Here is a 50,715-nt window from a genome sequence, read left to right as displayed (position 1 = left end):
CCAGGAGGCCATCAGAAAGCCTGTCGCCCGGCCGCGCTTCGCTGGGCATGCCGCTCGCCACGCGATCCTGGCTGACCGTTAGCGTCCGCACCGCCCTCGGCGCCAGCACCTGATTCTCGAGCACGAGGTTGAGCCGGCCACCGGCGGCCCCAACGCCCCCTGCTGCGGCGCGCATCGTCCCGTCGTTGACGATGCCGACCATCGAGCCGATCTGGATCAGGCCCCCGTTTCCGGCGAGTTGCACGGTGCGCGCCGCATCCAGCGGGCCCATGCCGATGTCTATCGTCGCGGACGCGCCCGATGCGTCGAGCACCGCGCCTTCGCGGATCACGACCGCCGCACGGCTTGCGTTCAACAGATCTTCTGCCACGCGATCATAGTTCGGCAGTCCGATGCGTATCGAGCCGCCGCTCTGGGCGATCCCGTACCGCAGCCCCCGCGCGTCTCTGGCCGTCCATGACCGGCCGGCTGCGTCCAGGGTCGCGCTTTCCCCGATCCAGATCGAGAGGTTCCCCGTCTCGGTGGGGAGTGGCTCGCTGCGCAGAGAAATGTCCCCGCCGGGCGCGATAATCGCGCCGTCCACTATCATTTGGCGTGTCGACACCAGATCGACCGAATGACCGGGATCGACCGCAATCCGCGCGTCGCGGCCGATCTCCAGCGAAGCGCCATGGAGCGACAGGCTGGCTCCAGCACGCGGGGTCAGACGACCCGTTTCCGGGTTTTCGAGAAACTGCGGGGGCATCCAGCTTTCCAGGATGTCTTGCGGTCGCGTGCCGGTGGCCGCGGTGAAGGCTGCATCCCTCGCCCGCAGCACCGGCGTCTCGACCGTCAGATCCGTCCCCGGTGCCACCACCAGACCGGCCCTGCTGGTAATGTCGTATTGAGAGAAGCCGCTCCGGAGCAGAGAGGCGTCAAAACGAGACGCGGCGCCGAAGAGGATGTCCTGATCGAAGACGGTTCCGCGCGCCAGCACCTTGCCAGCAGGAATGACCAACTCAATCGGCGCGATATCCCCCGCCGCCAATGCGAGATCGAACGGCGCGACCGGGATGCCGTCCGGAAAAACGGCTGCGGGCAGGACAACGCCTCTGGGAATGGTGTACAAGGACACCATCGAACCGGCGGGAATGACATCGCCGGGCATGGCGAAGCCGCCATCGAAGTAGACGCCGTTCGAGAATTCAGCCGGCACCGTCCAGTCATCGGCTGCCATCACAGCTTCGAACGAGGAATGACCTTGCGACGGGACCCCGGGCGGAAGGCTTGACAGCCGCGTGGTCATGCCGACCGGGAGCCGCGCGCCTGGTACTATAGTTATTGCTTCGGAAAGGATGACGTCGGCCGGCAGTTCGACGCCGGCCCCCAAGACCCCGCTTTCGAGCAAGGCATTTTCACCGAACAGGACGGGGCTCGGCGACTGGAGCGTCAGCGTGCCTCCGCCAACGACGCCCTGCGCACGAATGACGCCGTCCAGCAGCAGTTCCTTTCCGGTGCGGTCTATATCCACGCCGCCCGGAACGGCCGAGCGATCCTCGTTGGCGATCAAAGTCAGATCGCCGCCGCGTCCGCCCATCAGCGTGCCGTTGTCCAGAAGCGCCGCGCCGGAGGAAAGGTCCACGGTGCTCCCTGCCTCCAGGCGCACCGATCCTTCCACCATGCGGACCGACAGACTGCCGCCATCGACATGGGCGAGCGCGAGCGGTTCTCCGCTTGCGATGCGCGCGTTGCTCCAGATGCCGGAAAGATCGATCGTAGCGCCGTCACCCAGGCGGAAAGCGGGGTTTCCATCTCCCAGCAGGATTGCGTCGCCTGTCCCGGACACGCCGTCGATGGTCGCTCGGTTCGTGGCGGTCACGGTGCCGCTGCGTATTGTGACGTCTGCGCCGATCGCGATATTGCCGCTGACGAGGTTCAACTCTCCGCCGTCCGCGAGCGTCAGACCGCCTTCGATGGCGATGCCGCCATCGGTGACAAGGGTGATTTCGCCTAAGCCGTATCCGGTCAGTCGATCGGCATCGAGCAGCACGCTGCCCTGCCGTTCTGCCGGAATCTGTTCACCCGTCTCCACGCCAGCGGCGTCGATGTCGCCGATGACGATTCGGCTACTATTTGGCGTGTCGAAGCCCATCGCGTTGACGTTCGCCACTGTCAGCGCGCCGCCCCGCGCCACGGTGTGCTGTCCCAGTTTGTAACCATCCGCCACGCCATTAGCGCGAGCATTGACCTGTCGCTCACCGTTGATGACTTCGGAGACGATATCGCCATCGAAAACTACTGTCGGAGCAGACAGGATCAGACGACCTGCGTCACGTCCCACGGTGTAGCCGTCTTCCCATCGCTGTGATGTGCCACGCGAAAACAGCGGGTCGGAATAGACTTCCGTGTACATGTCGCCCCAGCGGTCGTGGCGGCGAATGAAGGCGTTTCCGACAGCGACAATCTGAAGATGCGCTGGTGCGTTGCGGATATCATACATGCGCCCATCGGCGCCCATGACCCGGGTCGAGCGGATGTAGCCCGATCGATAGTCTAGGCTGCCACCCGACAGGTCGAAAACAGCGCCCTGCTGCGCGACGATCTCACTGGCGGAAAGCGTGATCGTGCCTCCGACGGCCGCCCACTCACCTATGCCATGCGACATGTTGGCGAGGTGGCCGCCCACTTCGAGCAAGCCTCCTGGGGTGTACCAGCGATCACCATCATAGCCGCCAGTCCCGTCCGGCAGCAAAATCAAATCACGAACGTCGATCCAGACATTCTGGTTCTTCAGGTTGTCGCTATCCCGGTTGGCGGGACTGTCTCGCAGTTCGTTGCCCTGAATATTCACCTGGATGGAATTGTCGGCCATGTTGAGCGCGACGCCCATCACCCCCGAGACGTCGATCCGCGCACCGTCTTCCACGGTGATCCGTCCGGCGCCGGCCTGCACCGCGACCTGGCCGCCCTGGGCCATGGTCTGCGAACCGCCCTCGAACGTAACGTTGCCGCCCGTCACGATCTCGATACGTGACTGATCCAGCCGATCGGCGAGCAAGGACCGGTCGTCAAAACCACCACCGGTCGTGGTATGCCGGTTTAGGTTCGCGGTGTTGCTTTGTGCGATCAGCGCGTCGCGTTGGCTGTTGAGGGCGGTATCGTCACTTTCGAGTTCGGGCAGGACTACGGTGAGGCTGTCCTTTCCGAGCGTCACCGAGCCTTGGCCGTCGCTTGCGGAGTTGAGCAGGTGGATGGTGCCGCGCTGGTTGACGCTGGTCGTGGCCAAGGCGACGCCATCCTGCCGAATGGTCCTGCCGGCGAGCGTGATGTCGCCCTGCGCCGCCTCGATCAGACCGGCGTTGGTCACTGTTCCGCTGGTGGAACCAGCGTTGATCAGGCCGCGCACCTCGTTGCCGCGCGTCGTCGAGTACGGATTTTCCTCGGTGCCGTAGCCCCGTCGAATGATGAAATCGTCGCCCGCCGAAAGCACGGTTTGTCCGCGTGGCGTGATGATCGTGCCGTCGTTGCGGACCTCCGTGCCCATCAAGAGAACGTAGCCGCCGCCGGACGTTACCGAGGCGGGCGTGTTGGTGATGATCTGCGCACCGGCCTCAACCGTCACAGCGCCGCGAGCATTAGTGAACGCCGCGAGGTAGTCTGAGCCGGATAAGGGAGAGTATATTCCCCGGTTCAGAAACTGCTCGTTCGAGATGCTGGCGCTTGATGCGATCAGGTTCCGGACATTGACCTGGCTCGCGCCGCCGAAAATGACGCCATTCTGGTTGAGGATCAGGACAGTACCTTGGGCCTTGATCGAGCCGAGAATTTGCGAGGGATTGGCGCTGTTTCCGACGACGCGGTTTAATGCCACCCAGTCGGCGCCGCCTTGATTGAAGCTGAGGTCGGTCTCGCGGCCGACGTTGAAGCTGTCCCAGTTGAGAATGGCCCGCTGCTGCGTCTGCTCGATCGAGACATTGGTGCGGCCGTTCTCGCCCTCGCTTTGCACCGGACGATTGGCGCCGACCCACAGGCTCGGGTCCAGCTCGACGCCGTTCGCCACCTGCAAGCCGCCCGGACCCATGCCGTTGGGGACGGTGACATGGGTCGCGCGGGCGAGCGCGCGGGCGGCCGCCTGCGCGTCGTTCATCGCCTGGCGCGTCTCGGCCGCGCGGCGGAAGGCGGTGATGGCGCGCTGGGTGGCGCTGTTGGTCTCGTTGGCCCGGGTCGCCTGATCCTGCGCCGCTCGGGCCGCAGCCGCGGTGGGATCGCCGCCGCCGCGACCACTAAACACTCGCCCGCCGCCGGAGCGGTCCTGGGCCTCGGCGACGCCGGTGAACAGCATGGCGCCGATCGACGCGCCGATGAGCAGGCGTTGGCGAAGCGGGTTGGTCTTGGCGGTAGAGGACGGGGCGGTAGGGGTCGGGGCGGTCATCGGTTGGACTCCAGCAAAGGGGCGGCCGGCAGCGCGGCGACAGACTCATTGGATCGAGAGACAGAGACGTGACGGGCGCCAAAGGGCGCGCCGGCGAGCACAGTTGGGACTTGGCGGAAGCTCATGGGGTGCCTCCGCGCGGCTGATAGACGGGCCGGTTGGGCCGTTGCGGATGGACCGACGTACCGAAGGTGTTGCCCATGCGCTGACGCGTCGCAGTCTGGTTGGCTACGCCGGTCTGCACGTCCGGCGAGCCCGCGCCGATCACCGGCGTCTCGATGGCCGAGCGCGTCTGCGCCTGGGCGGTCTCGGCGGCGGCCTGGAGCCGGTCGGTCGCGCATTCGAGATGACCGGCGCGGTGGCCGGCGATGTCGACGGTGACGCAGGGGCCCGGCGCAGGCCCGCCGATGCGGCCAGATTGCGTCGCGGTCGATGCCGATGAACCTAGCTCCGCCTCGACGGTCACGGGCGGAAGCACGATGTCGGGCGCGCGCGGCTGCGTGGCAGGTGACCGTTCCTGTGCCTGCGCGGCCGAGCCGGCGCCCGCCACACTGAGGATCAATGCGAAGCAAGCGAGCGAGACCCGTCCACGAAGGCGGGCCACGGACGGGCTCGCCGCTTCCGCACGGCGCGGGAGCCGCCAAGGCCACGGCCGCAGGATCATGAAGGGCATAAGCGGGCGCTGGCGCTGACCCGCTCCGCCGGTCTCCGACGCCGCCATGTGTCGCCTTGGGCCCATGAGGGAACGGGCCGCGATCACCTCGGGGACGGCGCCGGAGTTTCGAGTATCGAACGTCGACGTCCACCCCTGTCCGGTGAGGGCCTCCGACGGGGATGGCCGCTCGAACCGGCCGCTGCGCCGGTGGAAACGCAGCGAGGCCGAGACGATCAGGAGCGCCAACGTGGACATGTCATTCGTCTCCGGGGTCAGAACCGCGTCATGATGTCGACGAACAGGCGGTCGACGCTGAACGGCGCGCCGGCCACTTCCTCGGCCGACAGCCAGCGCGCGCCGAAGATGGTGTTGCGGCCGATCGCGTAGTTGCCGCCGATGGTCCAGCCGCGGTTGTTGGTGCCGCCGATGTGCATATCGGAGTCGGCGAAGGCGTCGATCACCGCATCGGATTCAAGGCGGCGGTAGCCGATGAAGGCGTTCCAATCGCCAGTCTGGGCCACCCAGTCGCCATACCAGTTGAGGTTCAACACCGAACCAACGGTCAGGCGCGCCGACCAGCCGGTGTCGCCACCCTCGAACGCGCCGTCTTGCAACTTCGTCTGGCCGGGGTTGAGCGGATCGGGGACGCGGATCGCCGGTCCCAGATTGTTGACGGCGCGGCCGCTCCAGCCATCGGCCTCGGTGTAGGTCCCGCGCAGGAGCTCACGATCGAAAGCCAGGTTCTTGACGAAGTCGCCTTCCAGCCGCAAGGCGAAGCGGTCGGAGGCGCGATAATCGACCGCGCCGCGGATATTGAGCGTGCGGAAGTTCGACGCCAGCCCGAAGTACTGGTTCTCGGGGCTCTGCGGGATGTTGAGCGGATCGGGGATGATGTTTCGGATCGGGAACATGGTGTTGCCGAACTGCTGGAAGGCTGGGCGCGTCGCGTCCGTCGAGCAGGTGACTTCGTAGTAGTAGCAGGGCGCCGAGACCTTCCCCTGGACATTGTCGTAGTGGAAATAGGCACCCGCCAGCCGCACGTTGATCCGGTCGCTCGGCTTGAAGTCGAACCCGGCCTGGGCGGCGAACAGATAGCGGTCCTGGCTTTCATAGGGTCCGCGAATGCCGGGATACGTGTCCTCGCCGGTCTCCGGCGCGGTCGGGGCGTTGCGCGAGCCGAAGTTCAGGTCGGTGTTGAACACCGGGAAGGCGCCAGCCGAGCCAAAGACCGAGAAACGGTCCGATACCGGCGCGGTCACAGAGCCTGCGATACCGTCGAAGTTCATGTCCCAATCGTAGATGAGATCGCTGGTCCAGAACGGATTGGCGAAGCGGCCGAAGTCGATTGCGGCTCCCTCCATGGGGGTCAGGCGCAGCGAGGCGCGGTCGAGCCATATCTGGTATTTGCCGGTGCCGTCCTGGCCGAGCGTCTGGTTGGTCGAGATCGGACCGTTGTCAGCGCCGGTGGCCAAACGGATATCCGCCGAGATCCAGTCGTCGATCTGGGCCCTCACGCCGAGACGGGCGCGGACGCGGAAGCGCTGCCGATCCTCCAAGGAGTTGAGGAACGGCGGCGGGATATAGCCCGGCGTCTGGTCGTTGATGTTCTGGCCGGGTCCGGCGTTGATCGCGCCGTAGTCGGCGAAGATGTCGGCGTTGCCGTCGTCATAGCGACGGGCCTCGCCGCGAAGACGCACATCGCCGTAGAGCTGGATGCGGCGCGTCCATTCTGGCGTCTCGCCGGGACGCGACCAGCCTTCGGCCTGGGCCTGCGTGCCCAGTTCGGCGCGCACCTGCTGGGCGATCTGCTCGCGCACGACGGGCGAGACATAGGTGACGGTCTGGGTGCCGTCGGCAGCGACGCCCGCCTGAGGCAGCGGAGGACGGGCGGGCGCTTCAGCCTGCCGTACCGGGACGGTGGAGCGGGCAATCATACGATCGGCCTGCTCGCGGGTGAGGATGCCTTCAGCGACCAACTGCTCGACCAAGAGGCGTGGATCGACGGTCGTGCCCTCTTCCTGCGCGAAGGCCGGAGACGCCAGCAACGACACGCCGGCGGCGCAGGCCATCAGCGCGGCTCTGAGCCGGTAAGTGGATTTGGGCAGGCTGGTCATGATGTTCCCCTTCGGAAGTGTGGTCGCTGGGTGTTGCGCTGACATGCGATCAGCCTCCCGAGCGGGCGTTGAGTTCGATGTTCATCGTCGGCAGGTTGGCAGGCGGGGCCTGGCACTGCAGGCCCGTCAGCACCTCGCGCAGCCGAGCGTTGCGCCGTGCATCGCCGCCGCTGATCTCGCCGATGCGCGAGATGCGCCCGCTCGGATCCACCGACACCGACAGGCGCACCGTGTACCGGCCCCGGGACAGTTCGCGGTCGGCCTGGGCCGCACGGCGCAGACAGGGCACCGCCACATTGTTGGCATAGGCCGCGAACCCATCGCCGCCGCCGCCGCCAGGGCGGCCGCCGATCCGCGTGCCCGACCCATCGCCGCCGGCCAGCCCGTAGTTGCTAGGGCCAGCACCTTCTCGGGCGGTCAGCGCATTGTCGCCGGGTGTCGCATCGCTGCTCGACTGATCCGGCGGGGGCGGCGTGTCGACCGGCTGATCGATCGGCGGCGCCACCGTCGGCTCGGGCGGCTGCTGGACCTGTTCGGGCGGGGGAGGCGGCGGCGGCGGAGGCGGCGGCAGGATCACCGTCGTCGTCGTCACCTGGTTCGGCCGCTCGGTCACCGCGTCCCGATGGGTGAGGTTCCAGGCGATCACGATCGCCACGCCGATGCCCAGCACCACCAGGATGCGACCGAAGGTGATCGGCGACTGCCTGCGGCGGGGACGCTCCGGTCCGCGCGGCGGCATCAGGGTCGCGGCGGCCATTATGAACGCCCTCTCGAAATCGGACGGCTCATGGCGAGTCCGGGTGATCGTCCGGAGCTGTGAAGCCGCCCGGCGTCCAGGCGGTCGACAGCGCCGCCGGCAAGGCCTTCGCGGGGCTGTGCTGGGCGAGCAGCAGGGCGATCGCCGCGCAAAGCCCGACCAGAAGGCCGAGCAGCAGCCAGGGGCGTGCGCTGCGCCGCCACCAGGGCCGCCGCCGGGAACGCGATGGCCGGATGGTGGGTCGCCGGTCGGTCAGCCGATCGAGGAGCCGGCGTAAGAGGCGCATGACGCATCACTCCCTCCCGGCTCACGCGCCGCCGCCGGGCGGGCGGGTGGACGCCATGCCGAGGCTGGGCACGCCGACCTTCGAGCAGATGTCGAGCACCTGCATAACCCGGTCGTACTGCACGGCGCGGTCGCCGCGCAGGATCACCGCCAGATCCGGGGTGGTGGCGATCGAGGCGCGAAGCTGGGCTTCCAGTTCGGCCATCGACACGGGGATGGCGTCGATCGACACCGTGCCGTCGTTGCTGACCGCGATCACCCGGCTTTTCTGGACGTCGAGCGTCTGGGCCGAGGAGGCGGACGGCAGGTCCACCTTGATCCCCTGCACCGCCGCCGTCGTCATCAGGATGAAGATGATCAGCAGCACCAGCACCACGTCGACGAACGGGGTGATGTTGATCTCGTTATAGGGCTTCTTGCCCCCGACCTGGATGGCCATGGCCTGAACTCCTTGATGCTGGGGTCAGGCCGCCTGGGCGGGCATGGGGGCGGGAGCCGGGGCGTCCTGCCACGTCTCGGCGATCCGCTTCTCCAGTTCATCGACGAAGATGCGGTCTTCGGTGTCGATCTCTTCGACCTGGGAAAGCAGATAGTTGTAGCCGAACAGCGCCGGGATCGCGACCGCGAGGCCCGCGACCGTGGCCAGCAGCGCGGCGGCGATGCCCGGCGCGATCGCGTTGATGTTGACCTCGCCGGCCGCAGCCACCGCCGCGAAGGTGATCATGACGCCCAGCACCGTTCCGAGCAGGCCGATGAAGGGCCCGCCCGAGATGGCGATGGTCAGCAGTACCATCTTGGAGTTGAGCTTCTGGCTCTCGCGGATCTGGCCGGCTTCCAGCGCCGAGCGGATCGCGGCGATCGACTGGGCGCGGATGGCGAAGCGCGAGCCCGAAGCGCGGCCTTCGTGCAGGCGCTCGGACAGTTCGCGGTTGCCGATCGCATAGAGACGCGCCAGCGTCGAATCCTTGGCCTTCGGCCCCGGATCGAAGCTGGGCAGGCCGTCATGGTCGCCCGCGCGGCGAGCGATCTGGGCGTAGCTGTCCATGAAGGCGTCGTTGGCCGCACGCACCCGGCTGATCAGCAGGCCCTTGGTGATCATGATCCAGATGGCGATGGCGAGCATCAGCGCGCAGATGATGATCACGACCCAGGCGTCGAACGTCAGGGCGGCGAACAGCAGGCCCCAATAGCCGTGGCCGCCGTCGGTCGAGAGCTGCTCGGGCGTGCCGGCCGCGACCAGGCGCGAGGTCTGGCCTTCGCTGGCGGCGGCGAGCTGGAACATCGCCTGCGGCAACGCCGCGCCCGCGACGCGGAACTCGTCGATCTCGCCGGAGAAGCCCTGGCCGAGCACAGGCGCGGCCGTCGCGGCGCCAAGCGCGCCGGCGACCTCGCCCGCGGGCTGGCCGTTGACGTAGAGCACGCTCCGCTGGCCGTCATTGACGAGTGCGACATTGGCCCAGGCATCGGCGGCGAGCGGCGCGCCGTCGCTGCGCGTGCCGTTGGCGTCGATGAAGAGTTGGCCGCCTTCGCTGATCAGGTTCACCGCGCCCGGCAGGCTGAAGATCACGCCGTCGCCGGCGGGCTTCACCCAGAAGCTGATCGACAGGGGCCCTGCCGCAAAAGCGGACGCGGGCAGCGTGACAGGCGAGCCGTTCAGCACCAGGCTGTTGCCGATCAGGCCGCCCGCGTTGCGAGTTTCACCGCCCTGCGCGTTCGCGCCATTGGCGGTGGCGTCCCGAGGGGCTCCCTCATTGTCGAAATGATAGACGAGCCGGTAGTCGGCGGCGAAGGTGCCGGCGACATCCTGGCCGGCTTCGGCCGCCTCATTGCCGTAATAGGCGAAGATGGCGCTCGCCTGGCCGGGCTGGAGGCCCTGCACATCGACCCACACCAGCGCGGTCTGTCCGGCATGGTCCCAGCGCTCGACATGGAACTTGAGCGGCGTGCGATCGTCGCCCGCGACAAACCGCAGGTCCAAGCCGTCCGCCTTCACATCGGCGAAGTTGAAATTGCCCTGGTGCAGCCGCACCAGCACCGGCGCGCGGGCGACCTCGCCGGTGATCCCGGCGGCCTGGGTGTTGAGATCGATGCGGGTGCGATAGGCGAACTCGCTGTCCCACCAGGCATGGGCCGGCGCGGCGGCGGTGAGCGCGGCGAAACCAAGCGCGCCCGCGACGGCGGCACGCTTGAGACGTGACGTGAATGACATTTAGAATTCCCCCCAGATGCGGAAGCGAGCGAAGAAGTCGCCGCGGCGGCTCTCGGAGCCGTTCACGAGCGGGACGCCGAGATCGAGGGCGCCGTTGAGGTAGCGGAAGACGCGGATGCGCCCGCCGAGGCCGACGCTCGACAGGCCGAAATCCTTGTCCTGGCCGAGCAGCGGATCGTGGATCGCGCCGAGGCCAGAATCCCAGAAGGCGTGCAGGCGCAGCTCGTCGATCGGACCGCCGAGGCGCGGCCCGAAGTCGGGCGAGCGCAGCTCGGTCTGGATGGCCACGCCATAGTCGGCGATGTGCTCGGTCTCAAAATAGCCGCGCACGCTCGACATGCCGCCGAGGCTGAAGCCTTCGTTCGAGATCAGCGGATCGGGCGAATATTGCCCGGTGATGCGCGAATGGAATTGCATGCCCGCCATCACCTCTTCGGTGTGGCTGGCGTCGACCTTGAAGGTGACGAAGCTCGGCCGCGCATTGTAGCGCTTGGCGTCGAACCGCTCCCAGCCGTCGCCTAGGCCCCGGATCCCGAACACGGTCGAGAGCGTGAGGTCGCTGCGCGCGCGGTCGGAGGTCCAGTCGCCGCGCCAACTCGCCGTAACCGGGAAATAGAGGATCGGCGCCGAGGCCCGATCCGACCCGAGGATCACATCCTCGTCGAAATCCTTCCAGTCGATGCCCAGCGTGAGCGAATGGTAGAAGCCTTCGCTCGATCCCAGCGACCGGATGAAACGCAGGCCCGCCATGTTGCCGCGCCCGATGACGCTGGTTCCGCCGACGACAGCGATGTCGCTGTCCGAATGCACCCCGTAGAGCATGAGCTGCGTGCCGGTGCCGAGCCGGGTCAGCCAGTTGGCCGAGAACACCGTGCCGTCGTCGGTTCGGCGCGGCGCGGTCTGCGCCGAGACCGAGATTGAGTCTCCGCGACCCCACAGATCGTCATAGCGCAGCGTCGCCGCCGTCCTCAGATTCGTGGTCGCCGCCGAACTGAAGTTGTTCACCTCGACCGAACCGTGGATCGGCGAGGTCTGCTCGACCGTGAGCACCACGTCGAGCGTGCCGGGCGCGACGCCCGCGCGCAGCTCCGGCGTCACCCGGCGATTGGGATTGCTGTTGAGCGCAACCACGTCGCGCTGGAACTCAGGGAGGTTCGGGGTCGTGCCTGGCGCTACCGACGGCGCCTGCGCGCGGATGGCGTCCGCCCGCCCGGTGTCGCCCTCGACCAGCAACTGGCCGACCGTCTGCGGCTGCACCTGGAGCTGCAGCACGCCGCCTTCGACCGACTGTTCGGGGATGAACACCGATACCGCGACATAGCCGGCGTCCTCGAACGCCTTCTGGAGCGCCGCGCGCGCCGCCTCGACATCGGCCTCGCTCTTGCCAGGACCCATATGCGGCAGGATCGCCCGCTCCACCGTGTCCGCTGGCAGGATCGTGTTGCCGCGCACCTGGAAAGCCATGATGTCGAAGCTCGCGGCCTGCTGCAGCTCGCCCGTGGCAGGCGGGCCGTCAGCGCCGGGCTGTCCTACCTCTTGAGCACTGGCCGGTGCTGCCGCCAGCGCCAGCATCATGCCAAGCACCGTCCGGCTCCCCGTGCGGCGCCAGTGATCACGTTCGAACCTCAAATCCATACCCCCCGCCGCAAACACCGCCACGGCAAAAAAGGCCGGACGGCGATCGGTCGCTCTCGTCGCAAGGCGGACGCCGCCATCGCTAATTGTGCAATGCAGCGCCCCGGTGACAGGGTCCTAATCGGAGGCGTGAAAGATTCTCGCAAGTCGTTTTGGCGATCACTTCCCGTCGCCGTGCGTTTTTACCGGGTTCTGACAAGCAGCTTTGCATTTTGATGACAAATTAAGCCGGATTGATGTTGTCAATGCAAGCGAGTTGAGCAAGATAGGACTCAGAATCATTTGTTATATATAGCGAATCGGTGAGTTATTATCTTGGAATCAACGCAAAATACCGCAATCATTACTGATACGGCGACCGTTATTACTGAAAGGGTTCGAGGCGGCTCGCGCCGCATGGGCTCAATCCTGTCGCTGCACGGCCCTCGCTCTCGTCTGGCTCGGCGATTCCCCGTAGCGCCGCAGATAGCCGCGCGAGAAACCCGGCCCGTCGGCAAAGCCGGCCGCAACCGCCAGCTCGGCAACCGAGCGGCTCTCCCGCACACTTTCCAGTCGCGCGCGCGCCCAGGCGAGGCGGACCGCGCGGATATACTCCTTGACCGTCATGCCAAGGCACGCGCGGAACCCCTTGCGCAGCGTCTGGCCGGTCACGCCGACCGCCGCCGCGAGGCTCTCGACCTCGAACGCATGGGCATGGTTCTCGCGCACCACGCGCATCGCGTCGCTGACCGCGCGCACCGGGGGCAGGATCTCGGATATGCAGCCGCTTTGGGCGACCCGTTCGGCGAGACCCCGGTAGAAGCTCGCCTCGGCCGCGAAGCTCGCCGCGCCATGCGAGGGAAACGCATTGCCGCACATGGCGACGATGCGATCGGCGGCGCGCTCAAGCTCCCGGCCTTCGCCGACACGAGGAAGCAGCGTCGCGGCGGCGGCGAGCCGGCGGCCATCGTCCAGCAGCTCGCTCGCTGCGGCGTTGAACCGCTCGCGCGGGAAATAGACGACCAGCGCAGCCGTGCCGGCACGCCAGGCGACGGACAGCCGCTTGTCGCCCGCATAAAGGAATGGCGTCTCCACGGGGCAGGTCATCGGCCCGTCCTCCAGGCCGATCTCGGCCGGACAGTTGAACGGGACCAGCAGCAGCCCGCGCGCGCCCGGCAACAGCAGGCCCGTCGCGGTCTGTTTGGGGAAATAGCGCAGGTCGACGATCAGGTCGCCGACATGAATTCGGTAGCGCGTCAGGCCGCGGCCCGCCGCTGCATCGAGGACCGCGACACGCGATGTGGGCACCGCGGGGAGGGAAGCCCGGTTCACGCATGCCGGGACCGGCGCAGGAGCGGACACGGGCTGGAGGCTGTCCGCCTCTGCCGTGATCTCTTCCGCGCGCGCCGTCGACCCGAAACTCATCTTCTGTCCCTTCACTCTAAAAGACAAGATGGGCCAAAATCCCGCGCAGGCATTTCTGCATTCGGCGCCAGGATTTTTTCGGGGCCTGCACGAAACCCGCGAGAATCCGCCGCTCGTCCGGTGACGCGAAGGTTTCACAGGACTGACGCATTTTGGTGCAGCTCACCATGACCTTCGCCCGAACATCCTTTTGCGATCGCGCCGGCGGCTTCCTCGCCTCGCTTGCGCTCCATGTGGCGCTCGGCGTCGCTCTCTTCGCCTGGCCCCTGGCGGGATCGGATGCCGACCGGCCGACCGTCGCCAGGGGCGAGCACGTCCTCGTCGTCGAATTGCTGCCGCTGCCCGCCGGCGGGACCACCGGAAAGCCGGGCGTGGCCGATGTCGCCCGCAAGGAGGCCGACCGGAAAGGGACGACAGCGACCGCGGCGGGGCGAACCGGCCCGGAGCAGAGCGGCCGCTTCACCGGCAGCGGCCAGCCGGCGGGTGGCACGATGGAGGCGCAGGGACCAGGCAACAGCAACGCCGCCAGCCCGGTCGACGGCGCCCCGGCCATGTCGGGCGCGGAGGTGCTGCTGTTCAAGGCGAAGTTGCAGCGCCATATCGAACGCTACCGGCGTTACCCGCCGCAAGCGCGGCAGGCCGATATCGAAGGCATCGCGCAGGTCCATTTCGTGATGGATCACGACGGCAAGGTCGTCGATATCTGGATCGAGATCAGCTCGGGATCGAAGCTGCTCGACGACGAAGCCGTCGCCGCCGTCATGCGCGCGCAGCGGCTTCCGACGCCGCCCGCAGGCTGGCCCTCGACCTTCGGCGTGACGCTCCCGATCGGGTTCTCGCTCGAATGACGCCGACGCGCGCCTCGATTCCCGGCACCCCGCCGGCGCGGACCTTGCGGCGCTTCGCGCTCGCGGCACCGCTCGCCGCGCTGATGTTTGCCGCGCCGCTCGCCGCCAATGACGATCCCGCGCCGGCGCCGGTACAGCACTATGATATTCCCGCCCAGCCGCTCGGCGCCGCGCTCTCGCGCTATGCGCAAACCAGCGGCGTCGATGTCCTGCTCGACGAACCGCAGGCCGCCGGGCGGCGGTCCTCGGCGGTCAAGGGCGGATACGCGCCGCCCCAGGCGCTGCACATCCTTCTGCAAGGAACCGGTCTGATCGCCCGCTTCACCAGCCGCCGATCCGCCGTCATCATGCCCGTCGAGCAGGTCCAGAGACCCCTGCCGCCGGCCACCACCACCGGGCAGACCGTCATCGCGCTCGACATGATGAAGGTCACGGCGCCCCGCCTGGTCGGCTCGCCGCGGCCCGACGCCAACATGCCGTTCATCCGCGCGATGGCGAACCGCATCCGGACCATCATGGTCGATGCCGATGCGGTCGGGCGCGGCGCCAATGCCCGCGTTCGCGTCCAGACCCGGATCGGCAGCGACGGGACGCTCCATGACGTCCGGGTGGTCATCGCGAGCGCCGACCGCCGCCGCGACGCCCGCATCGTCGCATTGCTCGAAGGCAGGCGGCTCGACCTCACGCCGCCCGACGGGTTGCGCCAGCCCATCCTGTTCGATTTGGCCGGCCGGTGACAGGGGCGGTTCTGCTTGGTGGGCGGCGTCGCGGGGAGGCGGGGCGATGACCATATCAACCCGCGACAATCTGCGCCGCGCGCTGGCCCGCCGCTATCGCCAGCTTCGCGACCGGCTCTCGCAGCGCCTCGGGTCGGAGGCGCAGGCCGAAGAGGTCCTCAACGAAACCTGGGTGCGGCTCGGGAACGGCGCAGAACTGGGACCGGTCGAGAACGAGGAGGGCTATGTCTTCCGGGCCGCGGTCAACACCGCCTACAATATGCGGGTCTCCGATGAACGACACACGCGGCATGTCGGGCTGGAAGCGCTTGGCGATCATGCCGACGAGGCGCCCGATCCCGAACGCGTGGCCGATGCCAAGGCGCAGGTAGGGATGGTCATGGCGGCGCTCGACGAACTGCCGGCGCGGCAGCGCGACGTCTTCTTGTCCTGTTTCATGCGCGGTCTCGAAAACGAGGAGATCGCGAAGAAGCACGGGGTCAGCGTGCGAACGGTCCAGACCGACCTCCGCGCGGCCGTCGTGCATTGCGCGCGGCGTCTGGGCCGAAAAGATATTCTCGCGGATCGCACCTTCAAAGTGTCTAGGTAATAGGAGAACCGAATTCGTGCAGCGATCGCCCGTGACAGGAACCAGGGACCAGGATGGCCGTGACGTCGCCTGACAGCTTCGAAAAGGATGTCGCGCCGCTCAAGCTCGAGGCGATCGACTGGGCGTGCCGCTTTGCGATCGGCCCGATCAGCGATGCGGACGAACGCGACTTCGACAGCTGGCGCCGGTCCAGTCCCGCGCATGACGACGCCTTTCGCAATGCGGCCGCCTTCATGGGCGAGCTACGCGCGCTTGACCTGCCGCTCGATCGGCCGGAACCCGCCGGCACCAACGACAACGTCGTTTCCCTGCCCACGTCCGGCCCGCGCATCAACCGCCGAGCCTTCATGACCGGAGGCGCGATGGCCGCGAGCCTCGCGGCGGGCGTGATCGCCGTGCGCTCGCCGCTCGGCCTCTGGCCGACGCTCGACGAACTCATGGCGGACGAACGGACCGCCATGGGAGAGCGGCGGACGATCCGCCCGATGGCGGGCGTCGATATCGAGATGAACTCACGCTCCAGCCTGTCGATGATCGACAAGGGCGTGCGCCTGATCGCGGGCGAGATCTTCGTGTCGGTCGAAGAGCGCGGCACGCCGTTCCAGGTTCAGGCGGACGGCGCCACGGTCACCGCCCGCGCCGCGCTGTTCAATGTGAACTCTCTCGCCGGCGAGTTGTGCGTCACCTGCCTCGACGGCGCGGTATCGACCGCGCGCGGCGGCAAGGACATGGCCCTGCGCAAGGGCGAGGCCGTGACCTGGCTTGCCGACGGGGGCGTGCGCAAGACCGGCGCCGACCCGGCGGCCGTCACCGCATGGCGGCGCGGTTTGCTCGTCTTCCAGGGCACGCCGCTTTCCACCGCCATCGGCGAGATCAATCGCTATTTCCCCGGCCGCCTGGTCCTGCGCGGCAGCGGCCTCGCCGCGCGGCCCGTGACTGGCGTGTTCCACGTCAACCAGATAGAGCTTGCCGTCGTGCAGATCCAGCAGCTCACCGGCGTCGGCGCCACCCGGCTTCCCGGAGGCGTCGTGCTTCTCGGCTAAGCTACGTTACAAAAATATTTCAAAAACCTCTGCGCGGCGACCTGCATCGACCTGTCTCATAATTGAACAGGTAAATGCAAAGGCCGCTGCGCGCGGGATGATCGCGCACGGAGAGGATCGGCAGCGGGCCATCGAAATCCCACGGACCGGGCTGAGGCGACCAGCGCCTTATCCCGCAACAAGAGGTGAGGCCATGCCGTTCGACCTGAGACAATTGCGCTTTGCGGTGGCGACCGCGAAGCTCGGGAGCTACCATCATGCCGCGCGAACCTGCGGGGTGAGCGAAGCGGCGATCGCTGAAGGCGTCGCCGAGCTCGCTGCCCTGTTGCGGCTCCAATTGTTCGAGCCAGTGGGCGCTGCTATCCTGCCGACGCCCGACGGCATGCGTTTCCTGCGCGAGGCGGAACATCTCATCTGGCGCGCCGAGCAGATCGCGGCGCTGGCGACGGGAACGCCGGCCGGTGATGGCACCGGAAACACTCTGCTGGGCCGGTTCGAGATCGTCGGCGCCCCATGTGCCTGCGGCGACGATCTTGTGTCCGGCAGCCTTGCCGCGATCGACGATCAGGAACCGCGCACCATACCTCCAGTGGCGAGCGATCCGGAAAAAGCGGCGATTGGGGATCCAACCAGCGACTATGTCGATCTGTGCCGCTCGATCCTCGCGGCCCGCCAGCTCATGGCGCGTTCCTTCGGCGTCGATCTCTTCGCCGACCCTGCCGGCGAAATGCTGCTCGACCTCTATATCCGCGAGCATGACGGGATCGCCACGTCGATCACCAACATCTGGAACCCCTCCAATGTAGCCTATGGGACCGCGCGGCGTTCGCTTGCGATCATGGAGCGCCGCGGGCTGGTCATCCGAACGCCCGATCGGGAGGACCGGCGCCGAACCCTCGTCTTGATAACCGACGTCGCCCGTGCCCAGATCGAAGCCTGCCTGGATGTCATCCTGGATCGCCCGACGCACGATCAGACCGGGCGCTCCCGACGCGCAGCATGCGGCTGAGCCTCCCCGCGCCATGGACAGCTGACCCACGACGGCATTTTCCCATCGCCCGGAGGGGAGGATGGAGGGGATGGGCGCAAAGGAGTGCCGCCCCCATGTCCGCTCAATCCCCTACCAGCAACCTCGCGCTCGAATCCGCCGCCGCCGATCTTGTCCACCGCCTCGGCGGCCACTGGACGGGCCGCTACGGCATGTGCCGCTGCCCGGCGCATGACGACAGCAGCCCGAGCCTGTCGGTCAGGGTCGGCGCGCGCAGCCTGCTCTTCAAATGCTTCGCCGGCTGCGACACTATCGACGTGCTGCGCGCGATCCGCCGCCGCAATCTCGATGTTCCCTCGCAACGATCGGCCCCGATCCGCGACTGGCAGCCGCGCGACCGCCGGATGATGGAACGCGCCGGGGAACTCTGGGACGACGCCCTGCCGTTCGCCGGTTCACCCGCTGAGCACTATGCGCGTAGCCGCGCGCTCGCGGGGTTACCCGGCGCGCTGCGCTATCACCCGCGCACGCCGCTGGGACCACGCGGTGCCGTCCGCTTCCGCCCCGCGCTGTTGGCGGCCGTGCGCAGCGGCGATCGGATCGTCGCGGTCGAACGCTTGTTCCTGGGCGACCCGCAAGGACGCGTCGCCAGCGATCTCGATCCCCCCAAGCGGCTGCTGGGTCGGCCGCGTGACGGCGCCGTGCGTTTCGGCGCGGCGGGCGCGACGCTCGGTCTTGCCGAGGGCTGGGAAACCGCCTGGTCCGCCTTCCTTATCCTCGGCATCCCGGTCTGGGCGACGCTCGGCAGCGAACGATTTCCCCATGTCGCGATACCGCCGCAGGTCGATCGCCTCGTCCTCCTTCCCGACAACGACACCGCCGGCATGATCGGCGCCGACAAGGCGATGGAGGCCCATGCCCGGCCCGGACGGTCGATCGGCATCGTGCTTCCGCGGGACGGCCACAACGACTGGAACGAGCAGCTGGCCCCTGAAGGGGAGGGAAGTGGGGAGTGGGTGCGGAAGGCGGCCTGATGGTCGGGCAGCGCACCGCACAGGAGTAAACGCCATGACCTTTCCCATCCTCTATGTGCCCGCGGTCAATTGCCGTGTGGCCGAAGACAATGTCCGCAAGCACAGCAATGCCGACGCGGACGCCCAGTTCGAAGCCCATCTCGGCGAGACCGGCATCGTCCTCCAGAACCTGATCGGCGTGCCGATCAAGCGTCGCAAGGACCACTACGACATCTATGCGGGCGGACGCCGCCTGTCGCGCACCCTCAGCAATATCGAGAAGGGCGTGCTGCCGAAGGACTTCCAGGTCCCGGTGATGGTGGTGCCGAACGCCGCCGACGCGATCTCGATGAGCCTTGCCGAGAACTTCTTCCAGCTCGCGATGAACCCCGCCGACGCCTGCACCGCGTTCCGCACGATCATCGACAAGGAAAAGAAGACGGTCGCCGATATCGCCAAGCGGTTCAGCCTGACCGTGCGGTTCGTGGAAGGCCGTCTGCGCCTCGCCAATCTCGCGACGCCGGTGTTCGAGGCTCTGGCCAGGGGCGAGATCACGCTCGACATCGCCAAGGCCTATGCCAAGACCTCCGATCCGATCCGCCAGGCCGCCGTGTTCGAAAGCCTTGCCGGCACCTATTACGCGAACAATGTCGCCGAGATCGAGCGGCAGGTCACGGCGGGCAGCTATAATGGCGGCCATCCCAAGGCGCTGCTGGTCGGCCGCGACGCCTATCTGGCGGCGGGCGGCACGATCGACCGGGACCTCTACTCCAACGCCGAAAGCGAACTGTGGACCAACCGTGAACTGCTCGACCAGCTCGCCGACGAAGCCCTCGCCGAAGCGGCCGAAGCGATCCGTGAACGCGAAGGCTTTGCCGAGGTCCGCGCGATCGCGGCCACCCATGTCCCCTATACCGCGACCATGGGCCTGCGGCGCATCGACGGCGTCCTGGCGCCGCTCACCGAGGAACAGGAAGCCCGGCAGCAGGCGATCAAGGGCGAGATCGACAAGATCGAGGAAGCCGCCTCGGATATCCACGAGTATAGCGACGAGCAGCTCGAGCGGATCGACGAACTCGAAGAGGAACTCGGCGCCATCCAGGACCGGCAAGCGACCTATGAGCCGGAACAGAAGGCCCGGGCGCTCGCCTATGTCGTGATCGGCGAGGACGGCCGGCCGGTCGTCGAGGAGACGCTGTTCATCGCGGAGCCGGACGAGGAGGACGAGGACATCGATCCCGAGGCCGACGGCGATGACGGCGACGTCGCGGATGCCGCTGAGACGCCGCGCAAGGCTTCGCTCAGCCAGAAGCTGGTCGACCGCCTCGCGCTCATGCGGACCGAGCTGGTCGCGCTGCATGTCGCGAACGATCCGCATTTCGCGATGGATCTGGGCACCTTCATCATGGTCGACGGCGCCCATCGCAAGTTCGGCGGAGCCTATGACCTCGCGTCCGGCCTCAAGGCGCCGCTGCCCGATCGCCGCGTCGGCAATTACGTCAGCGAAACCGCGGCTGCGGAAAGCTGGGCGAAGCTCGAAGGCGGTCTCGATCATAGCTGGCGCGATGCCGGTGACGCGATCGGGCGCTTCGACGCGTTCAGGGCGCTCGCCGACGAGGCCCGCGCCGCCTGGTTCGCCTGGGCGATCGCGCGCACGATCGAGCCGGTGACCGATAGCGGTTCCGGGGCGCCGTTCCTGCGTCATATCGGCCGCAGCCTCGACATCGATGTCGCCCGCTGGTGGCGACCCACCGCCCGCAATTTCTTCGATGCGGTGACGCGGGGCTGGATCCTCGACCTGTTCGGGGAGGTCGGCGGCGAGGATCTGAAGTCCCGCTACGGCGCGTCGAAGAAGAAGGACCTCGCGATGTCGGCCGAAAAGCTGTTTGCCGGCGACGTCCTTGTCGAAGCCGACGTCAAGGAGAAGGCGCTGGCGTGGCTTCCGGCGCCGATGCGGGTCGAGGAACCCGTTATCGATGCGGCGCAGCCATCGCGTCGGGAGCTTGCCGCCGCGATCGGCAGGGGTGACGGCGACGAGCCGCTTGCCGCGAACGACAGCGACGAAGGCGATCTCGCCGAAGCCGCCTGACAGTCAGGCCACAACCGAAACTATGGGGTCGGGGCGTCATGCTCCGGCCCCTTTTCCTTTCCCCGATCCATCGCCTCGACACGCCGTCGCGTGAGCGGGGCCGGATCATCCGGAGTTTCCCCATGACCATATCTTCTTTCGCACCCGCCTGCACGGCCGCGGACCATAGTCCCACCAAAGACGCGAACCTTCATGCGGTGGCCGTGGCCGTCGCCGATCTCATCGAACGCGGCGGTTCGATCTCCCGCCAGAAGCTCACCCGGCTGATGGAAGACGCCTTCGGCAAGCAGAATCGCTTCGGCACCTGGTCGATGCGCGATGCCTATGACTCGCTCGAAGCCGGCCAGGTGCTGTTCCTGCGCGGTTCGCAATCCTCGCCGCTGGGATTGCCCGAACCCGAAGCGGTCCTCGCCGACCTCATCGATCTCGAACGCCGTCTGCCGACCCAGACCTATAGGTCGGAGCATCAGGTCGACATGCAGCAGTTCAGCACGCCGGCCGCGCTCGCCTGGCTCACCGCGCTCGCGGCACGCATCGACGAGACCGACATCGTGCTCGAACCCTCGGCGGGCACCGGCATGCTGCTCCCGCTCGTCATGCGGGCCGGCGCGGTCCATCATCTCAACGAGCGCGATCCCGGACGGGCCGCCTTGCTCGCCCGCATCGCCGGACATGCGGTCACCACCCATGACGGCGCGCTGATCGATGACTGTCTGCCCGGTTTCGTGCGCCCTTCCGTCATTCTTATCAACCCGCCGTTTAGCCGCAGCGAGGGCCGTGGCCGCGACCGGCACGCCGGCGCCCGCCATCTTCGCTCGGCGTTGGTCAGGCTCCAGCCGGGCGGCCGCTGCGTCGCGATCCTGCCGTCGGGGTTTTCGGCCGATGGCACCGGACGCGCGGGCTATGCCTCGGTGCGCGAGGTCGCCTGTCCGCGCGTCGAGATCGACATTCGGGGCGATGTCTATGCCAAGCACGGCACCAGCACGCGTATCCGCATCCTCGTCTTCGACAAGGGCTGGGTGGGGACGCCCAAGGTCGTTGATGCCGAGACGCTGGGCGACGCGCTCCGCCATGTTCTGGCGCTTCCGGACCGCCTGGAACCCGGTCCAACTGCGCCGCCGCCTTCCGCGCCCGCGCTCCCACCAACACCGGCCTGCACGCGCAGGCCGGTCCTCTCCCTCTTCGCAAGGTCCGCGCAACCCCGGACGATCGCACCGCCCGAACGCGTGGCGCTGGACAATGCGGTCGAACCGATCGGCTATAGCGTGCGCGCCGAACCGCTGCCGATGGGCGAGCCGGCCGGCATCTTCGCACCCTGGCGACTGTCCCGCATCGAGATTCCCGGCGCCGCCGATCATCCGGATACGCTGGTCGAATCCCTCGCGATGGCCTCAGTCCTGCCGCCCGTGCCGAGCTATCGCCCGGCGATCCCCGCGCGCTCGTTCGAAGCCGTATCGACGGCGCAGCTCGAAGCGATCATCCAGGCCGGCGATGCGTTCGAGCGCAATCTGCCCGGCCGCTATAGTCCCAACGCCGCCGGGGACCAGCTGATCGAGAACGACAGCGGCCATGTCTATCGGCAGGGCTTCTTCATCGGCGACGGCACCGGGGTCGGCAAGGGCCGCGAAGCCGCCGCCTCCCTCATGGACCAATGGTTCAAGGGCCGCCGGCGCCATGTGTGGATCAGCCTCAACGGTCCGCTCCTCTTCGACGCGCGCCGCGACTGGAGCGCGCTCGGCGGTCTGGCGGTCGACATCCAGCCGCTCGACGCCATTCCGCTGGGCGAGGAAATCGGCATGTCGGCCGGCATCCTGTTCCTCAGCTACAGCATGCTGCGCTCGGTCCGCGACAAGGGGCCGTCCCGGCTCGACCAGATCCTCGCCTGGCTTGGCGACAACTATGACGGGCTGATCGTCTTCGACGAATCCCATGCGCTCGCCAATGCCGCGCCCGCGCCGAGCGAGTTCGGCGATGCCGTCGCCTCTCAGCAGGGCATTGCCGGGCTGCGGCTGCAAAACGCGCTGCCGCGGGCGTGCGTGCTCTATGTTTCCGCGACCGGCGCGACGACGCCCGCCAATCTCGGCTACGCGCACCGGCTCGGTCTCTGGGGCGTCGGCACGGCGTTCCCGACGCGCGGCGGCTTCTGCGCCGCCATGGAGAAGGGCGGGATCGCCGCGATGGAGGTGGTGTGCCGCGACCTGAAAGCCACCGGCCTCTATACCGCGCGGTCGCTTTCCTATGCCGGCATCGAATATGACCCGCTCGAACATTCCCTCACGCCAGCGCAGATCGGGATATACGACGCCTATGCCGACGCCTGGACGATCGTGCATGGGGCGCTCGGCGAGGTTCTGAAAGCCACCAACGTCGTCGATCGGATCAGCGGCGAGACGCTGAACGGCCAGGCGCTCGGCGCCGCGATGTCGCGCTTCGAATCCGGCAAGCAACGCTTCTTCTCGCAGCTTTTGATCTCGATGAAGATGCCGAGCCTCATCCGGGCGATCGAGGAGGAACTCGGCGCGGGGCACGTCGCCGTCGTCCAGCTGGTCTCGACCGCCGAGGCCCTGCTCGAGCGCCGCCTGGCGAGCCTCACACCCGATGAGCGGGCCAATCCCGATCTGGAGCTATCGCCCAGGGAAATGCTAGTTCAATATCTCACCGACGCATTCCCGACCCGGATGATGGAGGTCTATAAGGACAATAGCGGGGAAATGCGCTCACGCCCGCGTCTCGACGACGACGGCAATCCCGTCCTCTGCCAGGAGGCGATCCGCACCCGCGACGCGCTGATCGAGCGGCTATGTGCCATGCCGCCGATCGGGGCCGCGCTCGACGAGCTGATCCGGCACTTCGGACCGGACCGGGTTGCGGAAGTGACCGGCCGCAGCCGCCGCATCATCACCGACGCCGCCGGGCGCCAGAAGGTCGAACGCCTCAGCCCCAATGCCCGGATCGCCGATGCCGACGCCTTCATGGCAGGCAGGAAGCCGATCCTCGTTTTTTCCGGTGCGGGCGGGACCGGCCGATCCTATCATGCCGACCGCAATTGCGGCAGCGCTGCTCATCGCCGCGTGCATTTCCTGCTCGAGCCGGGCTGGCGCGCGTCGGCCGCGATCCAGGGGCTGGGCCGGACCCACCGCACCAACCAGACCATGCCGCCGATATTCCGCCCGGTGACGACCAACTGCAAGGGCGAGCGGCGCTTTATCAGCACGATCGCCCGGCGGCTCGATGCGCTGGGCGCCCTCACGCGCGGCCAGCGCCAGGCCGGAAGCCAGAACCTGTTCGATCCGGCCGACAACCTCGAAAGCGACTATGCGCGCGACGCGCTGCTGCAATGGTATCATCTGCTTGCCGACGGCAAGCTCAAGAGCACGACGATCGGCGCGTTCGAAGCCATGACCGGCCTCAAGCTCGTCATCGCCGGGACGAGCGAACTGGTCGAGAAGCTGCCGCCGATCCAGCGCTGGCTCAATCGCCTGCTCGCGCTCCGCATCGCCGTGCAGGACGCGATCTTCGAGGAGTTCTTCGCGCTGATCGAGGCCCGCATCGACGCCGCGCGCGATGCCGGCACGCTCGATCTCGGCGTCGAGACGTTCCGGGCGAAGCGCGTGGAACTGCTCTCCGATATCGCGATCCACCGCGATGCCGTGTCCGGCGCTGAAACCCGGCTCCAGAAGCTCGCCCTCCAGCTCCTGCGCAATGTCACCAGCTTCGAGCGGCTCATGGCGGTGTGGAGCGGGGACGAGGACATCGAATTCCTCCGCAACAACCGATCGGGCCGGGTCGCCTTGCGCGTGCCGTCCTGGTCGACGATGGACGACGAGGGCGCACCCGTCCCGATGTGCCGGCTCGTGCGCCCGACCGGGGAAGACCGGGTGAGGCTTGCGGGCCTTGCCCGCAGTTTCTGGCAGCCGGTTACCCACGATGACTTCCAGGCGCTATGGGAAGATGAGGCCCGCAAGGCGCGCGAACAGGTCGATGTCGAAACGATCCATATCGCGACGGGGTTGCTGCTGCCGGTCTGGGACAAGCTTCCCGAAGACGATGTGCGGGTATGGCGCATCGTCGATGAAGCGACCGGGGACTCCCGCCTGGGTCGTATCGTGTCCGCCGACATGCTCGCCCGGACGGCCGCGAGCTTCGAAGTCGCCGATCAGGTGAAGCTGACGCCGGCCGACATGATCGCCGCGGCGGCCAAGGGCGACGGCGCGGCCATCGACGCGCTCGACGGTGCAAGGCTGGTGCAGGTCCGCGTGAATGGTCAACCTCGCCTTGAAATACGCGGCTTTCCCGCCGAACGCCTCGACTGGTTGAAGTCCTTGGGTGCATTCACCGAAATCATCAGCTTCCGGACGCGATTGTTCCTGCCGCCGGACACGGCCGAAGTGATCCTTGAACGAATTGCCATAGGGTGAGGCCCGTCCCCGTCCCGTCAAACGCGGGGCTTGCGATTCAATCTGTTCACCAGACACGACTTGGACTATATGATGGTCCAAATCGTGTCCGAGGCTCGATTTTTGCAGGAGTGCATGACGATGCGTGTGTCCGTCAGTGAAGCCAAAGGTCAATTGACCGAACTTGTACGCCGTGCCGAGGCTGGCGATGATATCGTCCTTACGCGCCACGGTCAGGCGACCGTCCGGCTTGTGCCGATCAGACACATTCGCGACGGCAAGGCCCGGCGTGCACTCCTCGAAGAAGTGCGCCGCACCGGCAGCGCCAAGGCCGCGGCCGGACCGAACGCCGCGCGCAGCCAGGATTTCCTCTATGGCGATGACGGGCTCCCAGAATGATCGCCATCGATACATCCGCGCTCATGGCGATCGCCCTTGGCGAGGACCGGGCATCCGATTGCATCGCCGCTATCGAGGCCGGGGACGACCTTGTCATCTCCGCCGGCACCGTTGCTGAGGCGCTGATCGTGTCGGAACGGCGCAACGTGGTTGAGGAAATCACGCGGCTGATCGACGAGCTTGGGATGGAAATCGTGAGCGTGACGCCCGCCGCGGCTCGACGTATCGCCCTCGCTTATGCACGCTGGGGCAAGGGGGTTCATGCCGCTGCGCTGAATTTCGGCGATTGCTTTGCATACGACGTCGCGAAGGAGCACGACTGTCCTTTGCTCTATGTGGGCAACGATTTCTCGAAGACCGATATTGAAGGCGCCATCGAAAACGCAGCGCCTGCTTGACCGCCGCCCCGTCGCGCGGTGTCGACGAAACGATGGCGGCTGATTCTCCACGCTACTATTAGTCGACCTTCTATGGTGGAACCGATGCGATGAACCTGAACATCAAGAGCCCGGAAGCGCGCCGTCTCGCCCGCGCGATTGCAGAACGAACCGGGCAAAGCATCACCCATGTCGTCATCGATGCCCTTCGTGAGCGCTACGCGCAAATCGAGCGGCGCAAGGGCCGGGCCAGTATAGACGAAATCCTTACGATCGCAGCGCGGGTGTCCTCACAGGTCCAAGCGCCCAGTGCGCCGCATGGCGAATTGCTCTACGACGAGAAAGGCCTCCCTAAGTGAATGTCGACACGTCCGCGCTGATTGCAGTCCTGTAGGCCTATCTCGAAGAGCGGTGCGCTGCCGGTCCAATGCCAGATGTCCCGACGTCGTACTGGACGATCAATCGCTCGCTGGCACTTCTGCCTTCTTGCGGGTCCGGCGCGGGGCAGCCGCCTTGGCCGGTTGAGACGCCGGGGCGGGCGCCGGCGTCTTCACAGCCCGTTTGCGGCCGAGACCGATCTTCTTCGCCAGCTCGCGCCGCTTCTCGGCATAGTTCGGCGCCACCATCGGGTAGTCGGCCGGCAGGTTCCACTTGGCGCGATAGTCCGCCGGGGTCATCTGATAGTGCGTCATGAGGTGACGCTTGAGCATGGTCAGCTTCTTTCCGTCCTCAAGGCAGACGATATAGTCGGGCTTGACGGAAGCGCGGATCGAAACGGCCGGCTCCTGCTTGACCTCTGCCGTCGCCTCGGGCGTGCCGAGACCGCTCAGGGCCGAATAGACATTGCCGATCAGCAGCGGCAGATCGGACACCCCGACGCTGTTGTTGGCGACGTGCGCCGAGACGATGTCCGCGGTCAAAGTAATGAGCGTGCTGTCTCGTTCGGTGGCTTGGGTCATGCTGTCCTTCTTCACCGACAGGTTCGGCAATGGCGGGCGGGATACCTCTCGCTATCGCTCCCGTTCCCGATTGTGAAGTCGCTGCGTCGCCCACTCACGTTCTTTTAGTGTCAATTCCAGCACCTAATTCTTCCCGCCCGGAGGGGAGAAGGAGGGAGATGGATGCGGCCGGACGGCGCGAATGCAGCGCCGCGTGCCGCGCAATCCCACTTTTGCGGAGACCTCCCATGACCATGCTTGCTCCCCAGCCGGCGCGTTCCGCGCCCGGCGCATACCGCGTCGACGTCTCGCGCGGCACGTCGAACAGCCGCGTATCGTCGGAATGGTTCGACCGGCCCGACGACGAACGCTTCCTGTCGCTCGGCGATCTCTACGACAGCGTTCACCGCCGCGCGGATCGCGCGCACAGCCAGATCGTCGAGAGCCGGTCGATCCGGGTCGAAGCCAGCCGCGACCAGCCCGAGCGCCTCGCCCTGATGCTGCCCGGCAACGACCGCCCGATCGCGCCGACCAACTGGTCATTCGGCCAGGCATGCAGCCTGGTCGGCGCGCCGGCGTCCTATCTGCGCAATCTCCCGGCCGCGCTCGCCGGCATCAATCTCCAGCATGGATTGCTCCATCATCGCGGCGAGCAGGTGAAACTCCTCCAGACCGACGACGGGCGCACCGAGCTGCGCGCCATCACCGGCCCGGACTATGGCCGCATCTGGGATCACGAGCTGGTCTCGGCGGTCATGCGCTTTGCCGGCAACGGCACCGGCGATACCCGCTGGAAGGTGCCCGGCGTGCTCGACTGGGCGACCCACCAGTATAATCCCTATGTGGACGTCACCAAGGAGACGACCACGCTCTATGCGTCGGACAGGGATGTGTTCCTGTTCCTGGTCGACGACACCCATCCGATCGAGGCCGGCAAGCTGCGGAACGGCGATCCCGACCTCTTCTTCCGCGGCTTTTATTGCTGGAACAGCGAGGTCGGCGCCAAGACGCTCGGCATCGCGACCTTCTACCTGCGCGCCGTGTGCGCGAACCGGATCCTCTGGGGTGTCGAGCATTTCGAGGAGATCAAGATCCGGCATTCCAAGTTCGCCGCCGGTCGCTTCGCCCAGCAGGCCGAACCGGCGCTCGCGCACTACGCCGATGCCTCGCCGCGCAATTTCATCGACGGGATCAGGACCGCGCGCGAGCGCATCATCGCCCGGACCGACGAGGACCGCACCGGATTCCTGCGCAAGCGCGGTTTCTCGAAATCCGAGACCACGAAGATCATCGAGACCGTGCTGAGCGAAGAAGGCAAGCCGCCCGAGAGCGTCTTCGATTTCGTGAGCGGCATCACCGCGCTTGCCCGGACCAAAGCCCAGCAGGACGGCCGGCTCGAACTCGAAGGCAAGGCCCGCCAACTCCTTGAACAGGTTCGCTGAGCGCGCGCATCCACCTGTCCGGCATCCCGACCTCGCCAGTTCCGGGTGCCGGCCATTGCGATGGAGACTTTCACATGGCCGACTATTTCATTTCCACCGCGTTCGAGATCGTGGTCGGCGCACCGGACGCCGATCTCTTGACCGAATGCTTCGAAACCTCGCACATGATCGCCTGCGACTATTTTGGACGCGACGAAGAGGGGCTCGACGCGGCGAGGGCCTGCTATGCGGAACGCAGCGAGGCGTTCCGCGCGGCATTTCCGCCCCTCGAAGAAGAGCAGGATCCGTTCGCGGGATTCCTGCAAATCTGGACCGATCCGGACTTTCCGACCTTCGATGCCGATCTCTCGGTCGAAGACGATGCCGATGGAATGCGCAAACGTGTGTTCATCCATGGCGACTGCGCCGACGTGTCCGCGATCGCTTCCGTGATCCAGGCGACATGCCCGTCAGCCTTGCCGTTCGGATTCGAATGGTCGACCAGCTGCTCGCGTGCCCGGCCCGGATCGCGGGGCGGGGGCTATTTCGTCATCACGCCCTACGAAATCCTGGGCGGCGGCACGGAATGGCTGATGAACGAGGCTCTCAAGGCGGTGCCGCGCGACTCCGCAAAGTTTCGGCGGCTGCCGATCATGACTGGCGCCAGGGCTGAGAGCATGGGCTTTGCCCCCTTCAACGACGTCCCGACGCTCCCGGTCGACATCCTGGACGGCGGTTTCACGATCTCCGCAAGGTCGAGCGAAGAGCTGCGCGTCACGTTCCACTTCGGACCCTATCGCACCGACGGGCCGCCGCGTTTTGTCGACATCCAATTCCACGATTCAGGCATGACGGTGCCGGATGGCGGCGGCGCTCCAGCGCCGGTCTTCGACATGCTGACGATCGCGGAACAAGGCCGGCAACCTTACGACAGCCGCAAGGCCGCCATTTCGGACAAACCGTCGATCGCCGTCCTGCTGCTCGATCGGCCCGGCGATCCCGACTGACGCGCCGGTCCGCTGCCACTCCATGCAACGCACGAAGCCCGGCCATCGCGCCGGGTTTCGTGCATCTGAAGGATATGATCCATGCCCACCGAACCCAACCCGGCGGCCGCTTCGGCTGCGCCGCTCTACAGCCAGACCGAGTTCGATGAACGCGGCAACTTCCACTATCAGGGCGATCTCCAGCAGCCGGGCGAAAGCCTCGCGGCGATCGTCGCCCGCGTCGACCGCCATTTGCGCGCCTGTTTCCCCGACACGCGCTTTGCGATGCGCACCCAGACCTTCTCCGGCGGCCGCAAGATCATTGCGGACTTGCTCGATACGCCCGAAGACCTGACCGGCCGCGACGCTCAGCAGGATTTCAGCGTCAAGGTGAAGGACCAGATCGAGCGTTTCGGCTTCACCCGCTCGAACATCTATCAGGACTCGCACCACTGCGCCTTCTTCTGCGAGGTCACGATCGGGCAGGCTTATTGGGCCGCCCTGGCGAAGCGACGGCGCGCCGGGAGCATGGTCGATTCCGTGGTCTCGCTCGCTGCGTTCAAACGGCGGATCAAGCCGGGTGACCAGATGAAGCTCATCAGCGCGCCTGGCTGGTACCGCTCGATCGGCACCACCAGGGCAGTCCAGGCGGTCCGCTCGAAGGATATCATTCTCGAAGGACCCAGCTACCTCACGCTGCCGCGCGCGGCGCAGTTCGCCTGCGACGGCAAGCTCGTGCGGATTGCGATCGGGACCGAAGACAGCCCCGATGCTCATCTCCTTTACCAATGGACGCCTGCGAAGGCGGCTTGACCACGGCTTCGCCCCTTTCGGCGCGACAGGCCGGGCGCGCCGGATCTCGCCGTCCCCGCGGCGAAACAGCTTCCCGGCCGACTTCCTCACCAACCAGGAGCAACATCCATGCAATTATCCGATGTCGAAACCGCGACGCCGGCGCAGCTCGCGCCCGTCCTCCTCGCCGCGATCCAGCGCCTAGGCCAGCTCGGGCGAGAGGGCGGGGTCGCACTCGCCGCGCTGCTCGAGGATGACGATGGCGACTTCGATGAAGGCGCCAGCTGGGTCGAAGATGCAGCCGTGGGCGGTCTTCGCGACTGAGCCATCTTCCACCGATTCCATCATCCGCACAAAGCCCGGCCGCCGCGCCGGGCTTTGTGCATTTTCGGAGACAATCGATGCACACCGCACGTCAAATCTACGAGCAAGCTCCCTTGGGCTCGCTCATCGCATTCCGCAGCGGGACCCCGCGTCCGCCCGAGAGGTTCACGCGCAAGGTCAAGGCCTGGGAACAGGAAAACGGCACCGGCCGACTTGTCGAGCGGCAGGCCGGCTTCGGCAGATCTCCCGCCACCTTCACCCTGCATCTCGGCGATTTCGGGAGCGAAGGCGTCATCATCATGGTGATTCGCCGCCTGTTCAGCGCCGAGAGCGCCAAGCCCTTCGAGATTCTCGAAAAACCAAAGGCCGGCATGGTCCGCGTGTTGACCGGTCATGGGGAGCGCCAGGAACTGCGCTTCCTGGCGAACGACATGGCGCAGGCCGAGCGGTGGATGGCGGAGCATCACTACTCCGGCATACGCGCCGAGATCGTGCCCGATTCCGATCCGGTAGTGCTCCCAGGCGCGACGGCGAGGGCCGCGTGACCCGGGCTCCCGCACCGGCCGGACAGGATCGAAACGGCGGCGGCGAAAGCCGCCGTCACTTCGTCCATGTTTATGCCGTTATCCGCGTCAAGGTGGCGGTCGATGCGACCGACCATCGATCCGCGATGGAGGCTGCGGACGAGCTGCTGTTCCAAAACGGCTTTGCCGTCCGTCTTACGCCCGCGGGCGATGGCATCATCGATGCCGACTATACCTCGGACGTTGCGGGCTACCTGGTTGATGAAGCCGGAGACGATGCGTTTCTGCGTTCGGCTTCCTACGGTCCCAACCATGAAGTCGAACGGAGGAGGCCATGAAATCTTATCAATTACGCATCGCTCAGGTCTTCCGCGTCGAGCGCGAGATGGTGGTTGCCGTCGAGGCCGCCGACTTACAGGCGGCGATCGACTTGCAGAGCGAAAGCGATGCGCCAGCCTTCGACGACCCAAGCTGGCGATCGACATGGTCACTGGAGAGCGAGGAGGTCTCCAGCGCCCAGCGTCCATCGCGCAGTCTCTAAGCGCACGACGTCATTCTCTGCTTACGTCTGGTTCCGCCGGAAGGTCCAGAAGGCACTCGATCGCGAGCAACCTCCTGCCATGCATGAAGATGTCGAGGCTGAATTCAAACAGCGCCGGGCGGCTGCAACCGTCAAGTCGGCCTGAAGGTGCGATGCCCGGGGGCGCCGTCCGAGCGGTTCACCGCCTGACGGCAAACAGCTTTGTCCGATCCTTGCAATATGATATATGGCAATGATACCTATCACTTTGCATTGGGGTAATGGAGGCAGACGTCATGAACATTGCCAGAATATTCTGGACCGGAAGATCGCAGGCCGTGCGCTTGCCGAAGGAATTCCGCTTCGACACCGATCAGGTGCGTATCCGTAGAGATGGTGACGCGGTGATCCTTGAACCGGCTCCGTCCGACTGGGCCTGGCTCAAAGCACTGGTCGGGCCGGTCGATAAGGATTTCGAGGAAGCTGTCAGCAAGGCCGGGAGCGAAGCACAAGGCTTCGAATCACGCGATTCCCTGGACGATTGAGCATGATCTACTCGCTTGACGCGAACAGCGTGATCGCGCTGCTCAAAGGCCATGAAAAGCTATGGAAGAACCTTGAACGACACAATCCGCTGGACTGCGTGATCTCGACGGTTGTCATGCACGAACTCTATTATGGCGCGAGCCGCAGTGTTCGTGTGAAAGAAAATCTCGATCGTATTGCGGCCTTGCGTTTCGAGGTCGTCGACTTCGAGCGCGAAGATGCCCGCGTTTCCGGTGAAGTGCGCGCCGTCCTCGCCAGCGCGGGGACACCTATCGGCCCACTTGATACGCTGATTGCCGGACAAGCTGTTGCGCGCGGGTTCACGGTCGTGACCCGCAACCTGCGCGAATTCTCCCGCGTTGACGGGCTCGCGTCGGAGAACTGGGAGGATTGAGCGCCTCGGAAACTCGGTCTCAGCTATAGGCAGCCGAAGAGGAGGGGGAATGGGAAGTCGCGTCTTTTGATGGCGTGATCAGGAGCTTTCCATGTCCTTTGCTATACGCCGCACGCGCGCTCTCACCGGCCGCACGCCTGCCGTCGCCGCCGATCCCGCAATCATCGAGGCCGCCGCGACGGGTGCCTGGTTCGCCTTCAGCCTGTCCGGCGGCAAGGATTCCTCGATGACCGCATGGGCCGCGATGGAATGGCTGGACGACCTCGGTCATCCGCGCGAGCGGCGTATCGCCGTCCATGCCGATCTTGGCCGCGCCGAGTGGCGCTCGACGCCCGCAATGGTCGAGGTGATCGCCCGAAGGCTCGAGATTCCGCTCCTGGTCGTGCGCCGCTCCGCCGGCGACATGGTGGCGCGCTGGGAGCAGCGGTTCGCGAGCGGAAAGGCGCGCTACGAAGCGCTCGAAACCTATAATCTCATCGGTCCCTGGTCCTCATCCTCGCTGCGGTTCTGCACCTCGGAACTCAAAGCCCAGGTCATTGGCCCGGCACTGGCTCGCCGGTTTGCCGGGGAGACGATCGTATCGGTGATCGGGCTTCGGCGCGAGGAAAGCCCGGCACGGCGATTCACGCCGGTTGTGCGTGAGGATCACCGCTTCGCCAAGCCCGGAAATCGCGCCAACACGCGCATGATGGTCTGGCATCCGCTGGTCGACTGGCGCACAGTCGATGTCCTTGCCGGCCATGACGCGTGCGGCCTGCCGCTTCATGAAGCCTATGGCTGCTATGGCTCGAGCCGGCTGTCCTGCGCCTTTTGCGTTCTCGCGTCAGCCGCTGATCTCGGCGCGGCTACGCGCGCGCAAGACAATCATAATCTCTATCGCCATCTGGTCGGGATCGAGGCGGAGTCGACCTTTTCCTTTCAGCCCGGTCGCTGGCTGGCCGATGTCGCGCCGCATCTCCTGTCCAATGCCCTCGCGCGGCAGATTGCCGACGCGAAACACGCCGCAAGCGAACGTCGGGCGCTGGAGGCCGGGATGCCATCCGGTCTCCGGTTCGTGAAAGGATGGCCCCCGCGTGTCCCGACGCGCGACGAGGGGAGCCGCATCGCGGCGGCGCGGTCGGTGATCCTTCGCCGACATGGATTGGAAGACCGCTATCCGACCGGTGCCGCCGTGCGGGCACGCTTCGACGCCTTGCTTACTGCCCGGAATGCACGCGACCGGCAAACTGGAGGGAAGGAAGCGGGGTTGGGGCGGGCGTGAGGATGCGCCCGATTGTTCGGAGATACCCCCCGATGTCCTACGATATCCCCTTCCGATACCAGCAGGCGCTCGACCCTTCCGCGCTCATCACGCTGCCAAACGCGCTTCATGCGCTCAATGCCGCGATCGAGGACTGCCGCAACGCCGGGCGGCCCCATGACAGCGATCCCGCCGTCATCCTGCTTGCACGCCACCTCGGCACGCTCGCCTCGCAGATCCAGCGCCCGAACAGCGAACTGCGCGTCGCGTGCATGGAAGCCATCGCCGACCTGCGCCGCAAGCCCGCCCTGATCGCGCTCGCGAACAAGGGCGTCGCTTATGACGAGCGCGCGAAGAAGCTTTTCCACGCCGATGGCCGCAAGGCGCTGCGGGCGCTCGCCGATGCGCTCGGCCTTGCCGATGACGGATATACGATCACCTCCCAGCGCGGCGGGGCCGCGATATCGGGCGACGTGATGCTGCACGCTGATCACCTCTACGTCCGGCTCAGCCTCGACGGCATGGGCGCAGGTCGGGAGGTGATGTTCCGCAAGGTCGCCGGCCGCCATGACTTCGTCGGCGAGCGCAACTACTGGGCCGCAGTTCATGACTTCGTTCAGCCCAAGCGCCTGGCCGCCCGCATCCGCCGCGACCTCAATCTACCCGAGCCCGCCGGCGCAACGGCGCGGCTCGCCGCCTGACGGAGATCATATCATGGATATCGTCATCACGCGCACCCGCATCGCCGGCACGCTGCTGTTCTACGAGTATCGCGCCCTGGTTCCGCTCGATTCCCTTGACGTGGAGCGCCGTTCGCTGGTGCGGTCGATCCCCCTGCCGCGCCCAGCCGGCTCGGGACGCTGCGTTCATATCGCCCAGCTCATCGCGCCCGACTTCTGGTTCCGCCTCGACATGCGGGCGCGGGCCGATCTCGGACGCCGGATCACAAGAGTTGCCCGGCGGGTCGAGGTGATGCTGGTCCGCGCCTGCTTCCCGGAGGTCACCAGCGATCTCGTTCAGGTGGTTTACCGCAACGCGGCCGATCCAGGCGACGCCTGCTGGTGGATAGCAATCGACGATCTCACCGGCGCCTTCGAACGGCTGCAGACGCTCATGCCGGTGCTGTCGGCAGCGGATCTGGGCCTGCACGATCCCGCGCGGCTCGCCGCCTGAATCATCAATCCATCGAAAGGACTTGCTCATGGGAGACCATGATCCTGCCTTCGCGCGCGAAACCGCCGCCTGTCTCTGGGAAGCCGTGCTGGGGCTGCGCGACCATCCTGTCACCAATCCCGATGCACTCGAACGCGCCTTGCAGATAAGGGCCTGTTTCACTGCACTTGGCACCGCCGCCATGCGGATGACCGTCTTCGGCTGGACCGATGTGGTCGACGCCGCCTGGGCCGAAGTCGCGGACGATTATGTCCTGTCGTTCGACTGGGACTTCGTGCCCGAGTGGATCGTCGCCAACATCGACTGGCGCGATCCTCATGGTCCGACGGTGCGGCCTCTGATCCCGGATCCCGGAGGGAAGGATGAGGAGATCGGACGCGGTGGTGATGCCGTGTCCAGCCCGGAGCTTTCCATGACCTTTCCGACCACGATCCACACCAGAATCGGCCAGTCCCTGCTCACGAAAATCGGCAGACTCTATAATGGCGGCGTGGCTGATGTGCTCGCCGAGATTATCCAGAACAGCAGGCGAGCCGGGGCGACCCGCATCGACATCGCCAAGGTCGAACGCGAGCACGGACCAGTGCTGCATATCCGCGACGACGGACGCGGCATCGCCGATCCGGCCAAGTTCCTGACGCTGGGCGATTCCGGCTGGAACGAGGATATCGCCCGCTCGGAAGACCCGGCGGGCATGGGCGTGTTCAGCCTCGCTGGCCGCCGCATTGCCGTCCAGTCCCATGCGGCCGAACTCGGCGCGGGCTGGCAGGCGACGATCACGCCGGATGCGTGGGAAAGTGGCAAGGCGCTCGATCTCGCTCCATCCGATATCGCCGAGGGCACGCAAATCGAGATCGACATGCCCGAAAGCTGGGCCATCACGCTCGATCAGGCGGTCAAGGACGCCGCGCGGTTCTTCCCAGTGCCGATCTGGTTCGGCGGCGACCGCCTGCCGCAGGAGAGCTTCCTGGCCGGCGCCAAGAGGATCGAGACATGGAACGGTTGCTCCATCGGCATCTTCGCCGACGAGCACCTCATCCAAAGGGAGAAGCCGCGGATCAATTTTCATGGCCTGACGGTGCCGTGCCGCCTGCCGCACATCCATGACGCCGATAGCGGCCGGGGCTTTTATGCCAAGGTCGATATCCTCGATGCGCCCGCGCTCCAGCTCGTGCTGCCCGCCCGCAAGGAAATGGTGCAGAACGCGGCGCTCGACGCCCTGCGCGAAGCCTGCGAGGCCGCGATCTTCCGCACCATCGCCCGCGAGGGCCACCATCGGCTATCCTTCGCTGATTGGGAGCGGGCGAAGGCGCTCGGCGTCGATCTCCCCGAAGCAGCACCCTGGCTCCCGGCATGGACACCGCGCACCGCCGAAAGCGATGGCACGCTGCTCGGCGAGCGGGTCGCGGGCGAGCCGATGGTCCTGATGCCGATCGACGAAGCCAATATCGAGCAATGCGTCGACCGCGCGATCGCTTGCGGAGCGCCGCTCGGTGCAACGCCGGTCGATCCTGTCGACGCCTTCGCCGGATATAGCTGGTATGACGCTCTGCCGCGCCTGGTGGGCTGCTCGTTTCGGGTCGAGCGGAGCAAAGGGGATTTTTTCGACTATATCGCGGGCAGCCCGGTGCCATTGGACCTTGTCTCCGGGCACGTCACTGCGATCACGCTGGAACTGACCGTGCGGGCAAGCAGCGATTGCGCCGCGACCACGGAGACACTTGCGCTGCCGGCTGACGTGGTGATCATTCCCCGCGATTGCTGGACCGACCTTGAGGAGGTCGTCATCCTGCTTGGTCCCGATTGCGCGATCAAGCCCTTCGACCTGGCTGGTTTGCTCGAACGCGCCTGCTTCTATCCCAGCGAGGATTGCGAGGCCGACAGCTATCATACTCAGCAGGCCGCGTTTGAGATGCAGGCGCGCTTCGCCGCCAATCTGCTGCTGCTCGGCGAGGACGCCGCCGTGATCGAGCGCGTGCGCGAGGCGATCCGCGAACATGTTTCCTGGCTGATCCCCAGGGACCGGGCGATCAGCGTGCGCGCCGTGGATTACCTGGTCGAGGCCGCCTTCGCCGACAATGACGCCGAGCCTGCGCCTGCTGCCGCCTGATTCCATTTCCATCGTGCATGGCCGGTCGCGCCAGTCGCGCCTCGATCGGTCATGCCCCATCGAGGAGCGATGCCATGACCGAAGACCAATTCGACGCGCTGGTCGATGATGCAACCCATGCCGTCAACAACCTCATACCCGATCGCTATCTGGACCGCATGGGCTCCAACGCGCGTAGCGGCCTCCTCGTTTCGATCAACGACGCCCTGACCGCGTTCCTGCGCGATGCGATCGAGAGCGCCGGTCCCAATATCGACAACCCGACACGCGCCTGCACAGTCGCCGCCGCGATCTGCGAGCTTTTCGAAACCCACATCGCCAAATGCGACGAGGCCGGCGAATGCGAAGCTGATCGTCCGCCCCACATCATCTCGGAAACCCATCGCACCACCGCCAATATCGACAGCATCGCAAGCTGCGACGTTGAGAGCGGCACGCAGATCTATCTGGTGCTCGACGATGGGGCCGGGTTTCGGATCACCGTCGAAGCCGTCGAAGTCGACGAGCCGGCCGGATGACCAGCCAGGCCAAGGCCCAACCGGCACACCGCGGCATCCGGACTGTCGGCAGCATCCGGACGCTGGCCCCATCCTGAGCGCCGCCACGCGCGCGTACCGGACCGGGGCCTCAGCAGCCCACACACTTTTTATGGAGGACCCCATGTCCACCTTGTCTCCTCTCCGATCCAGGCTCGCCGGGTTCGAGAACTGCTACAGAATCGCGCTTCAGCGGCGCACGATGTCCGGCCGCGATCAGTTCGTGGTCCGCACCGGCAATCCCATCCAGCCGTTCCGCGTCACCACCCGACGCCCCCGCACCGACGAAAACCTCGCGCTGCGCGTCGCCTGACCCCGCGCATCCAGCGTCGGAAAGCCCGGCGCATCCCAGTCATCACGATCGCACGGTCCGCCCATCGGGTCTCCCGCCGGGTGACGCGCTCGTGCGCCACTTCAAGAAAGGCCCGGATCATGACCTACAAGACCGCCGACAATCAGATCGTGCCCGAGCCGGTCTTCCGGCACATCCATAAAGACAGCTTCTACAAGACCAGCGAGGACCGGCAGGTCACGCTCGCGGTTCTGGAAATCCGGCAACCCACCTTCATCACCCTGACTCTGGTCGAGGTGACCGACGGCTACGAGGTGTTCGCGGCCGAATATCTGACGGGCATCCTCGCTATGTGGCTTGCCAGGGGCTGCACCGTGATCGCGGCATCTGAACGCCACTATATGCTGGCGATGCCGTCCCACGACACCGCCGCGCCGGGCGGCATTCCTGTCTGCGCGCGCTGCGGGAGCGATCGCATCGTGCGCGATGCCTGCGTCCGCTGGGACCAGGCCCGCCGGCAGTGGGTGCTGGCGGACGTGCATCCCTGCACATTCTGCGAGGCGTGCGAGGCAGAAGGCGATGAACTCGCGCAGTGGTCGAACGGCGATACGCGAAATCCGACCGAGAACGCCACCGGCGAGCGACCGCACCGGAACGGCCATGACGGTCGACCACTCCGTCATTTCCCGCCTGCGTCCGCTGAAGCGCCGGCTTCTCGCCGTCTGCTTCGGCGCGGGCGTGGATTCCACGGCGATGCTGGTGGCGCTTCGTCTCGCCGGCATCCGGCCGCACGTCATCACCTTTGCCGACGTCGGCGCGGAGAAGCCGGAAACCATGGCGCATGTCGAACTGATGAACGCGTTGCTGGCCCTCTGGGGCTGGCTACCGATCTCCATCTGCCGCAAGCTCCCGCTACCCTCGACAGGGTATGACGATCTCTATGGCAACTGCATTGCCAACGAGACCCTGCCATCCCTAGCCTTCGGCATGAAATCCTGTTCGTTAGGTCCACCCGTCCAAACTGTCTCCTTTCCTCGCAATGAGGGACGGGCCGACCGCCGCGCTAACCCAAAGAGCTGGCGGTGGTCGGCCCGTCTCTCGCGTCGCGCAGCGACGCTTGAGGCGCCGCACAAAAATGCCGCGCTTGTTATTTAAGCCATTCGTTTCGGAATCGATTTCTCTAGCGGAACGATGGTCGCCTCTGTAGAAGTTCTGAGAACAAAAGGGGGCCTTATGGCGCGGCGCGTTTTCTTCAGTTTTCACTTCGCGAACGATTTTTGGCGCACTCAGCAGGTGCGTAACATCGGAGCCCTCGAAGGGCAGACTCTTTGCACTGCGAATGCATGGGAAGAGGTCAAGCGGAAGGGCAAGACCTCCATCGAAAAATGGATCGATGACAACATGTACGGCAAGAGTTGCGTGGTGGTGCTCGTCGGTTCGGAAACAGCGAACCGGCCTTGGGTGATCCGCGAGATCGTCAAAGGCTGGGACGCAGGTAAAGGCGTCGTGGGTATCCGGATAAACAAACTTCTTGGTCACGATGGGAGCTCGTGCGTGGCGGGCAGCAATCCATTTGATGAAATCGGCTACGCCAATACAGGGAAAAAGCTTTCCTCCATAGTGAAGCTCGTCTCTCCTTCCGGAGCAGATAGCAAAGCCGCGTATGACTCGATTAAGAATGGGATCGAGACTTGGATTGAAGAGGCCATTGCGATCCGGGCAAATAACTGAGGTGCAAAGAATCGGAGATTTTGCACGGAATTAAGAGCGGGCGGCAAGAATGATAGAATATATTACCAAATCCGAGCTTCGTAATTTCGCTGACAAATTGAACATCAACGAGCAGGTAAACCTTAGGAAATCTGCTTCTTCTCGCGCGCTGTCGGGTGCTACATTTCTTTCGCACTCAAGCAAGGACGATGATCTCGTCGTTGGAGCCATTCGTGTATTAGAAGGGCACGGCGCCAAGGTTTATGTCGATGAAATCGACCCGGAAATGCCCCCATACACGACGGAGGAAACGGCAGGGCTGTTAAAGAGCCGTATTCGCCAGACAAAGCGCTTTGTCCTTCTTGCAAGCAAGAACAGCAAGGACAGTCGTTGGGTGCCCTGGGAGTTGGGCGTTGCGGATGGGTATAAAGGGTTGACGAAGATCGCGCTGTTCCCGGCATCCGACAGCGCGCATGAGCAGGCATGGGCGTCGTGGGAGTATCTGGGATTATACCGCCGCATCGTCTGGGGAGATCTACAGGGTCATCAAAAGCGCGTCTGGATGGTCCTCGACGAGAAAAGGAACACAGCTACCGAACTTAGTGAGTGGCTGGCTGGTGAATAACGAGTTCCCGTCCCGTTTAAGCAGTGGCAGGGGGTTGCCAAAATCGCTTCTCAACGACATCCGGTTGGAGAGTTGGACTTTCGAAGCGCTCCTCTCGGACGGAAACGTCAAGGTGGCGGTGAAATAACGCAACGTAGTCCCGGTCTTCCGCCAGGTCGGTCGATAAAGAGTCAACCTGCGCCCCAACTTCAAGCGTCGCGCCGCCCGTGGAGACTACTGGAATGACTGCAGCCTCCGGTTGCAGGCGTCGAAACATTTCATATTCCTGTACAATCCCGCCCATACCCCCAATGAAAACTGCCGCTTTGAACTTGTGTTCGGAAAACATGCGCTCACGCATGGCCAGCAAGCTCTTATCCCGATCCTTCTCGATCTCGTCCGTATAAACCACGTTGTTGAACCGCTCATTGTCCTCGGGATACTCATCCTTGAAATGGCGAGACTGGTAGAGCCGAACCCAGTGTCCGTAATTTATTCCTATGTCTTGCGAGACCACCCAGATCATCGGTGTTATTGCGGGTTGACCACCCCAAACAAGCAGCCTGCGTCCTAGCGTGACATGCACCAAAGCAGAGACTGCGGCTGTAATCGCGACACTGTCGGCGGTCGCCGCATATTGTGGGCCTCGCTTCGGATCCGGCACGCCTGCCGAAAGAAAAATGGCCTCAGTCATGGTCAGTTCTCCCATGCCGCAAGAGCCCATCCAGCTTCGGAAACTTTAATCGTGCGGACCGCGCGAATATGCTCCCCAAGCCATCGGAGATGAGCATTCCATGCATCACGGATGCCGATATGATCGTAGACCAGTACCGGTATCTCCTGCTGTTCCGCTCGTCGCGCCTTATCGGCCACATCGTTCAAAATTTCAGCCGTGGGGATTCCGACGATCGGATATGCCCAGATCTTTTCGCCGTCCAGCAACCGCACAGCGACGGCCCGATGTGCGCCGACGCCTTCTACTGACGCACCAATTTTCTCGACGTCAGCGCGAAGTTTGCCGGTAATCGACATGTATCGAGATGCGATGCTGCGGCTTCGTAGCCGCTCGACCTCCAAGACGATTGTATCCGCCGTTTCGGCTGCTATTGGGCCATCTGGCCCTTCGAGTTCCTGTGGATCAAGATATATAGTCTCTGCAAGATCGGTCAGCTTGTTTGGCGTATGCTCTGGCCAAATCACACGAAGGACTTGGATCTCCTTCGCGCGTGCTCTTCCGATTTCCTGTCGAGTCCAGCGGCTATCGAAATAGGTAGGCGTGTCGAGCATAACCATAACATCAGAATCGACGAGCCTATGCCAAAGCACATCTTGGAACGGATCGCCGGGCCTAATGTCGTGCGTGTCCAAGAAAACGTCGAATCCGCGGGACGCAAGGAGATCGTGAAGTTGCAACGCTGCTGCTCGGGATTCCACGCGCCGATAGCTCACAAACCCGTCGCTGTCGACGAAGTAAACCCACGCATTCCAGCATTGCCGACGCGAGTTCAGTCATATTTGGATCGTCAGCGCGCCGCGTTAGCCCATTGATAGGCTGGAGAAGCGGGGGGATGTGAGCATTGAAGTCTGCGCCAGCGGCAATCGTTGGAATGATGGGCGCACTGGCTCGGATCAGGTCTTGGGCCGCTTCGATATCTTGCTGGGCATTTCCTCCAAAATACGCGCATGCGAATGCTGCTGGCTTGTGTCGCTCACCCAGCGTTTCCGCATTATGCACAACTACATCGTCCCCCAACGTCAATCCGAAGTCGGAAACGATATCGGTGAGCGTCGCTGTCAGTGTTGCGCGCTCCTCTGGCGTTGCGGCACCAAGTATGGCCAGTTCATAGATACTCATTGGTGTCAGCGACCGGCCGCTTTTGCTGCAGCTTCGATCCAAGCCGGCATGTTGGCATAGCCGTTATCCCGAACCCAATCATATGTCCCGTATAGGTTCGACAGCGGAATATCTCGGCCATTCTGCTTTATTGTAAAATAACTAAGAGGGTTGGCTCCCTGTCGATCAGTTCCAAGTTGCGGATCTTTTACGCTATGGATGTCGATGGCCAATAGGCCTTTCCCAAGCTCGTAGCTTCTCTTGATCTCGTGCCGGACCCATTCGCGATCATACGTCTCTGCGCCGAACAGCACCACAGTCACGGACGTGCCTTTGAGCTGCTCCTCGATCCATTTTTCTATGCCGCCCGCGCGTCTTTTTGCCTCTTCGAACTCTGCCTTGTCATAGAAAGGCTGCGCGTCGTCACCTGGACGAACCACCCAGGAATTGCGGATTTGCACGACCCGTCGAACGTCACGGTCATAGTGAAAGCTAAAGAATACCCGACGCGCCACCGCTTCCCCCCTCGATGATCATTCACTCATATCAAGGCGGGCGTCAGGTGTCAGCAGGCACGGTGAGTGCTTGGGGTAGCCGCCGGTGAAACCATGCTCGGTGCGCAAACGGTCAAATACCCGCTTCGCCGTATGGCGCTGCTTGCGCGGGACACTGCGGTCCCCTTCAAGCCATCCATCGATGATCGCCACAAACCCGTCCAGCTTCGGGCGCTGCGGTACAGACTGACGCCAGTAACCTGGCGGCGATGAAAACGACAGCATCTTGCGTACCCGCGACGACTGCATCGACATCATCACGCAGGTATATGGTGCGGACTATGTGCCTATCAAGTCCGCCTGCTTCTGCCCGGCTTCGAAAATCTGGGAGCTATACTGGCTGGCCGCCGATCATCCCGATCTTCTCGACCGCGCGCTTGTGCTCGAACGCAATGCCCTGACGGGACGTCACAGCCGGTTCGACGCCGTCGAGTCCGGGGCGTCGTGGGACGAGCTTGTCCGCACAGCCGATCGCTTCCCGAGTTCGAACACGACGGTCGGGCTCGGCCGCAGCTTTGCCCGGAATCAGTGGGCGAGGGTCAATGACGTCGTTGACGAACAGTTTCGTGTTCGGCGCGGCCCGTCGGACCGGGCGCGTTTCCGCCTCCGCGCCGCAACGCTTCGCAAATCCGACAATGCGCTCGACGGACGAGGCGCCTCGCACTTGCCGGTAGCGCTCGCGGCCTGACCCGCCGAAGCGCTGGAGGGAAGGATGCGGGATTGGATGGTCCCTGCCCAGGGGCTGCGGATCTCAAGATACCGCCAGAATCCAGCAGCATCTTCGATTGATCGACGGGCTGCGCCTGCATCAGGATCATTGTCATGCGCTTGTCAGACGACCTTGCCGCACGCCGGCGTCTCTACGCCTTTCCATTGGCGACAGCCCCCGCGCTGCTCGTGATCGACATCCCGCGGCGCTACGCGGGTTCCGGCCTGCTCCTCGGACGCTACTACCCGGTCATCGCCGAGACGATCGACGAGGTCGCCGAGTTCGAGCGTTTCCTGGCGGCCGAGCGGCCAACCCCCGTGCCACCCGATCTCCTCGATCTGCGCCCGAGCGCCCGATGGGCCGGCACGATCACCTTCTTCGAATATCGGCCGCCGGAGCCGGACTGGCCGTGGGTCCTCCTCTGCCATTGGCCGGCCGACCTTGCGAGCCGCGCGGGTCGGGGAACCGACATGCTTGCGCGCGGAGCCTACACGATCGAGGCCTTCGCAAGCCGGCGCATGCTGCTCGCGCATATGATGGAGTTCATCGCGATCCTCGGCCACGATGTCGACCTGCGCATCGTGAACCCCAACACCGAGATCGCCGGCCACGCCTGAGGCCGGCGTCGCGGGCGTTAGCCGCGGGACGCTTCCCGGCGCTCTCGCGCAAGATCGAGCGCATGCGAGAGCCGCATCGCGACCACTGCGTCATCGGGATCGACGAGGCGCGCAAGGGCCTCCTCCATCAACTCGATCGCCTTCTCCAGATCACTATCCGCCATAGGTGCCTCCGTGGGTTCAGCCGGCGGCACTGCTCCTTTCGGAGAGTGCCAGCCCCTGAAACCGGGTGTTCGAAACATGCAACAGACATGCGCGGACGTCTTTAGCGGGTGGCCTGGACATACACGCCCGCCACCCGGCCGCAAAAGGTGCGGCCGGCCCTGTTGCAAGGTTTCGACGCCTTGACCCGCCACCGGCAGGCTGGCGCCTCTATAGAAGGAAGCCGGGCCGCTGCCAAGCAACCCGGCTTCCAACGCCGTCATCGAAAGAGTGCCGGGGCGGGGCGCCCGCCCGAGCCGCGGTTCAGCCCAGCGCCTGACGCGCCGCTTCCACCGGCCGGAACATATCGGCGCGGTTCTTCATCAGCCCGGTCAGCCAGCTCAGATGCGCCGCTGCATCGGGCAGCGGGAGATGGGCGACCTCATCGAAGAGTGCGCGCTGATAGGGAATCGCCCGGTCGAGGATATCCTTCAATTGCCGCCGCGCCGGGCTGTCGGGCGCCTCGATGCCCGCATTCGCCTCGCGTGCCGCGGCGAGGAAGGCGTCGGCCAGTTCCTGCGCTTCATAATAGCCGCCATCGAGGCCTTGGCCCCGCGCGACATGCGCCAGCTTGCGCCGGACATAGACCAGTTCGGGATCGACAGCCGCGTCATCGAGCGGGAGGTTGAAATCGTAGTCGGCAAGAAAATCATCGATCATGGGACACCTTCCTGTTGCCGATACATAGAACATATAATGAACAGAATTGCAAATTCTTCATCGCTCTGCAATGTTGCGGCATGGCCTGCCAGCATCGATACTCCCGGTCCTCCGCTCGGCCCGCATGGGCCGCTTCCTTCACACGCATTTCATTGTTGTGACCATGTCGCCGGCACCATCACGAATCCGCGGCGTGCTGCGGACAATCGAGCGCGGCTTCCTGTTCGAAGCCGGCGATGGGCATGTCTGGCGGGTCGAAGGCGCGGAGCCCTATGCCCATCTCGCGGATCATCCCGTCGTCGTGGAAGCCTACCGCCGCACGCCGACGCTTCTCGAACTGCTTTGGGCGGGCGAGGACCAACAGCCATAGAGGCCGCAACCGCGGGTGGACGCCCACAGCCGCATCAGCCTTCCTCGATGCGCGCTCCCTGGGCTTTCTTGGGCAGAAGATCGCTCCACGCAAGGGCTCTCAGAGGCTGCTCCGGCGACAATGGTGACCTGTCGCCGGGCGTGAAGGGTGCGAACATCCGCCCGGTCCGGTCGTCGATTCCCCACTGCTCTTCCTCCCCGGCGATGTCCGGGAACAGCAAGCCATAGGCATTTCGTAAGAACGCACGGGAGATGGCATCGCTGTCGGCGTTCGCGCCGCCGTCGCCTGCGCGGCCGATGAGATATTCAAGCGCCGCGAGCGTGCGCCCGCCGATGCCGTCCGGACCCCAGTAGGGGTTCTTCTGTTGCGCCGCGCGATGCTGCATCAGTGCGTCGCGGGCCTTCAATGCCCCTGCGTGATAGGCCTGCACCAAGCGCAGGAGTTCGCCGCGATCGAGATCGTCGAAGAGCGTTTCACCCCATTTCAGCGTCGAAGGCCGCTTGTAGCGCTCCACGCCGGGGAGACCGTGCGCCGGCGGCCATCGCTCACCGTTGCGTCCAGCACCGTCATCATCGTCGTTTACTTCCGTCACTATCTTCATCCTGCTCGGCCGGGGTGAGGACAAGGCACTATAGCCGCAGCCCCCAATCCCCACACGCGGTTTCCGCCGGATGCTACCGCTCAATCCATCGTCCTTTCGTCAGCGGGGTGCGGGCGCCTCCGCGGGTGCTGCGCACCCCGGCAATGACTCCGACGATCCCGATCCCAGACGCCCGGCGGCATTGCCCGGAGCGGAGGACGGACGCTCTTCGGCGGGCGCGGGTGGAGCGTGGAGGCTTGGCGGGGCGAGCATGCGGCGTTGTGTTCGTGGGAAGCGTTGCAGCAGGGCGCGGCGAGGACGCCGCACCCTGCAATCACCCTCGGAGCAGGTCTGTCATCGCATCCTACACCGCCCTCGCAGGGTCTCGGCGTGCCAGGGGCGGTCCGGGCACACAAGGGCTGCCTCCGGTCAAGAAGCTCTAGGAGATAAGGGGCCTGCCGACGAAACTGCCTGTTTCAAAGGTGTCGGCAGGCCCCTTATCTCCAAGACCTTCTAAAGACCGCAGCGCGACGTCCCTTGTGTGCCCGGACCGCCCCTGACCCTTGAGCCCCGGCGAAGGCGGCTCCGGATGCGATGACAGACAGGCACCGGCATCTCCTCGGCCGATCAGGTTGGAATGGCTTCGCCATGCTTTTCCTTGTTCGGGACGCTGCCGCGTCCGTTTTCTTGGCTCAGGCTCACCAGATACGATGAAAATCTGTCAAGAAAACAATGATGTATAAGTAATGGAGGGGAGGGAGTAAAAGAAAAGTGCGGACGGGGAACGGTTCCCCGGACGCAAGCGAAGAAGGAGTTAGGACCATGAAGATCGGATTTTTCAAGCTGGACGAGGAACGCGACCTGTTTATCGGAAAGATCGTCACGCGGACGATGCGCTTTCCTTATCTTATCTTGCGTCGTCCCGAAGATCGCGGCAGCGCCAATCCCCCCGAATTTGAAATCTTCGAGCCGACCGAAGACGGCGACGAAGCGCAGGTTGGCGTCGTCTGGAAGCGCCCGATGAAGGACCGCGACGAACAATTCCTTTCGGGCATGATCGACGACCCCAGCTTCCGGGAACCGCTGCCCATCGCGCTTTTCGGTGATGAACTGCAAGGCTTCGACGTGCAGTGGCGGCGCGAACGCGAGCGCAAGCCGCAGACCTTCGCCGGTGGCGGCAACGGCTACGGCCAGCGCCGCGCGGGTGGCGGTCAGCGCCAGACCGGCGGCGGTTTCGCGGGCGGCAGCACGGCGGGAAGCAACGGCGAATATGTCGGAGCGGGCCGCAACCTTGACGACGAGGTGCCTTTCTAAGCCCCGATCAGGGCGGGCCGGGGGAGCGGTGCAACGCTTCCCCGGACCTGACCGCGAACCCACACAGGAGTTAGGACCATGAGCAAGACCACGGCTGCCCGCACCGTTAGCAGCTTTTCCGACCTGCCGGAACTTTATGCGGAAATCACCGCAACCGAGCCTTTCGAGGCATCCTTTGGCGACCCCTTGCCGCTTTCCATCATCGAGCATGGCGAAGAACCGGGCGAACATTACATGCCTGAACCCATCGCGGCGCAGGCCGAATGCGGCGGCATCATCGCGGCGGTTTTCGACCTGTTCACCGATACCCGGCTTGACCCGCTGGCCCCGGAGATCGCTTGGGGTTTCGTCAACTCGTTCCACTTCACCGCCGGAAAGCTGGAGCGGCAGGAAGATCGCCTTGCCGACCAAATCCGCGACATGGCGCGGCGACTGGAGCCGGGCGAAGTGTTCAACAAGGAGCTTGAGGACAAGCAGCTTGAATGCCAGTCGCTGGCCGAGCAGCGCGCCGCCATAGAAGCCATGCGCGACTATGCCGCCGCCATGTATCGCGCCTGTTCGGGCCGCGCATGGTCGCCGTCCAAAGGCTCCAAGGCCAGCCACGTCACCACCGCAAGCCAGATCTCCGCGCTCGATTTCCTGCGCGCCCGTGCCGAAAAGCGCCGCGAACGGCACGAGCCGCAAGGTCCCGTCGTCGTCGTGTCCGGGCCGGTCGATTGGCACGACTGGCAAATCATCTGGGACAGGCTGGCGCTTATCAAGGCCCGCATTCCGGCTATGGTGCTTGTCACCACCGGCCAGAGCCAAGGCGTTGACGCCATCGCGGCATCATGGGCGGCAAAGGAATGCGTCCCCTGCATCGCCTTCACCCTCTACGGGCGCGGCAAGGCAATGAAGCGGGCGTTCGACCGTAACCGGCAAGTCAATAACCTTATGCCGGTCGAAGCCATCCTTTGCGAAGGTTCGGGCATCCAAGCCAATCTCTACGAATTGTTCAACCCGGAGAACGGACGGCGCGTCCCAACGCATATTTTCATGCGGGCCGACCAAGCCGCGGATACCGGAGCGCCGAAGCGGGCGCGCCGTATCGGCCGATAACGGGGGCGCGGCGCTGGCACGACCAGCGCCGCCCCTTTCCCATCTGTCCGCCATCGACAAGGCCGATGCAGCCCGCGCGCCGCATCGGCCTTTTTTGTGCTTGCGGCCACCGCCGCGCCTGGCGGCGCGGCGGTGAGTGCGTCCCCGGACCGGGCAGGCGCGGAACCGGATGCTTCCCCGAAACAGGGGCGCAGGCGACACCGGCAGCGCCCCCGATCAAGAGCGCGGCGCGGCAGCCTTGAGCGCGGCAATCGCGGCGGCCGCATCGAGCTTGACCAGCAGCCCGATGGCCTCGCGAAACTCGCGTTCGGAATAGGCTTCGACCGGCAACGCGGCGACAATCGCACTGTAACGCTCGCGCATCCTTTGGCGCGTCGTCTCCATCTCTTCCGCGATCTTCCGGCTTTTCGCGGCCAGATCGGCCAGCTTCTCACGATCGGACATTTTGGGCATGACCAGCTTTCCTTGCACTATCGCTGATCCGTCCGCCTCTCCCCTTGTCGCATGGCACGGCCCACGCCGCAATCGCCCCACGGCACCCCGCGCGCAGGGACACCACCGGCGACGAAAAGCGGACGGCACAGCGCCGGAGTCGCTGCGGGGCAGGGACGCACGCCCACAGGCGTTTGCAATGCACCCTACGCACGGGTGCTGCGAGCATATTTTCCTATATTTGCAACGGGTTATCTTGCAATACCTGTAATGCAGCGACGCGCGTTACTGCATTGCATGTGTGGCGCCTCAGATCGGGCGGGAAATAAGGCGCTGAAATCCAAGCCGATTCCCCGTATTACATGTACTGCGCCTCGATTTTCTTGTGATTTTCCGGTGGCTGCGCTAATGTAGCGGCGCTTCATGACCGACCTGCCGAAGCTCCAGTTCCGGAGCTTTCATGGCAAGCCTCAGCCTACGCATCGACGACGACCTCCACGCGCGGCTTTCACGGCGCGCGCGCAGCGTCGGCATCACCGTCACCGAGCTGGTCCGTCCGTCGCTCGAACAAGCCGCCGATCCGCGTAGCGGCTACGTCTATTCCACCCAGGACGAAATCCTTTCCGGTGTCATCCAGACGCTGGCGATCGTCGCGGCGTCGGTCCGCAAACGCTCGCCGGAACTGCTCGAACAGGGGATGGCGGACGCGCGCCAGATGCTCGCGGATCGGGGGCTGCTCGCGCCGGAAGAACGGCAATGAGCATCTTCCGCAACGACACCCTCGGCTCCTGGACGCGCGGCGGTCAGGCGACCGTCCACAACGTCCGCATGACCACCCAGGTGTTCATCCAGACCATGATCGCGGGCTTCGTGATCTGGGTGATGGGGACCGCCTGGTATGCGTTCGAGAAATCGACCGAATACCACCGCTTCGTCCTCGTCAAATTGGTGGAGGCGACGTTCAAGGTCGATGCCGCGCCGGGGACCAACGATCCCGTCCTCTTCCGCACTCCGGAAGGGAAGGAATACTGGACCTCGGCCGATCATCTGCTTGTGTCCGGCATCGCGAAGCAGGCGCTCCAGAAGCTGGAGACGGATCTCATCCACGGCGCGGCGATCGCAGGGGGCGTTGCCCTCATCGCGCTCATCTGGGCCTGGTTTTATTTCACCCGGACGGGGCGCGGGCTGGGGTCGAACGAATATATCCGGGGTGCCCGTTTCGGCACCGCGTCCCAGCTCCGGCGCGCACTCTGGCGGCAGCGCAAAGGCAGCTTCTCGATCGGGGGCGTGACCGTGCCCGATGCCTTCGAGCCGGAGCATATCCTGATCTGCGGCGCTCCCGGAACGGGCAAGACCAATCTCATCACGACAATGCTCGAAGGTATCCGCAAGAAGGGTAAGCGGGCGATCGTCTATGACACCGCCGGATCCTTCGTCGAGAAGTTCTACCGGCATGGCCATGACGTGCTGCTCAATCCCCTCGATGAGCGCACCGACATCTGGTCGCCCTGGGTCGATGTGCCCCGCGACTATCATTACGACCAGATCGCGGAATCGACTATTCCCGATAAGCACGGCGATCCCTTCTGGTCGAAGTCCGCGCGCGGCACATTGGTCGCAGTCCTGCGCAAGCTGGCCCGGCAACAGCATACCCTGATCTCGGTCCTGCTCGAGCGCGTGCTGCGCTCCTCCGTCAGCGACCTGGCCGCGTTCGTGAAGGGAACGGACGCGGCCGCGTTCATCTCCTCGGAAGGCGAAAGAACCTCGGCAGGCATCCAGGCCGAACTCGCCTCGGTGATGCGCAGCTTCTCCTATCTCGACGACACCACCGACGGTTTCTCGATCCGTAACTGGGTCGAGAATGAGGAAGACGACAGCTGGCTGTTCATCACCGTGAAGGCCGACCAGCTCCCCTCGCTGCGCCCCCTGATCACGGTCTGGCTCGATATCGCGATCAGCGCGATCATGAGCCTCACGCCAGACCGCAGCCGGCGGCTTTATTGCGTGATCGACGAGCTGCCGACGCTCCAACGGCTCCCTTCGCTCGGCGACTTCCTTGCCCGTGCGCGGAAATATGGTGGCTGCGGTATCCTCGGGTTCCAGTCCTATCCTCAGCTCAGGGCTACCTATGGGCAGGAGGATGCAGCCGCGGTCACCGGCTACTGCTCGACCTGGGTGGCGCTTCGGGCGAACGATACCGACACCGCGGAGCACGTTTCCAAGAATCTCGGCCGCGTCGAGCAGGTCGAGGCAAATGAGGGCATGTCCTACGGGGTGAACGACATG

General features: G+C 65.2%; 53 protein-coding genes and 1 pseudogene (1 of these 54 running past the window's edge). 36 read left to right on the top strand and 18 right to left on the bottom strand.

The window, feature by feature from the left end:
- From CHB74_RS12425 to CHB74_RS12385, 9 genes are all read right to left on the bottom strand, one after another.
- On the bottom strand, positions 1-4,411 hold a 4,411-nt coding region (locus tag CHB74_RS12425), incomplete at its 3' end, for a filamentous hemagglutinin N-terminal domain-containing protein (protein ID WP_218821431.1).
- A gap of 121 nt (positions 4,412-4,532) precedes the next feature.
- Entirely contained in the window at positions 4,533-5,321 is a 789-nt protein-coding gene (locus CHB74_RS12420) for a hypothetical protein (protein ID WP_144033792.1), read from the bottom strand.
- Positions 5,322-5,338: 17 nt separating this feature from the next.
- Complete coding sequence (locus CHB74_RS12415) at positions 5,339-7,180, bottom strand: putative porin (protein WP_089219929.1); 1,842 nt, start codon at positions 7,178-7,180, stop codon at positions 5,339-5,341.
- A 49-nt stretch (positions 7,181-7,229) separates the two neighbouring features.
- Complete coding sequence (locus CHB74_RS12410) at positions 7,230-7,937, bottom strand: TonB-dependent receptor (protein WP_089219928.1); 708 nt, start codon at positions 7,935-7,937, stop codon at positions 7,230-7,232.
- A gap of 28 nt (positions 7,938-7,965) precedes the next feature.
- Entirely contained in the window at positions 7,966-8,223 is a 258-nt protein-coding gene (locus CHB74_RS12405) for a hypothetical protein (protein WP_089219927.1), read from the bottom strand.
- Positions 8,224-8,244: 21 nt separating this feature from the next.
- Complete coding sequence (locus CHB74_RS12400; RefSeq protein WP_089219926.1) at positions 8,245-8,661, bottom strand: ExbD/TolR family protein; 417 nt, start codon at positions 8,659-8,661, stop codon at positions 8,245-8,247.
- 24 nt (positions 8,662-8,685) lie between these two features.
- Positions 8,686-10,431: a DUF2341 domain-containing protein gene (locus CHB74_RS12395; protein WP_089219925.1), complete on the bottom strand. Its 1,746-nt coding sequence runs from the start codon at positions 10,429-10,431 to the stop codon at positions 8,686-8,688.
- Entirely contained in the window at positions 10,432-12,060 is a 1,629-nt protein-coding gene (locus tag CHB74_RS12390; RefSeq protein WP_245842873.1) for a ShlB/FhaC/HecB family hemolysin secretion/activation protein, read from the bottom strand.
- Between the two features lie 408 nt (positions 12,061-12,468).
- The gene (locus CHB74_RS12385; protein ID WP_218821430.1) at positions 12,469-13,353 is read right to left on the bottom strand and encodes a helix-turn-helix transcriptional regulator; all 885 of its coding nucleotides are present in this window, start codon (positions 13,351-13,353) and stop codon (positions 12,469-12,471) included.
- Positions 13,354-13,637: 284 nt separating this feature from the next.
- On the opposite strand from CHB74_RS12385, the gene CHB74_RS12380 reads away from it, so the two are divergent.
- From CHB74_RS12380 to CHB74_RS12335, 11 genes are all read left to right on the top strand, one after another.
- A complete protein-coding gene (locus tag CHB74_RS12380; RefSeq protein WP_144033791.1) occupies positions 13,638-14,318 on the top strand; it encodes a TonB family protein in 681 nt (226 codons plus the stop codon).
- The gene (locus tag CHB74_RS22030) at positions 14,315-15,055 is read left to right on the top strand and encodes an STN domain-containing protein (protein WP_179220828.1); all 741 of its coding nucleotides are present in this window, start codon (positions 14,315-14,317) and stop codon (positions 15,053-15,055) included. The genes CHB74_RS12380 and CHB74_RS22030 overlap by 4 nt, the downstream gene beginning before the upstream one ends.
- Positions 15,056-15,101: 46 nt before the next feature.
- Entirely contained in the window at positions 15,102-15,644 is a 543-nt protein-coding gene (locus CHB74_RS12375; protein ID WP_179220827.1) for an RNA polymerase sigma factor, read from the top strand.
- Positions 15,645-15,697: 53 nt separating this feature from the next.
- Entirely contained in the window at positions 15,698-16,687 is a 990-nt protein-coding gene (locus CHB74_RS12370; protein WP_089219920.1) for a FecR family protein, read from the top strand.
- 193 nt (positions 16,688-16,880) lie between these two features.
- On the top strand, positions 16,881-17,696 hold the full coding sequence (locus CHB74_RS12365) for a LysR family transcriptional regulator (protein WP_179220826.1): 816 nt from the start codon (positions 16,881-16,883) through the stop codon (positions 17,694-17,696).
- Between the two features lie 95 nt (positions 17,697-17,791).
- Complete coding sequence (locus tag CHB74_RS12360) at positions 17,792-18,709, top strand: DUF7146 domain-containing protein (protein WP_089219918.1); 918 nt, start codon at positions 17,792-17,794, stop codon at positions 18,707-18,709.
- A gap of 34 nt (positions 18,710-18,743) precedes the next feature.
- A complete protein-coding gene (locus tag CHB74_RS12355) occupies positions 18,744-20,777 on the top strand; it encodes a ParB/RepB/Spo0J family partition protein (protein WP_089219917.1) in 2,034 nt (677 codons plus the stop codon).
- A 122-nt stretch (positions 20,778-20,899) separates the two neighbouring features.
- The gene (locus CHB74_RS12350) at positions 20,900-25,195 is read left to right on the top strand and encodes a strawberry notch family protein (RefSeq protein WP_245842871.1); all 4,296 of its coding nucleotides are present in this window, start codon (positions 20,900-20,902) and stop codon (positions 25,193-25,195) included.
- A 69-nt stretch (positions 25,196-25,264) separates the two neighbouring features.
- A complete protein-coding gene (locus tag CHB74_RS12345) occupies positions 25,265-25,573 on the top strand; it encodes a type II toxin-antitoxin system Phd/YefM family antitoxin (protein WP_245842869.1) in 309 nt (102 codons plus the stop codon).
- A complete protein-coding gene (locus CHB74_RS12340) occupies positions 25,570-25,971 on the top strand; it encodes a type II toxin-antitoxin system VapC family toxin (RefSeq protein WP_089219916.1) in 402 nt (133 codons plus the stop codon). Before CHB74_RS12345 ends, CHB74_RS12340 begins: the two co-directional genes overlap by 4 nt.
- Positions 25,972-26,060: 89 nt before the next feature.
- Positions 26,061-26,309, top strand: coding sequence for a type II toxin-antitoxin system VapB family antitoxin (locus CHB74_RS12335; RefSeq protein ID WP_089219915.1), 249 nt, complete (start codon positions 26,061-26,063; stop codon positions 26,307-26,309).
- A gap of 99 nt (positions 26,310-26,408) precedes the next feature.
- Here CHB74_RS12335 and CHB74_RS12330 read toward each other — a convergent pair whose 3' ends face one another.
- Positions 26,409-26,909 (bottom strand): Ros/MucR family transcriptional regulator, encoded by a 501-nt coding sequence (locus CHB74_RS12330; protein ID WP_089219944.1) that lies wholly within the window; start codon positions 26,907-26,909, stop codon positions 26,409-26,411.
- A gap of 227 nt (positions 26,910-27,136) precedes the next feature.
- On the opposite strand from CHB74_RS12330, the gene CHB74_RS12325 reads away from it, so the two are divergent.
- The 18 genes from CHB74_RS12325 to CHB74_RS12230 all read left to right on the top strand — a co-directional run bounded on the left by CHB74_RS12325 (position 27,137) and on the right by CHB74_RS12230 (position 40,081).
- Positions 27,137-28,330: a DUF932 domain-containing protein gene (locus tag CHB74_RS12325; protein ID WP_089219914.1), complete on the top strand. Its 1,194-nt coding sequence runs from the start codon at positions 27,137-27,139 to the stop codon at positions 28,328-28,330.
- A gap of 74 nt (positions 28,331-28,404) precedes the next feature.
- Positions 28,405-29,316 (top strand): hypothetical protein, encoded by a 912-nt coding sequence (locus CHB74_RS22455; RefSeq protein ID WP_245842867.1) that lies wholly within the window; start codon positions 28,405-28,407, stop codon positions 29,314-29,316.
- Positions 29,317-29,397: 81 nt separating this feature from the next.
- The gene (locus tag CHB74_RS12315) at positions 29,398-30,108 is read left to right on the top strand and encodes a hypothetical protein (protein ID WP_089219913.1); all 711 of its coding nucleotides are present in this window, start codon (positions 29,398-29,400) and stop codon (positions 30,106-30,108) included.
- Positions 30,109-30,216: 108 nt separating this feature from the next.
- Positions 30,217-30,411: a hypothetical protein gene (locus CHB74_RS12310; protein ID WP_089219912.1), complete on the top strand. Its 195-nt coding sequence runs from the start codon at positions 30,217-30,219 to the stop codon at positions 30,409-30,411.
- A 77-nt stretch (positions 30,412-30,488) separates the two neighbouring features.
- Positions 30,489-30,956, top strand: a complete 468-nt coding sequence (locus tag CHB74_RS12305; RefSeq protein ID WP_089219911.1) for a hypothetical protein — start codon at positions 30,489-30,491, stop codon at positions 30,954-30,956.
- Entirely contained in the window at positions 30,953-31,273 is a 321-nt protein-coding gene (locus CHB74_RS12300) for a hypothetical protein (protein WP_089219910.1), read from the top strand. The genes CHB74_RS12305 and CHB74_RS12300 overlap by 4 nt, the downstream gene beginning before the upstream one ends.
- Entirely contained in the window at positions 31,270-31,476 is a 207-nt protein-coding gene (locus CHB74_RS12295) for a hypothetical protein (protein WP_089219909.1), read from the top strand. Before CHB74_RS12300 ends, CHB74_RS12295 begins: the two co-directional genes overlap by 4 nt.
- A 275-nt stretch (positions 31,477-31,751) precedes the next feature.
- Positions 31,752-32,000 (top strand): antitoxin, encoded by a 249-nt coding sequence (locus CHB74_RS12290; RefSeq protein WP_089219908.1) that lies wholly within the window; start codon positions 31,752-31,754, stop codon positions 31,998-32,000.
- A gap of 2 nt (positions 32,001-32,002) precedes the next feature.
- Positions 32,003-32,395 carry a type II toxin-antitoxin system VapC family toxin gene (locus tag CHB74_RS12285; RefSeq protein WP_089219907.1) on the top strand — a complete coding sequence of 131 codons (393 nt, stop codon included), beginning with the start codon at positions 32,003-32,005 and terminating at the stop codon, positions 32,393-32,395.
- Positions 32,396-32,486: 91 nt separating this feature from the next.
- Positions 32,487-33,656 carry a phosphoadenosine phosphosulfate reductase domain-containing protein gene (locus CHB74_RS12280; RefSeq protein ID WP_089219906.1) on the top strand — a complete coding sequence of 390 codons (1,170 nt, stop codon included), beginning with the start codon at positions 32,487-32,489 and terminating at the stop codon, positions 33,654-33,656.
- A 32-nt stretch (positions 33,657-33,688) separates the two neighbouring features.
- Positions 33,689-34,336: a hypothetical protein gene (locus CHB74_RS12275; protein WP_089219905.1), complete on the top strand. Its 648-nt coding sequence runs from the start codon at positions 33,689-33,691 to the stop codon at positions 34,334-34,336.
- Positions 34,337-34,349: 13 nt separating this feature from the next.
- Positions 34,350-34,808 carry a hypothetical protein gene (locus CHB74_RS12270; RefSeq protein WP_089219904.1) on the top strand — a complete coding sequence of 153 codons (459 nt, stop codon included), beginning with the start codon at positions 34,350-34,352 and terminating at the stop codon, positions 34,806-34,808.
- 28 nt (positions 34,809-34,836) lie between these two features.
- The gene (locus CHB74_RS12260; RefSeq protein ID WP_245842864.1) at positions 34,837-36,918 is read left to right on the top strand and encodes an ATP-binding protein; all 2,082 of its coding nucleotides are present in this window, start codon (positions 34,837-34,839) and stop codon (positions 36,916-36,918) included.
- Positions 36,919-36,992: 74 nt separating this feature from the next.
- A complete protein-coding gene (locus CHB74_RS12255) occupies positions 36,993-37,436 on the top strand; it encodes a hypothetical protein (protein WP_089219903.1) in 444 nt (147 codons plus the stop codon).
- A 142-nt stretch (positions 37,437-37,578) separates the two neighbouring features.
- Positions 37,579-37,767: a hypothetical protein gene (locus CHB74_RS12250; RefSeq protein WP_089219941.1), complete on the top strand. Its 189-nt coding sequence runs from the start codon at positions 37,579-37,581 to the stop codon at positions 37,765-37,767.
- Between the two features lie 119 nt (positions 37,768-37,886).
- Positions 37,887-38,678 carry a hypothetical protein gene (locus CHB74_RS22025; protein WP_179220825.1) on the top strand — a complete coding sequence of 264 codons (792 nt, stop codon included), beginning with the start codon at positions 37,887-37,889 and terminating at the stop codon, positions 38,676-38,678.
- Positions 38,679-38,979: 301 nt separating this feature from the next.
- On the top strand, positions 38,980-39,477 hold the full coding sequence (locus CHB74_RS12235; RefSeq protein ID WP_089219940.1) for a TIR domain-containing protein: 498 nt from the start codon (positions 38,980-38,982) through the stop codon (positions 39,475-39,477).
- A gap of 49 nt (positions 39,478-39,526) precedes the next feature.
- Positions 39,527-40,081 (top strand): toll/interleukin-1 receptor domain-containing protein, encoded by a 555-nt coding sequence (locus CHB74_RS12230; RefSeq protein WP_089219901.1) that lies wholly within the window; start codon positions 39,527-39,529, stop codon positions 40,079-40,081.
- 16 nt (positions 40,082-40,097) lie between these two features.
- On the opposite strand, the gene CHB74_RS12225 is transcribed toward CHB74_RS12230, so the two are convergent.
- The 4 genes and pseudogenes from CHB74_RS12225 to CHB74_RS12210 all read right to left on the bottom strand — a co-directional run.
- A complete protein-coding gene (locus CHB74_RS12225) occupies positions 40,098-40,754 on the bottom strand; it encodes a Thoeris type III anti-phage system protein ThcA (RefSeq protein ID WP_089219939.1) in 657 nt (218 codons plus the stop codon).
- A 2-nt stretch (positions 40,755-40,756) separates the two neighbouring features.
- Complete coding sequence (locus tag CHB74_RS22450; RefSeq protein WP_245842876.1) at positions 40,757-41,494, bottom strand: Thoeris type III anti-phage system protein ThcB4; 738 nt, start codon at positions 41,492-41,494, stop codon at positions 40,757-40,759.
- A gap of 426 nt (positions 41,495-41,920) precedes the next feature.
- Positions 41,921-42,409: a TIR domain-containing protein gene (locus CHB74_RS12215; protein WP_089219900.1), complete on the bottom strand. Its 489-nt coding sequence runs from the start codon at positions 42,407-42,409 to the stop codon at positions 41,921-41,923.
- Between the two features lie 75 nt (positions 42,410-42,484).
- Positions 42,485-42,682, bottom strand: a pseudogene (locus CHB74_RS12210) (IS21 family transposase); the annotation flags it as partial.
- A 49-nt stretch (positions 42,683-42,731) separates the two neighbouring features.
- On the opposite strand from CHB74_RS12210, the gene CHB74_RS12205 reads away from it, so the two are divergent.
- Positions 42,732-43,136 (top strand): hypothetical protein, encoded by a 405-nt coding sequence (locus tag CHB74_RS12205; protein ID WP_218821428.1) that lies wholly within the window; start codon positions 42,732-42,734, stop codon positions 43,134-43,136.
- Between the two features lie 134 nt (positions 43,137-43,270).
- Positions 43,271-43,774: a hypothetical protein gene (locus CHB74_RS12200; protein ID WP_089219899.1), complete on the top strand. Its 504-nt coding sequence runs from the start codon at positions 43,271-43,273 to the stop codon at positions 43,772-43,774.
- A 17-nt stretch (positions 43,775-43,791) separates the two neighbouring features.
- On the opposite strand, the gene CHB74_RS22020 is transcribed toward CHB74_RS12200, so the two are convergent.
- Both CHB74_RS22020 and CHB74_RS12195 read right to left on the bottom strand, forming a co-directional pair.
- The gene (locus CHB74_RS22020) at positions 43,792-43,938 is read right to left on the bottom strand and encodes a hypothetical protein (protein WP_179220824.1); all 147 of its coding nucleotides are present in this window, start codon (positions 43,936-43,938) and stop codon (positions 43,792-43,794) included.
- A gap of 301 nt (positions 43,939-44,239) precedes the next feature.
- On the bottom strand, positions 44,240-44,635 hold the full coding sequence (locus tag CHB74_RS12195; RefSeq protein WP_089219898.1) for a hypothetical protein: 396 nt from the start codon (positions 44,633-44,635) through the stop codon (positions 44,240-44,242).
- Between the two features lie 124 nt (positions 44,636-44,759).
- On the opposite strand from CHB74_RS12195, the gene CHB74_RS22015 reads away from it, so the two are divergent.
- A complete protein-coding gene (locus tag CHB74_RS22015) occupies positions 44,760-45,005 on the top strand; it encodes a DUF5818 domain-containing protein (RefSeq protein ID WP_089219897.1) in 246 nt (81 codons plus the stop codon).
- A gap of 34 nt (positions 45,006-45,039) precedes the next feature.
- On the opposite strand, the gene CHB74_RS12185 is transcribed toward CHB74_RS22015, so the two are convergent.
- Entirely contained in the window at positions 45,040-45,606 is a 567-nt protein-coding gene (locus CHB74_RS12185; RefSeq protein ID WP_218821427.1) for a hypothetical protein, read from the bottom strand.
- Positions 45,607-46,407: 801 nt separating this feature from the next.
- On the opposite strand from CHB74_RS12185, the gene CHB74_RS12180 reads away from it, so the two are divergent.
- The gene (locus tag CHB74_RS12180; protein ID WP_089219895.1) at positions 46,408-46,899 is read left to right on the top strand and encodes a DUF736 domain-containing protein; all 492 of its coding nucleotides are present in this window, start codon (positions 46,408-46,410) and stop codon (positions 46,897-46,899) included.
- A gap of 78 nt (positions 46,900-46,977) precedes the next feature.
- Entirely contained in the window at positions 46,978-47,997 is a 1,020-nt protein-coding gene (locus CHB74_RS12175) for a DUF2493 domain-containing protein (protein ID WP_089219894.1), read from the top strand.
- Positions 47,998-48,213: 216 nt separating this feature from the next.
- Here the strand turns inward: CHB74_RS12175 and CHB74_RS12170 are convergent, their stop codons facing one another.
- Positions 48,214-48,450: a hypothetical protein gene (locus CHB74_RS12170; protein ID WP_089219893.1), complete on the bottom strand. Its 237-nt coding sequence runs from the start codon at positions 48,448-48,450 to the stop codon at positions 48,214-48,216.
- A 439-nt stretch (positions 48,451-48,889) separates the two neighbouring features.
- Here CHB74_RS12170 and CHB74_RS12165 point away from each other — a divergent pair, with 439 nt between their 5' ends.
- The gene (locus CHB74_RS12165) at positions 48,890-49,189 is read left to right on the top strand and encodes a CopG family transcriptional regulator (RefSeq protein ID WP_089219892.1); all 300 of its coding nucleotides are present in this window, start codon (positions 48,890-48,892) and stop codon (positions 49,187-49,189) included.
- Positions 49,186-50,715: the 5' portion of a type IV secretion system DNA-binding domain-containing protein gene (locus CHB74_RS12160; protein WP_089219891.1), read on the top strand. It continues 552 nt past the right edge of the window; only the first 1,530 of its 2,082 coding nucleotides appear in the window; its start codon is at positions 49,186-49,188; its stop codon lies beyond the right edge, outside the window. Before CHB74_RS12165 ends, CHB74_RS12160 begins: the two co-directional genes overlap by 4 nt.

It is taken from the genome of Edaphosphingomonas laterariae (assembly GCF_900188165.1).
GTDB lineage: Bacteria > Pseudomonadota > Alphaproteobacteria > Sphingomonadales > Sphingomonadaceae > Sphingomonas_E > Sphingomonas_E laterariae.
The sequence above is the reverse complement of the archived record's forward strand: the minus strand, read 5'-3'. Positions and strand labels throughout refer to the sequence as shown.

Bases quoted from the DNA above. Each gene is read 5' to 3' on its own strand.
- CHB74_RS12420 (WP_144033792.1), bottom strand. From the start codon at position 5,321: ATGTCCACGTTGGCGCTCCTGATCGTCTCGGCCTCGCTGCGTTTCCAC.
- CHB74_RS12415 (WP_089219929.1), bottom strand. From the start codon at position 7,180: ATGACCAGCCTGCCCAAATCCACTTACCGGCTCAGAGCCGCGCTGATG.
- CHB74_RS12410 (WP_089219928.1), bottom strand. From the start codon at position 7,937: ATGGCCGCCGCGACCCTGATGCCGCCGCGCGGACCGGAGCGTCCCCGC.
- CHB74_RS12405 (WP_089219927.1), bottom strand. From the start codon at position 8,223: ATGCGCCTCTTACGCCGGCTCCTCGATCGGCTGACCGACCGGCGACCC.
- CHB74_RS12400 (WP_089219926.1), bottom strand. From the start codon at position 8,661: ATGGCCATCCAGGTCGGGGGCAAGAAGCCCTATAACGAGATCAACATC.
- CHB74_RS12395 (WP_089219925.1), bottom strand. From the start codon at position 10,431: ATGTCATTCACGTCACGTCTCAAGCGTGCCGCCGTCGCGGGCGCGCTT.
- CHB74_RS12380 (WP_144033791.1), top strand. From the start codon at position 13,638: ATGACCTTCGCCCGAACATCCTTTTGCGATCGCGCCGGCGGCTTCCTC.
- CHB74_RS22030 (WP_179220828.1), top strand. From the start codon at position 14,315: ATGACGCCGACGCGCGCCTCGATTCCCGGCACCCCGCCGGCGCGGACC.
- CHB74_RS12375 (WP_179220827.1), top strand. From the start codon at position 15,102: ATGACCATATCAACCCGCGACAATCTGCGCCGCGCGCTGGCCCGCCGC.
- CHB74_RS12370 (WP_089219920.1), top strand. From the start codon at position 15,698: ATGGCCGTGACGTCGCCTGACAGCTTCGAAAAGGATGTCGCGCCGCTC.
- CHB74_RS12365 (WP_179220826.1), top strand. From the start codon at position 16,881: ATGCCGTTCGACCTGAGACAATTGCGCTTTGCGGTGGCGACCGCGAAG.
- CHB74_RS12360 (WP_089219918.1), top strand. From the start codon at position 17,792: ATGTCCGCTCAATCCCCTACCAGCAACCTCGCGCTCGAATCCGCCGCC.
- CHB74_RS12355 (WP_089219917.1), top strand. From the start codon at position 18,744: ATGACCTTTCCCATCCTCTATGTGCCCGCGGTCAATTGCCGTGTGGCC.
- CHB74_RS12350 (WP_245842871.1), top strand. From the start codon at position 20,900: ATGACCATATCTTCTTTCGCACCCGCCTGCACGGCCGCGGACCATAGT.
- CHB74_RS12345 (WP_245842869.1), top strand. From the start codon at position 25,265: ATGATGGTCCAAATCGTGTCCGAGGCTCGATTTTTGCAGGAGTGCATG.
- CHB74_RS12340 (WP_089219916.1), top strand. From the start codon at position 25,570: ATGATCGCCATCGATACATCCGCGCTCATGGCGATCGCCCTTGGCGAG.
- CHB74_RS12335 (WP_089219915.1), top strand. From the start codon at position 26,061: ATGAACCTGAACATCAAGAGCCCGGAAGCGCGCCGTCTCGCCCGCGCG.
- CHB74_RS12330 (WP_089219944.1), bottom strand. From the start codon at position 26,909: ATGACCCAAGCCACCGAACGAGACAGCACGCTCATTACTTTGACCGCG.
- CHB74_RS12325 (WP_089219914.1), top strand. From the start codon at position 27,137: ATGACCATGCTTGCTCCCCAGCCGGCGCGTTCCGCGCCCGGCGCATAC.
- CHB74_RS22455 (WP_245842867.1), top strand. From the start codon at position 28,405: ATGGCCGACTATTTCATTTCCACCGCGTTCGAGATCGTGGTCGGCGCA.
- CHB74_RS12315 (WP_089219913.1), top strand. From the start codon at position 29,398: ATGCCCACCGAACCCAACCCGGCGGCCGCTTCGGCTGCGCCGCTCTAC.
- CHB74_RS12310 (WP_089219912.1), top strand. From the start codon at position 30,217: ATGCAATTATCCGATGTCGAAACCGCGACGCCGGCGCAGCTCGCGCCC.
- CHB74_RS12305 (WP_089219911.1), top strand. From the start codon at position 30,489: ATGCACACCGCACGTCAAATCTACGAGCAAGCTCCCTTGGGCTCGCTC.
- CHB74_RS12295 (WP_089219909.1), top strand. From the start codon at position 31,270: ATGAAATCTTATCAATTACGCATCGCTCAGGTCTTCCGCGTCGAGCGC.
- CHB74_RS12290 (WP_089219908.1), top strand. From the start codon at position 31,752: ATGAACATTGCCAGAATATTCTGGACCGGAAGATCGCAGGCCGTGCGC.
- CHB74_RS12285 (WP_089219907.1), top strand. From the start codon at position 32,003: ATGATCTACTCGCTTGACGCGAACAGCGTGATCGCGCTGCTCAAAGGC.
- CHB74_RS12280 (WP_089219906.1), top strand. From the start codon at position 32,487: ATGTCCTTTGCTATACGCCGCACGCGCGCTCTCACCGGCCGCACGCCT.
- CHB74_RS12275 (WP_089219905.1), top strand. From the start codon at position 33,689: ATGTCCTACGATATCCCCTTCCGATACCAGCAGGCGCTCGACCCTTCC.
- CHB74_RS12270 (WP_089219904.1), top strand. From the start codon at position 34,350: ATGGATATCGTCATCACGCGCACCCGCATCGCCGGCACGCTGCTGTTC.
- CHB74_RS12260 (WP_245842864.1), top strand. From the start codon at position 34,837: ATGGGAGACCATGATCCTGCCTTCGCGCGCGAAACCGCCGCCTGTCTC.
- CHB74_RS12255 (WP_089219903.1), top strand. From the start codon at position 36,993: ATGACCGAAGACCAATTCGACGCGCTGGTCGATGATGCAACCCATGCC.
- CHB74_RS12250 (WP_089219941.1), top strand. From the start codon at position 37,579: ATGTCCACCTTGTCTCCTCTCCGATCCAGGCTCGCCGGGTTCGAGAAC.
- CHB74_RS22025 (WP_179220825.1), top strand. From the start codon at position 37,887: ATGACCTACAAGACCGCCGACAATCAGATCGTGCCCGAGCCGGTCTTC.
- CHB74_RS12235 (WP_089219940.1), top strand. From the start codon at position 38,980: ATGGCGCGGCGCGTTTTCTTCAGTTTTCACTTCGCGAACGATTTTTGG.
- CHB74_RS12230 (WP_089219901.1), top strand. From the start codon at position 39,527: ATGATAGAATATATTACCAAATCCGAGCTTCGTAATTTCGCTGACAAA.
- CHB74_RS12225 (WP_089219939.1), bottom strand. From the start codon at position 40,754: ATGACTGAGGCCATTTTTCTTTCGGCAGGCGTGCCGGATCCGAAGCGA.
- CHB74_RS12200 (WP_089219899.1), top strand. From the start codon at position 43,271: ATGCGCTTGTCAGACGACCTTGCCGCACGCCGGCGTCTCTACGCCTTT.
- CHB74_RS22020 (WP_179220824.1), bottom strand. From the start codon at position 43,938: ATGGCGGATAGTGATCTGGAGAAGGCGATCGAGTTGATGGAGGAGGCC.
- CHB74_RS12195 (WP_089219898.1), bottom strand. From the start codon at position 44,635: ATGATCGATGATTTTCTTGCCGACTACGATTTCAACCTCCCGCTCGAT.
- CHB74_RS22015 (WP_089219897.1), top strand. From the start codon at position 44,760: ATGGGCCGCTTCCTTCACACGCATTTCATTGTTGTGACCATGTCGCCG.
- CHB74_RS12185 (WP_218821427.1), bottom strand. From the start codon at position 45,606: ATGAAGATAGTGACGGAAGTAAACGACGATGATGACGGTGCTGGACGC.
- CHB74_RS12180 (WP_089219895.1), top strand. From the start codon at position 46,408: ATGAAGATCGGATTTTTCAAGCTGGACGAGGAACGCGACCTGTTTATC.
- CHB74_RS12175 (WP_089219894.1), top strand. From the start codon at position 46,978: ATGAGCAAGACCACGGCTGCCCGCACCGTTAGCAGCTTTTCCGACCTG.
- CHB74_RS12170 (WP_089219893.1), bottom strand. From the start codon at position 48,450: ATGCCCAAAATGTCCGATCGTGAGAAGCTGGCCGATCTGGCCGCGAAA.
- CHB74_RS12165 (WP_089219892.1), top strand. From the start codon at position 48,890: ATGGCAAGCCTCAGCCTACGCATCGACGACGACCTCCACGCGCGGCTT.